Here is a 57,671-nt window from a genome sequence, read left to right as displayed (position 1 = left end):
GAAGAACCCTGACGTGGTCAAGAAGTTCCAGGAGGCCACCGCCGAGTCCCTGGCCTACGCCGACGCCCACCCGGACGAGGTCCGCCAGATCGTCGCCACCTACACCAAGGTCCCGGCCAGTGTGCTGGCCAAGGTGATCCTGCCCAAGTGGCCCGCCGATCCCAACCGTTCGTCGATCGAGGCACTGGAGAAGCTGAGCGAGACCGACGGCCTCTTCAAGAAGACCCCCGATCTGAACACGCTGCTCCCGTGAAAGGACTGAACACCGCACTCAGTGCGGCCGGACTCGCGGCCTTCCTCGCCCTCGGCGAGGTCGTGCCGCGCGTCGGCATCGTCAAGGAGGCCTACTTCCCGCCGACCAGCAGGATCGCCTCCGCGTTTTGGACCGAGCTAAACGACGGCGCGTTCTGGTCGGCGCTCGGCGACACCCTCACCGGCTGGGCCCTCGGCCTCGCGATCGCCGTCGGCGCGGGCATCGTCGCGGGCGTCCTGCTCTCCGTCGTCCCCTACCTCCGCGAGGCGACCGCCTCGACCATCGAGTTCCTGCGCCCGATCCCCTCGGTCGCCCTCATCCCCCTCGCAGTGCTGTTGTACGGCACCGAACTGAAGTCGGTGCTATTGCTCGTCGTCTACGCCTCCTTCTGGCAGATCCTCATCCAGGTCCTCTACGGCGTCCAGGACGTCGACCCGGTCGCCGAGGAGACGGCGCGGTCCTACGGTCTCGGCACCTGGGCGCGGGTCCGGCACGTGCTGTGGCCGAGCGCGCTGCCGTACGTCATGACCGGCGTACGGCTGGCGGCGGCCGTCGCGCTGATCCTCACCATCACCGCCGAACTGGTCATCGGGGCACCGGGGTTGGGCGCCACGATCATGGTCGCGCAGAGCTCGCAGGCGGTGCCCGAGATGTACGCGCTGATCGTGGTGACCGGTCTGCTCGGGTTGATCATCAACGTGGGCGCCCGGACGGTGGAGCGGCGGGCGCTGGCCTGGCACCAGTCCGTGCGCGGAGAGGTGGCGGTGTGAGGCGGGTCCTGCTCCGGCTGCTGTTCGTGGTCGCGCTCCCGGCGGTGCTGCTCACCGTCTGGTGGCTGGCGTCGGACGGCAGCACCAATGTGTTCTGGCCCCCGCTGCGGACCATCCTCAAGACGTTCCCGGACGTGTGGACCGCCGACCGCTTCAGGACCGACGTCCTCCCAAGTGTGCTGCGGCTGACGGCCGGTTACGCCGCGGCGGCCGTCGCCGGGGTCGCGCTCGGCACGGTCATCGGCTCCTACCGGCGGGTGCGCGCGGTGTGCGAACCGGTCCTGGAGTTCCTGCGCGCGGTGCCACCGCCGGTCCTGGTCCCGGTCATCATGCTGTTCGCTGGCATCGGCGACACGATGAAGATCGTGGTCATCGCGAGCGGCTGCGTCTGGCCGATCCTCCTCAACACGGTCGAGGGCGTCCGCGCGGTCGACCCGGTCATGAAGGAGACGGCCCTCTCCTACGGCATCACCGGCACCGCCCGCCTGCGGAGCCTGGTGCTGCGCTCGGCGAGCCCGCAGATCTTCACCGGGCTGCGTCAGGCGCTGTCCATCGGGATCATCCTCATGGTCATCAGCGAGATGTTCGCAGGCACCGACGGACTCGGTTACACCGTCGTCCAGTTCCAGCGCAGTTTCGCGGTGCCCGACATGTGGACGGGCATCCTCGTCCTCGGGATGCTGGGATTCCTGCTCTCCGTCGTCTTCCAGGTGGTCGAGCGGCGGGTGCTCGGCTGGTACCACGGCCTGCGCGCGGCCACCCGCCGGTCCCCGTGAACATCGTGAAAGGGCGGTCCATGCTCGACGTACGCGGCCTCAACAAGGTCTACGAGGGTTCCGGCCGCCGGGTGGAGGCGGTGCGGGACCTCACCTTCACCGTCGAAGCCGGCGAACTCGTCTGTCTCGTCGGCCCGTCGGGCTGCGGCAAGACCACTCTGCTCAAGTGCATGGGCGGACTGCTCACCCCGACCGCGGGCGAAGTCCTCCTGAACGGACGGAAGGTGAGCGGTCCACCGCCCGGGATGGCGTTCGTGTTCCAGGAGTACGGACGCAGCCTGTTCCCCTGGATGCGGGTCGGCGAGAACGTCGAACTCCCCCTGAAGCAAAAAGACTTGAGCACGTCCCGGCGCAGGGAACTGGTCGCGGACGCGCTGGAGTCGGTGGGCCTGACGGATGCGGCCGGAGCGTATCCGTGGCAGCTGTCCGGCGGCATGCAGCAGCGGGTCGCGATCGCCCGCGCACTCGCCTACGAGCCCGAAGTCCTGCTGATGGACGAGCCGTTCGCGGCGGTCGACGCGCAGACCCGGGCCGATCTGGAGGACCTGGTACGGGGGTTGTGGCGGGAGCGCGGCATCACGATCCTCTTCGTGACCCACGACATCGACGAGGCCGTCTACTTGGGCGAGCGGGTGGTCGTCCTGTCCGCGTCGCCGACCGTCGTACAGGAGCAGATGAAGGTCGATCTGCCCGTGGAGCGCGACCAGTTGCACACCCGGGTGGCCCCGCGCTTCGCCGAACTGCGGACCCATGTGTACGAGCAGATCCAGGCGGCGAAGCGCGGGACGCTCCCGGTTCAGGACCGGCTCACGAAGTCTGATACGCCTCCACTTCGCTGAACTGGGCTGCGGGCCAGCCGGAGTTGGCGCTGACGCTGAGCCGCAGATAGCGCAGGTTGGTGCTGCTGGGCAGGGCCACGGTGACCATGTTGCCGGACGCCGGGTCGAAGCGGTAGCCGGTGGCACCGACGACCGTCGAGTAGGAGGCGCCGTCGGTGCTGCCGAGCACGGTGACGGTCTGCGTGCGCGCGCTCCACGCGGACGCGGGCGGCAGCTTCAGCACCAGCCTGCGGACGGCCTGGGCCGAGCCGAGGTCGACCGTCCAGGCCTGCGGGAAGGCGTTGTTGGTGGATTCCCAGTAGGTGTTCGCGTCGCCGTCGACCGCCTTGCCGGGCGTGTAGACGTCCTGCGAGCCGGTCGCCGTGGCGGGGCGCCCCTTGGCGAGGTTGGTGTTCTGGTCCGGGGGCGGGTTGCCCTGGCCGGGCTGCGGCCAGGTCGAGCAGTCCGACCAGGTGCTGTTCCAGCCGGAGTTGCCGCCGCCGTCGGTGAGGGTGAAGGCGCCGGAGCCGGACGGATAGGGGCAGTTGTAGATGCCGGCCGCGCCGACGCCGGTGGCCTGTACGTTGCTGAACTTCGCCGCGCCCTGCGCCTCGGCCTGGACGACGACAGTGCCGGTGTTCTGCACGGTCGCACCGCTGACGTTGACGTTGCCGGTCGAGTAGCCGAGCCCGCCGCCGGACACGAACTCGAAGGCGCTGTAAGGACTGTTGGTGATGGTCGTGTTGGTGATGTTGACGGTCGCGTTAACCGCGCTGTCGTAGGAGTCGACGCGCAGCGCGCCCATCGGATGGCCCCAGTTGGGGTTGATCGCGCCGGTGCGGACGAGGGTGTTGCCGTCGACCGTGATGGTGCCGGCGAGGGGGTAGAAGGGGTCGAGGAACTTCTGGTTGGAGATCGCGATGCCGCTGCCGAGGGCGTTGGTGTCGGAGATCAGGTTGTTGCGGACCGTGATGTTGGTGCCGCCGTAGATCGCGATGCCGTTGGCGAGGTTCGGCTGGGAGATCGTGTTGTTCTCGAAACTGCTGTTGGTGTCCGGGGAGTTGAGCGACCACATGGCGAGGGAGTCGTCGCCCTGGTTGCGCAGGAAGTTGTTGCGGACGATCACGCCGTGGGCGGTGCCGTTGAGGTTGAGGCCGTCGGCGGTGGTGTCGAGGATCCGGTTGTTCTCGACGACGAGGTTGTCGTTGTTGCCCATCAGCCAGAAGCCGCACTTGAGGTGCTGGATCCACATTCCGGAGACCGAACTCCCTGGCCCCAGCGTCCCGTTGACGAAGTTGTCCGGGTTGGAGTCGACGCGCTCGGTGACGTCGCCGATGACGGCGAAGTCCTTGATGTGGACGCCGCCGGAGGAACCGGACTGGTCGATGAACCGCGAGGTGTGCACGACCGAGTACCACTGACCGGCACCCTGCAATGTCACATTCTGTACGCCGCTGAGGGAGGAGGTGAGCCGGTAGTCGCCCGGCGGGATCCACACCACTCCCCCTTGCGCGGCGGAGATGGCGTCCCGGAATGCCTGCGTGGAGTCACCCGCGCCGCTGGGGTCGGCGCCCTTGGAGACCACGGACACCGAACCGGCGGGCTGCCCGGCGGCCCCGGCGACCTGTTCGAAGTCGGCGACGTCGACGGTGACTTGAGTACCGGTCGCCACGAACGCGACCTTGTCGCCCTGCTGCACGTTCTGGCCGAGCATGAGCCGGGAGTTGTCGAAGAAGTGGTGCGTCTTGGCGCCCGCGATCCAACTGGTGTCGACGTACGAGTACTTGGACGTGACGGCGAGCGTCTTGGCGAGCTTGGTGCCGTTGACGTACACGTCGAGGCTGCCGCTCTGCCCGTCCGGGACGCTGTAGGACACGTTCACGGCATTGGCCGCGCGCGGCACGGTGAACTCGACGCGCTGTCCAGAGGTGAGCCGTACGGCCTGCCGCCCGGAGGCCTCGGAGGCGAGACTCCCCTGGGTGTAGTCGGGGCCGATCTTGGTCCCGGTCGTGGTGGCGGACTCGGCCTCGACGGAGGTGAAGGGGAGGGAGGCGCCGGAGGCCGCGTGGGCGGCGGTGGGGGTCAGGGCGACGAGCATGCCCGCGGCGAGCGCGACGGCCGCACCGATACTTGGCATGCGCCTGACAGTTCTGAGCATGGTGCTGTGCATGTGCTGATCCCTTCGAGGTGGGGGTGCGGGGATAGCGGGATGCGGGATGCGGGATGCGGGATGCGAGGTGACGGTCGGCTGTCGACTGGCCGCGACGACTGGCGACCGGCCGCTGTCGGCTGTCGGCTGTCGGCTGTCGACCGTTGATCGCCGACCGTTGATCGCCGACCGTCGGCAGTCGCTCGTCGGCAGTCGGCAGTCGCCCGTCGGCGTTACGCGGTGTGCAGCCAGGCCACCGTGTCCTGCGGCAGCCGGCCCTGGTCGTCCAGGGGGCCGCTGGTGAGCAGCAGTTCGGTGTGCGCGGGGAGGTCGACGGGCGTGTCCGACAGGTTGACCACGCAGGTCGCGCCGTCCGTGCGGATGAAGGCGAGGACACCTGCCGGGGCGGGCAGCCACGTGAGGGGGCCGTCGCCGAAGGCCGGCCGGAGGCGGATCGCCTCGCGGTAGAGGTTGAGCATGGAGTCGACCGTCCGCTGCTGACGGTCGACCGCATACGATGTCCAGCCGACCGGCTGCGGAAGCCAGGGCTCTCCGCGCGAGCCGAAGCCCGCGTACGGCGCGTCGGCCACCCACGGGAGCGGTACCCGGCAGCCGTCGCGGCCGGGGTCGGTGCCGCCCGACCGGAGGTACATCGGATCCTGAATACGGTCGACCGGCAGCTCGACCTCGGGCAGCCCCAGTTCCTCCCCCTGGTAGAGGTAGACCACCCCGGGCAGGGCAAGCGACAGCAGCGCCGCCGCCCGGGCGCGCCGGGTGCCCAGCGCCAGATCGGTCGGGGTGCCGAAGGCCTTGGTGGCGAAGTCGAAGCCGGTGTCGGAGCGGCCGTAGCGGGTGACCGTGCGGGTCACGTCGTGGTTGCACAGGACCCAGGTGGCGGGGGCGCCGATCGGGGCGTGCTCGGCGAGGGTCTCGTCGATCGAGGTGCGCAGCCGGTCGGGGTCCCAGGGGCAGGACAGGAAGGCGAAGTTGAAGGCGGTGTGGAGTTCGTCGGGGCGGAGGTAGCGGGCGAAGCGTTCGGTGTCGGGGAGCCAGACCTCTCCGACGAAGACGGCGCCGTACTCGTCGGCGACGGCCCGCCAGGCGCGGTAGATGTCGTGGAGTTCGTCGCGGTCGACGAAGGGGTTGGGGTCGCGGCCCTCGACGAAGTCGGGCAGGTCGGGGTCCTTGGCGAGCAGCGCCGCCGAGTCGATACGAACCCCTTCGACCCCGCGCTCGAACCAGAAGCGCAGGATGTCCTCGTGCTCCTGGCGGACGGCCGGGTGGGCCCAGTTGAGGTCGGGCTGTTCGGGGGTGAAGAGGTGGAGGTACCAGTCGCCGTCGGGGAGGCGGGTCCACACGGGTTCGGTGGAGGCGGCGAACTGGGACGGCCAGTCGTTGGGCGGGAGTTCACCGTGTTCGCCGCGTCCCGGGCGGAAGTGGAAGAGGTCGCGTTCGGGGCCGCCGGCGAGGGCGGCGCGGAACCAGGGGTGCTGGTCGGAGACGTGGTTGGGCACGATGTCGACGATCGTGCGGATGCCCAACTCCCGTGCCTCGGCGATGAGTTTCTCGGCCTCGGCGAGGGAGCCGAAGGCGGGGTCGATGGCGCGGTAGTCGGCGACGTCGTAGCCGCCGTCCTTCATCGGCGACAGGTACCAGGGGGTGAACCACAGGGCGTCCACGCCGAGTTCGGCGAGATACGGCAGTCTGGAGCGGACGCCCGCGAGGTCGCCGGTGCCGTCGCCGTCGCCGTCCGCGAAGCTGCGGACGTACACCTGGTAGATGACGGCCGAGCGCCACCAGTCGTCGTGGCTCTGGGCATGGGTGGGCTCTCCCACTGTGCTGGCCTTTCTGTCGGAGGGCGTCGAGGGGCGGTGTCAGCCCTTCGTGCTGCCCGCGCTGATCCCGGCGATGATGTGGCGCTGGAAGACCAGGAACATGGCGACCATGGGGATGCTCGCGATCACCATCGCGGCGATGAGCACGGTCAGTTGGATGTTCTGCGACAGCTGGACGAGTGCCACGCTGATCGGCTGTTTGTCGGTGTCGGAGAAGACCATCAGCGGCCACAGGAAGTCCTGCCACACGGCGACCAGGGCGAAGATCGAGACGACGCCGAGGACGGGCCGGGACATGGGCAGCACGATGGACCACAGGATGCGGAGTTTTCCGGCACCGTCGATCTCGGCGGCCTCCATGACGTCGCGCGGGAGTTGGTCGAAGAACCGTTTGAGGAGGTACAGGTTGAAGGCGTTGGCGACGGCCGGCAGCCAGATGCCGAGGGGGTCGTTGAGCAGGCTGGTGTGGATCAGCGGGAGGTCGGCGACGGTCAGGTACTTCGGTACGACCAGGGCCTGCGCGGGGACCATCAGCGTGGCGAGGATGCCGCCGAGGATCAACTTGCCGAAGGCGGGCTTGAGTTTGGACAGCGCGTAGGCGGCGGCCGTGCACAGGACCAGCTGGAACGCCCAGGCGCCGGCGGCCTGGACGACCGTGTTCCACAGGTGCTCCGGGAGCTGCATCAGGTCCCAGGCGTCGGTGTAGCCGCTGAGGTGCCAGTGCTTGGGGATGATCGTGGGCGGGGTCTGCGCGATCTCGTCCGGCGACTTCATGGCGCCGGTGACCATCCAGTAGACGGGGAAGAGGAAGGCGAGCGCGAAGAGCACGACGACGCCGGTGAAGACGGTCCAGTAGACGGCCCTGCCGCGGGGCCGGGCGAGCGCGGCCGGGGAGAGCAGCGTGCGGGTGCTCACAGGTCGTCCTCTCCGGAGCGGGTCAGCCGCAGATAGACGGCGGAGAAGGCGCCGAGCAGCACGAGGAGCATCACGCTGAGGGCGCAGGCGCCGCCGAAGTCGTTGTAGAGGAAGGCGTATTTGTAGATCAGGTAGAGGACGGTGACGGTCGCGCTCTCCGGACCGCCTCCGGTGATGACGAACGGCTCGGTGAACACCTGCATCGTGGCGATGATCTGAAGGAGCATCAGCATCAGGATGACGAACCGGGTCTGAGGGATCGTCACGTGCCGCACGCGTTGCAGCAGGCTCGCGCCGTCCAGCTCGGCGGCCTCGTACAGCTCGCCGGGGATGGACTGGAGTGCGGCCAGGTAGATGAGGACGGTGCCGCCCAGGTTGGCCCAAGTGGCCACGATCACCAGGGAGATGAGGGCGGTGTCGGTGCCGTTGGACCAGTTCGAGGTGGGCAGGTGCAGGAAGCGCAGCGTCTCGTTGGCGAGGCCGGCTCCGGGGTCGTAGAACCATTTCCAGAGCAGGGCGGTGACCACCGGCGGGATCATCACGGGGAGGTAGACGACGACCCTGAAGAAGGCCTTCCAGTGCCTCAACTCGTTGAGGACCAGGGCGAGTACGAAGGGGATCGCGAAGCCGATGAGCAGGGCGAGCAGGGTGAAGACGAGGGTGTTGCGCCAGGCGGCGGTGAACTCGGGGTCGTGCCAGACGCGGGTGAAGTTGGCGGTGCCGACCCACTCGGGCGAGGAGCCGGGCGTGTACTTCTGGAAGGCGATCACGACCGCGCGGATCGCCGGGTACCAGGAGAACAGGGCGAAGCAGATGAGGCCGCCGATGAGGAACGCGTAGGCGCGGGCCTGGTCGATGAGGCGGCGCCGCCCCCGGCCCCCTACCGGGGGCGGCGCCTCGACCTGTCGTACCGCCGTCGTCTCGACGGGGTTCCGGGTGGCCGTCCGGGTCATCGGGTCAGCCCCGGGCCAGGATGCCGTCGATCTTTCCGGAGGCGTCCTTGAGGAGTTGGTCGATGTTCGCGTCCTTCTTGGTGAGGACGGCGGAGACGGCCGAGTCGAGGACGGAGTAGATCTGCTGGGCGTCCGGCGGCTCGATCTTCATCTGGAGGGACTGGTTGCCGTCCAGGAAGGCCTGGTAATTCTGCACCGGGACATTGGAGTTGGCCTTCTTGACCTGCTGGTCCTTGGCGTCGGCGGCGCCGGTGAACAGGCGCGGTTCAGGCAGTCCGACGGGCGCGTTGGCCGCTTTGGCGCGGGCGTAGTCGCCGAGGAAGCCGCTGCCCGGGGTGAGGAACATGCTGTCGAGCCACTTGAGGCCGGCGCGGATCTGGGCGGGCGTGTCGTGCTTGTTGAACATGTAGCCGTCGCCGCCGATGAGCGTGCCCTGGCCGCCGGGCATCGGGCCGAGGGCGAGGTCGTCGTAGTTGCCGCCCTTCTCCTTGACCAGGATCGGGATGTTGTCCGGGGCGGAGAGGTACATGCCGAGCTTGCCCGAACCCATCAGCTGCTGCACGTCGTTGATGACGAGGAGCTGCTTGCTGCCCATCGAGTTGTCGGTCCAGCGCATGTCGTGCAGGTTCTGCAGCACGGCGTGGCCCTGCGGGGTGTCGATGGTGGCCTTCTTGCCGTCGGCGCTGACGACGTCGCCGCCCTGTGAGTACATCTCGGCGGTGAAGTGCCAACCCCCTTGGTTCTGGGCGCTGTAGTCGGCGTAGCCGATGGTGCCGTTGCCGAGCGCGGCGATCTTCTTGGCGTCGGCGCGGACCTCGGCCCAGGTCGTCGGTGCCTTGTCGGGGTCGAGGCCGGCCTGCTGGAAGAGCTTGCGGTTGTAGATCAGGCCCATCGAGTAGCCGGTGCGCGGAATGCCGTAGATCTTGCCGTCGACGGTGTAGATGTCGCGCAGCTGCTGCTGAAGAGTGTCGTAGCTCTTCAACTCCTTGATGTACGGCGTGAGATCGGCCGCCTGGTTGATGTCCACTACGTGCTTGGCGTCGGTGAAGTACGTGTAGAACACGTCCTCCATCTGGCCGCCGGCGAGTTTGGCGTCGAAGGTCTTCGGGTCCTGGCAGGGGAACGCGTCGTGGGTGACGACGTCGATGTCCGGGTTCTTCTTCTCGAAGGCCGCGACATCGGAGTCGAAGAACTTGCGGTCGACCTTGGCGCTCTTGGGCGGCTCGCAGTTGACCGTGATGCGTGTCTTGCCGCTCGCCGAGTCGTCGCCGGACCCGCAGGCGGCGGCGGTGAGCGCGAGAGAACAGACGCCGATCGCGGCGAAGGTACGGCGGAACCCGGTGCTTCTCATCGGTGGACCCCTCTGGGCAGGAGCGGTGGGCGCCCACACTCAAGCACCGCCGACATCTCTCCGCAAGATGTCGCGCAGAATCTGTAATTATTCGACAGCAGGGCGCCTGTCAGCTGCGCGGGGCTTGCGCGGTGGAACCGCGGACCACCAGTTCCGGTTCGAAGAGCAGCTCTTCGGCGGGTACGACGGCGCCGCCGACCTGTGAGTTCAGGAGCTCGACGGCGGCGCGGCCCATGGCCTCGATGGGCTGGCGGACGGTGGTCAGCGGGGGCTCGGTACAGTTCATGAACGCGGAGTCGTCGTAACCGACGACGGAAATCTGTGACGGGACGTCAAGTCCCTTGCGGCGGGCGGCCCTTACCGCGCCGAGCGCGAGCGGGTCGCTGGCGCAGATGATGCCGGTGACACCGCGGTCGATCAGCCGGGAGGCCGCCGCGTGGCCGCCCTCGATGGAGAAGATGGCGCGCGCCACGAACTCGTCGGGCAGGTCCGGGGACAGGGCCCGCGCTGCGGTCAACTTCCGTGCCGACGGCATGTGGTCGGCGGGACCGAGGACCAGCCCGATGCGCTCGTGACCGAGGGAGGCGAGGTGGCGCCAGGCCTGCTCGACGGCGACCGCGTCGTCGCAGGAGACGGCGGGGAAACCGAGGTGGTCGATGGCCGCGTTGAGCAGGACGACCGGGATGTTGCGCTCGGCGAGCAGCCGGTAGTGGTCGTGTGGCGCGTCCGCCTGGGCGTAGAGGCCACCGGCGAACACGACGCCGGAGACCTGCTGTTGCAGCAGCAGCGTCACATAGTCGGCCTCGGAGACCCCGCCCTTGGTCTGGGTGCAGAGCACGGGCGTGAGGCCGAGTTGGGCGAGCGCGCCGCCGATCACCTCGGCGAAGGCGGGGAAGATGGGGTTCTGCAGCTCGGGCAGCACCAGGCCCACCAGTCGCGCGCGTTCACCGCGCAGCTGGGTGGGCCGCTCGTAGCCGAGGACGTCCAGGGCCGACAGCACCGACTGCCGGGTCGAGTCGGAGACTCCGGGTTTGCCGTTGAGTACCCGGCTGACCGTGGCCTCGCTGACCCCGACCTTCTTCGCCACCTCAGCAAGTCGTCGCGTCATGTGCGCAAGAATAGCGCAAGTGACGCAAGTGGTTTGCGCCATGGGGCAAGTGACCGGAACTGGTTCACCGCGTCACGACCCCGATGTCAGTCGTGCGCGGCCCACAGACCGCGGACATGTCCCAGGTGGCGGGTCATGATCTCGCGCACGGCCCGCTTGTCACGGTCCAACAGCGCGTCCAGGAGGTCCAGGTGCTCCTGGGCGGAGGCCAGCAGGCGTCCCTCCTTGACGAGGGCGGTGAGTCCGTAGAGGCGGGACCGCTTGCGCAGATCGCCGACGACCTCGACGAGATGGGCGTTGCCGGCCAGGGCGAGCAGCCCGAGATGGAAGCGGGTGTCGGCCTCGACGTACGCGATGAGGTCACCGGCCACGGCCGCGTGGACGATCTCGCGGGCGGCGGGCCGCAGCGCCTCCAGCGAGACGGGGTCGGCGGTCCCGGCCAGCCCCACCACCGTGGGGATCTCGATCAGGGCGCGGACGTGGGTGTACTCGTCGAGCTGCTTCTCGGAGACCGCGGTGACCCGGAACCCCTTGTTCGGGACGGTGTCGACCAGCCCCTCCTTGGCGAGGTCGAGCATGGCCTCGCGCACCGGTGTGGCCGAGACGCCGAAGCGGGCGGCGAGCGTCGGCGCGGAGTACACCTCGCCGGGCCGCAGCTCCCCCGCGACCATCGCGGCCCTGAGCGCGTCGGCGACCCGCTCGCGGTAACTGCTCTTCCCGCCCAGCGCGGGCAGATCCGGTGCGTGGGTGGGCGGGGCGCCGGTGCGCTGGACGGCCATCGAATCTCCTGGTGTACAAGTGGTGCAATGTCACGCGTGACCCACCATTATCCCCGGGCTAGAGGATGAACCCGCCCGGGAACGGATCGGTGGGATCGAGCGAGTACTGTGCGGTGCCGGTGATCCAGGCGCGGCCGGTGAAGCTGGGAAGTACGGCGGGAACCCCGGCGACCTCGGTGGTGCCGAGGAGCCGTCCGGTGAACCGGGTGCCGATGAAGGACTCGTTCACGAACTCGGTGTGCAGCGGGAGTTCACCGCGCGCGTGGAGCTGCGCCATGCGGGCACTGGTGCCCGTGCCGCAGGGCGAGCGGTCGAACCAGCCGGGGTGGATCGCCATCGCGTGCCGCGAGAGCCGGGCGGTCGCGTCGGACGCGTACAGGTGGACGTGATGGCAACCGCGAATGGACCGGTCCTCCGGGTGGACGGGCTCGTCCCGGTCGTTGATCGCCTCCATGAGGGACAGGCCGGCCTTGATGATGTCGTCCTTGCGGGACCGGTCGAAGGGCAGCTCGAACTGGTCCAGCGGCAGAATGGCGTAGAAGTTGCCGCCGTACGCCATGTCGTATGTCACCGTCCGCCCGTCGGCGAGTGCGATCTTGCGGTCGAGGCCGACGGAGAACGACGGGACGTTCTTGAGAGTGACGTTCTTCGCGGCGCCGTTCTCGACCGCGACCTCGGCGACGACGAGTCCCGCCGGGGTGTCGAGGCGGATCGTGGTGACCGGCTCGACGACCTCGACCATGCCCGTCTCGACGAGCACGGTGGCCACACCGATCGTGCCGTGCCCGCACATCGGGAGATAGCCGGAGACCTCGATGTAGACGACGCCCCAGTCGCAGTCGGGGCGGGTGGGCGGCTGCAGGATCGCGCCGCTCATCGCGGAGTGGCCGCGCGGCTCGTTCATTAGGAACTGCCGGATGTGGTCGCGGTGTTCGCGGAAGTACAGCCGCCGCTCGTTCATCGTCGCGCCGGGGATGGCGCCGATGCCGCCGGTGATCACCCGAGTCGGCATGCCCTCGGTGTGCGAGTCGACGGCGTGCAGGACGAGTTTGCTGCGCATGACGCTCCTGGTGGATCGGTGCCGATGCGAGGGTACTTACGCGAGTCCGGCCGCGACCGCCTTCTCGGTGGCGGCGCGCACGACAACCTCCTGCTCGCGCAGCAGCGGGACGCGCGGCGGGCGCACCGGTCCGCCGTGTCGTCCGACGATGTCCATGGACAGCTTGATGGCCTGCACGAACTCGACCTTGGAGTCCCAGCGCAGCAGCGGGTGCAGCTGCTCGTAGAGCTTCTTCGCGGTGGCCAGGTCGCCGTCGACGGCCGCGTGGTAGAGCTCGACGCTCGCAGCGGGCAGCGCGTTCGGGTATCCGGCGACCCAGCCCTTCGCACCTGCGAGCGCCAGCTCCAGCAGGACGTCGTCGGCGCCGATCAACAGGTCGAGTTCCGGCGCGAGTTCGGCGAGCTGGTAGGCGCGGCGGACATCACCGGAGAACTCCTTCACGGCGTGGATGTACCCCTCGCCGTGCAGCTTGGCGAGGAGTTCGGGCACCAGGTCGACCTTGGTGTCGATGGGGTTGTTGTACGCCACGATCGGCACGCCCGCCTTCGCGACCTCCGCGTAGTGCGCGAGGACCGAACGCTCGTCGGCGCGGTAGGCGTTGGGCGGCAGCAGCATCACGGAGGCGCAGCCGGCGTCGCGGGCCTGCTCGGCCCAACGGCGGGACTCGGCGGAGCCGTAGGCGGCGACACCGGGCATCACCCGCGCGCCGCCGATCGCGGCGACGGCTGTCTCGACGACTTTGGACCGTTCCTCCGGGGTGAGCACCTGGTACTCGCCGAGCGAGCCGTTCGGTACGACACCGTCGCAGCCGTTGTCGACCAGCCAGGCGCAGTGCTCGGCGAACTTGTCGTAATCGACGGCGAGTTCGTCGGTCAGCGGAAGCGCGGTGGCGACGAGAACGCCGCGCCAGGGACGGTTCGGGGTGGTGGTCATGGAGCGCCTCATCTCAATGGGGGGCAATGGGGTGTGACATGTCATTGGTGCTCGTCGTCCTCGGTCTCACCGGCGTGCGCCAGCACGCCGAGCGGCACGGGCCGCGCGAACGGCCGCCGGGACGGGGTGAGTTCGCACCCGACGAGCCCCGCGACGGCGGGCCCGCACATCCGCCCCTGGCACCAGCCCATCCCGGCCCGCGTCAGCAGCTTCACGGTGCGTACGTCACCGGCGCCGAGCCCGGCCACGGCCTCGCGGATCGCGCCTCCGGTCACCTCTTCGCAGCGGCACACGATCGTGTCGTCGGTGACGAGATCGGTCCAACAGGTGGGCGGCGCGTACACGGTGTCGAGGGCGGCGAAGAACTCCCGCAGTCCCGTACGGGACTTGGCGGCCGTGGCCCACTCACGCGGGTCGGGTACGGCACCAGTCAGACGGGCGGCGGCCGAGCGTCCCGCGATATGCCCCTCGGCAAGGGCGAGTTCCGCGCCGCCGATGCCGGTGGTCTCGCCGGCCGCCCAGACGCGGGGGACGTCGGTGCGCTGTTCGTCGTCGACGCGGACGGCGAGCCCTTCAAGCCCGCAGCCGAGGGTCTCGGCGAGGTCGGTGTGCGGGAGCATGCCGTGGCCGACGGCGAGGGTGTCGCAGGCGAGACGCCGTTCGGTGCCCGGGCGGACCCGTCCGTCGGTGTCGAGCGCTGCGACGGTCACCGCTTCCAGCCGCTCGTCGCCGTGCGCCTCGACGACGGTGTGCCGGGTGAGCAACTTGACGTGGTGGCGCAGGAGTTGGGCCGAGTACTGGGCACCTTCGGCGACCTTGCCGGGCTGCGCCACGAGCGCTCGGGGCCGTCGTAGGAACGCCTTGGGGTCGGCGGACTCGACAAGCGCGGCCACCTCGACACCGGCCGCGGCGAGACCGGTCGCCACGGGGAGGAGGAGTGGACCGGTCCCTGCGACCACGGCGGTTCGTCCCAGGACGGCGAGGGAACCCTTGAGCATGGCCTGGGCGCCGCCCGCGGTGAGGACTCCGGGGAGGGTCCAGCCGGGGAAGGGGAGGACCTTCTCGTAGCCGCCGGTGGCGAGGAGGACGGCGTCGGCACGGACCTCGACCGGGTGCTCCTGTGCGGGACCTACCGGGGCGTGCACGGTGAAGCGGTCCAACCGGCGCTCCACGAACCAGACATGATGATCCGTCAAGTGGGTTGCGTGGCCTGCCTCCACGTGTCGTGCGAGGGAATCGCTGAGCCGCTCCCACGTCCGCCACTGGTGGTGCAGGGCCTGCGGGCGGCGGGCGTTCAGTTCGGCGGCGGGCTGTCGGTAGAACTGGCCGCCCGCCCGCGAGGCCGAGTCGATCAGCGTGACGCGGACGCCGTGTGCCGCGGCGGCCACGGTGGCGGCGAGTCCCGCCGGGCCCGCACCGATCACGGCGAGGTGCGGTCGGTCAGTCATCGTGGCCCGTTCCGTCCTGTGTGCGGATGGCGTCGCCCGGGTGCAACGGCACCAGGCAGGCCCGTTGGTTCGGGCGGTCGTTGACGGTGACGAGGCAGTCGTAGCAGACGCCGATGCCGCAGAAGACGCCGCGCGGCGCGCCTCCGGTCCGGGTGGTGCGCCAGGACGTCACGCCCGCCGACCAGAGTGCGGCGGCGACGGTCTGGCCGGGGGCTGACTCGATCTCGCGGCCGTCCAGGGTGACCGTGAAGGCCGGTCCCGGGTGTGCGTCGGCGAGGTCTCGTGGGGATCCGGATCTCATTCGACCTCCTCGTCGTCGTCCTGGAAGCGGTCGGGGCGGAAGGGGGTCATGTCGAGGTCGGGGGTCTTGCCGCCGAGGAGTTGGGCGATCAAGTGCCCGGTGCCGGTGGCGAGTCCGATGCCGGCGCCCTCGTGTCCGCAGGCGTGGACGAGGCCGGGGGCGCGGGGGTCGAGGCCGATGGCGGGGAGGTGGTCCGGCAGGTAGGGGCGGAAGCCGAGGTAGGAGCGCATGGCCCGTACGTCGGCCAGGAACGGGAACAGCCGGGTCGCGCCCGCCGCCAGCGCCCGGACGACCGGCAGCGAGAACTCCCGGTCGAAGCCCACGCGTTCACGGCTGGCGCCGATCAGGACCGGCCCGGCGGCAGTGCCCTCCACGACGGGTGAGGTCTGCAGGGCGGCCGAGTCGCTGGCCACGTCGGCCACGTAGTCGGCGGCGTACACCTTGTGGTGGATCAGGCGCGGGAGCGGTTCGGTGACGAGGACGAAGCCGCGGCGCGGGAGGACGGGGAGGGTGACGCCTGCGAGGGCGGCGAGTTCGCCGCCCCAGGTGCCGGCTGCGTTGATCACGGTCGGGGCGAGGATGTCGCCGGGGGCGGTGCGAACGCCTTGGACCGTTCCATCGGCCTTGCGGAGTACAGCCGTCACCGTGCGGCCGGTGAGCAGGCGGGCGCCGGACGCCCGGGCGAGGTGGGCGGCGGCCAGTGCGGGCATCACCTGGCGGTCCTGGGGGTAGTGCACGCCGCCCGGGAGGTCGGGGGCGAGGCGGGGTTCGAGCTCGTACAGGGCCTCGGCGTCGACCGGTTCCGCGACGACTCCGGCGGCGCGCTGCTGCTCGGCGAAGCGTTCCAGGGCGGTGAGCCCGCTGGGCGTGGAGGCCACGACGAGGCCGCCTTTCGCCTCGTACTCGATGAACTCCCCCAGTTCCTCGGCGAGTTGCGTCCACAGGCGGGCGGAGAGGAGGGCGAGGTCGAGTTCGGGGCCGGGTTCCTTGTCGGAGACGAGCAGGTTGCCCTCACCGGCGCCGGTCGTGCCGCCGGACACCGGGCCGCGATCCACGATGACGACATCGAGGCCTGCCCGGGCCGCGTAGAGGGCGCAGGCCGCGCCCACCACTCCGGCTCCGACGACCACGACATCGCAGGTCAGTCGCTTGCTCACATCAGTACTATGTCACATACCTCTCTGGCTGAGTATGTCCCCGCGCGCATGTCACCGCGAGGACGGTGGGCCGCGGCGGACCGGGACACCACTCCTTCAGGAGTGCTTACTGGCGCCGCTGCCCGAGGATGCAGAACTCGTTGCCCTCGGGGTCCGCCAGGACGACCCACGACTGTTCGCCCTGGCCGATGTCGACCCGCCGTGCGCCATGGGCCTCCAGACGGGCCACCTCGGCGGCCTGGTCGTCGGGCCTGAAGTCGAGGTGCAGTCGACTCTTTGACTTCTTGCTCTCGGCGAGCCGTACGAAGTCGATGCCCGGCAGGCGGTCCGGCGCCGGACGGATCTCGAACTCGTCGTCGTCGGAGTGGACCACCACCCAGCCGAGAGCCGTGGCCCACCACTGGCCCAGGGCCGCCGGGTCCTCCGAGTGCACGATTACCTGTTCCCATTCCAAGGTCATCCGCAGAGCTTAGACCGGCCGGCGCCCCGGAAAGCAGGTGTTCAGGGCGTCAGACCCGACTGGCGGTGGCCGTGTCGGCGGACAGCCGCTGTGCGACGTAGATCGGGAGGACCGAGAGCAGGACGAGCACCGCGGCCACCACGTTGACGACCGGCGCCTGTTGGGGTCGGGTCATATTGTTGAAGATCCAGATCGGCAGGGTCTCGATGCCGGGTCCCGCGGTGAAGGTGGTCACCACGATCTCGTCGAAGGACAGCGCGAACGCGAGCAGTCCGCCGGCCAGGAGCGCCGAGCGCACCAGCGGGAAGGTGACGTCGACGAAGGCGCGGAAGGTGTCGGCGCCCAGGTCCATCGCGGCTTCCTCGTACGACCCGGAGGTGCGCCTGAGGCGGGCGACGACGTTGTTGAAGACGACGACGATGCAGAAGGTGGCGTGTCCGACGATCACAGTGAACAGGCCGAGGCCCACGCCGAGCGGCTCGAGTACCGTGCTGAACGCCGAGTTGAGGGCGATGCCCGTGACGATGCCGGGCAGGGCGATCGGCAGCACGACCACGAAGGAGATGGCCCCGCGGCCGAAGAAGCGGTACCGGGCGACCGCGAAGGCGATCAGGGTGCCGAGCACCAGGGCGATGGCGGTGGCGCCGAGGCCGGCCTTCACCGAGACCCAGAGTGCCGCGCGGGCGCCGGAGTTCTGCCAGGCGACGGACCACCAGTGCAGGGTCAGGCTGGAGGGCGGCCAGCTCGCGCTGCGGTCCGGGTTCAGGGAGTTGACGAGGACGAGCAGGAGCGGGACGTAGATCACCGCGAAGCCGAACCCGGCGGCCACGCGCAGGGCGATGCGCGCGGAACGGGAGAGTTGCACGACGGGCTCCTCTACAGACTGCTCAACGCGCCCGTGCGGCGCATCGCGAGCAGGTACACGACGATGACGACGACCGGGACCGTTCCAAGAGCGGCGGCCATGGGCAGGTTGAGTTCGATGTTGGAGTAGACGAGGTTGCCGATGAGTTGGGTCTTGCCGCCGACGATCTGCACGGTGATGTAGTCGCCGAGGCTGAGCGAGAAGGTGAAGATCGACCCGGCGGCGACGGACGGCAACACCATCGGCAGCACGACAGAGCGGAAGGTCCGCCCGGCCCGCGCGCCCAAGTCCGCCGACGCGTCAAGGAGGTTGGCGGGCAGCTGCTCCAGTGCGGTGTGGATCGGGAGCACCATGTACGGCAGCCAGAGGTACGTGAGCGTGAGGACGGCCGCGGGGAGTCCGAAGCCGGGGCCGCTGAGCCCGAACGGCTTCAACATCCAGTCGGCCAGGCCGCCTTGGGACAGGATGAGCCGCCACGCGTACACCTTGACCAGGTAACTGGCCCACAGCGGGGTGAGGATGGCGACCACCAGCAGCGGACGCCGGCTCGGCTTGGCAACTCGGGCCGTGTAGAAGGCGAGTGGGAACGCGATCACCGCGCACAGGACGGTGACGGCGAGCGCGACGCCGATGCTGCGCAGGATGACCTGGCGGTACACGGGCACCGTGAACAGCTCGTGGAAGTTGTCGGTCGACCAGACCTTCACCACCTCGGAGGTGAAGGAGTCCGTCGTCCAGAACGCGGAGACGAACAGCACGCTCAGCGAGCCGAGATAGAGCACCGCGAGCCACAGCAGGGGGGCGGTGAGCAGCAGGGAGAGCCGCAGCCGGGGGCGCCGGTACAGCGCCCCCGCGGTCCGGTTCAGCAGGGACATGGGTCAGCCCTTGATCTCGGTCCAGGCCTGTACCCACTTGGCGTACGGCACGCACTTGACGTCCGTGCGGCCGTCGAGGCACTGCTCGATGGGCGTGTTCCAGAAGGCGATGTTCTTCCAGTACGCGGTGTCGGCGGCGTGGTAGGTGGTGCAGAAGTTCTTGTCGCTGGTCTCGGCGCAGGCCTCGGAGTTGGCGGGTGCCTCGCCGAAGTACTCGGCGACCTGGGCGTTGACCTTCGGGGAGACGATCCAATTCAGCCACTTGTAGGCGCAGTTGGGGTGCTTGGCCTTGGCCGAGATCATCCAGGTGTCGGACCAGCCGGTGGAACCCTCCTTGGGCACGAAGGCCTTGATCTTGGTGCCCTCGTCGGCGGTGAGGTTGGCGATGACCTGCCAGGTGGTGCCGACGACGGAGTCGCCGCTCTTGAAGGCGGAAATCTCCTTGAGGTAGTCGCTCCAGTACTCGCCGATGTCCGCGTTCTGCTTCTTCAGCAGGGCGACGGCGGCGTCGAACTGGGTCTGGTCGAGCGCGTAGGGGTCCTTGATCTTCAACTCCGGCTTGGTGGCCTTGAGATAGAGGGCCGCGTCGGCGATGTAGATCGGCGAGTCGTACGCGGTGACATGGCCCTTGTACTTCGAGGCGTCGTCGAAGACCGCGGCCCAGGAGGTCGGGGCGGGCGTGACCTTCTGGGTGTTGTACATCAGCAGGTTGGCGCCGCGGCCGTGCGGGATGCCGTAGGCCTTGCCCTTGACCGAGTTCCAGGCCTGGAGCTTCAAGTCCGGGAAAATGTCTTTGTAGTTGGGGACCAGGCTTGTGTTGACGGGGGCGGCGTCGCCGGAGGCTATGAGGCGCAGGGAGGCGTCGCCGGAGGCGGAGACGGCGTCGTACTCGCCGGTCTTCATCAGCTTGACCATCTCGTCGGAGCTGGCGGCGACCTTGGAGTTGACCTTGCAGCCGGTCTGCTTCTCGAAGTCGCTGACCCAGTTGACCTTGGGGTCGTTGGAGCCGTCCTCGACGTAGCCGGCCCAGGCTATGAGGTTGACCTCGCCCTCGCTCTTGCCGAGCTTGGACTGGGCTTTGAGGTCAGGGGGGTTGAGGCCGCCGCCCGATGAACTGCTGTCGGAGGAGCCGCAGGCGGTGGCGGCGAGCAGGACGGCGGCACAGGCCGTCACCTGGAGGGTTCGGGTGAGACGCACGGCGTTCTCCATGGGTGGAGGAGATGGGTGAGCGAGTGGATCGGCGAGGGACGCGGGGAGGAGCGGGCGGGTCAGCGGGGGTCGGGGACGTGCACCGTGTGGCGCCCGTGCCATTGCAATCGCACCCGGCTGCCGCGGTAGGCGGCCACGTCCTCGGCGGAGGTCTCCAGGTTCTGCTGGAGTGCGGTGAGCCGGCCGCCGGCGTCGAGGTCGACGAGGAAGCGGGTGGAGTCCCCGAGGTAGACGACCTCGGCGACGGTGCCTGCGGCGCTCTCGTGGTCCGGTTCGCCGGTCCCGTCGGAGTCCTTGAGGACGCGGATCTTCTCGGGCCGGATGCTGTACGTGCCGGTGGTGCCGACGATCCGTTCGGCCGCCTCGCCCGCCAGCAGGTTGGAGGTGCCGACGAAGGACGCGACGAACGGGGTCGCGGGACGCTCGTAGACCTCGGCGGGGGTGCCGACCTGCTGGATGCGGCCCTGGTCGAAGACGGCGATGCGGTCGCTCATCGTCAGAGCCTCCTCCTGGTCGTGGGTGACGAAGACGAAGGTGATGCCCACCTCCCGCTGGAGCGCCTTGAGTTCGACCTGCATCTGCTCGCGCAGTTTCAGGTCGAGGGCGCCGAGCGGTTCGTCGAGCAGCAGCAGGCGGGGGCGGCCGACGAGGGCGCGGGCGAGGGCGACGCGTTGCCGCTGGCCGCCGGAGAGCTGGGCGGGGCGGCGGGCGCCGTAGCCCTCGAGTCGTACCTCGGAGAGGGCTGTTCGGGCGCGGAGGAGTCGTTCGGCCTTGGGGACCTTGCGGACCTTGAGGCCGTAGGCGACGTTCTGCTCGACGGTCATGTGCGGGAAGAGGGCGTAGTCCTGGAAGACGGTGTGGACGTCCCGTTCGAAGGGGGCGAGGCCGGTGACGTCCTGGCCGGCGAGTTCGATGGTGCCGCCGGTGGGGCTCTCGAAGCCGGCGATCATGCGGAGCACGGTCGTCTTGCCCGAGCCGGACGGGCCGAGCATCGAGAAGAACTCGCCGTCCCTGATCTCCAGGTCGACGCCGGCCACTGCGGTCGTCTCGCCGAACGACTTCCGCAGATCCCGCAGCCGGATCGCAATCCCCTCCATGGGCGGGAACCTTTCTGGTGCTCTGTGACGTTGCACGGAAACATATGAAGTCATAGTTCAAAGCTCAAGGCCCCCTTAGGGTAAAGCTTGAGTCAACGTGCAAGGTGGTGGCCGTGAACCAGCAGCAGCACCTCAACGGCGGCGCCCGAAAAGCCGTCTTCGCCCCGGTCGACAACCGGGCGCGGGTCGACGCCGTCGTCAGCCGGCTCGGGGACGCCATCGAGCTCGGACTGCTCGCCGACGGCGAGCAACTGCCGGGCGAGAGCGAGCTCGCCGGGCAGCTCGGTGTGTCCACGGTGACCCTGCGGGAGGCGCTGATGGCACTGCGCCAGCAGGGTCTGGTCACCACCCGGCGCGGGCGCGGCGGCGGCAGCTTCGTGTCACTGCCCGAAGTGCCGGGCGGGGAGCGGCTGAAGGTCCGGCTGCGCGGCTGGAGCACCGAGGAACTGCGCGACCTCGGTGACCACTGGGCCGCCCTGTCCGGCACCGCGGCCCGGCTCGCCGCGGAGCGCACGGAGCCCGAGGATCTCGTCCAACTACGGCGTACGGCCGAGGAGTTGACGCACGCCGAGGATGCGGCGGCGCGCGGCCGGGTCTACGGCCGGTTCCATGTCGAGCTGGCCGCCGCCGCGCAGTCGGCCCGGCTCACCCGGGAACAGGTCGCGTTGCAGACCGAGGTCGGTGCGCTGCTGTGCCTGGTGCTCGGCAGCGACGAATATCGTGAAGAAGCCGCAGACCGTCACCGCTCCGTAATCTCGGCCGTGCAAGATGGGGCCCACGATTCGGCCAGGGAGCTGGCCGAGCGGTGCGTGCAGGAATCGACGGCGCGGCTGATCGCCGAGCGGCTGGCCCTGTAGCCGTCGCCGCGTCCGCTCCCCGTCTGCTGGAGGGCACGCATGAGCCTCGCGACGGCACCGCCGGCCACGGCACCCGAGCAGTCCGTCGCTGCAGGGGTCCGCTCGGCCCTGGAGTCCGTGTTCGACGCCGTGGCCGCCACCCGCGCCGACACGACGGCCCTGCTCGCCAAGGTGTCCGCACAGGGCCGCCGCCCCGCGACCGTCGACCTCGCCGCACTCCGTCCCGGCCTCCATCTCCGGCTGGCCCGGCACGAGTTGGTGTCCGGCGTCGGCTTCGTCGCCGCACCGGGGCTGCTGAGCGACGTACCGGCGTGGCTTGAGTGGTGGCAGACGACCGCCGACGGGGGCATCCGGCCGCTGCTGCTCGACCTCGATCCCGAGCACTCGGCGTACGCCGACTACACGCACTGGGACTGGTTCGCGCTGCCCCGTGACACCGGGGAGCGGGCGGTCGCCGGACCGTACGTCGACTACCTCTGCTCGGACGAGTACAGCCTCACCCTGTCGGCGCCGGTGCATGTGGAGGGGCGGTTCGAGGGGGTGGCCGCGGCTGACGTGTACCTACGGCACTTCGAGGCGGCCGTGATGCCGATGCTGCGCCAACTGCCCGGTCCGGCACGGCTGGTGAACGCGCGGGGCCGGGTCGCCGCGTCCACCGACCCGCGCCATCTGGTCGGTTCGCTCAGCAAGGGACCGGACTTCGCGGAGGCGCTGGCGGCGGGCCGGGCGGGGTATGCGCGAGGGCTGCGGCTGGTGCCGTGCGACGGGGTGCCGCTGGTCCTGGTCGTCGCCGAGCGCTGACCCCGACTCCCGTAGCCAGACAGTGAGTTGGGGCGGTCCTCACTCGGCCGCCGGGACCACCCTCAGGTGTCCCGCGCCGCGTACCGGCCTGCGCGTCCTGGGCGGCGGGGTGCGGCGGGCCTCGCGCAGGACCAGGGTCAGCCGCGTATAGCCCATGTTCTCAAGGGTCTTGGGGGTCTCGCCGACGACCCGGCAGTCCGTGACGCCCCAGCGCGGGTCGGGGTGCAGCACGGGACGGACCGCGCCGTCGTGTTCCACGGCCTCCTCGCCCACCGCGCGGATCCAGTGCGGCAGGCCCTGCCGGTAGGCGGCCTCCATGATCGGGTCCTGGGCGATGTCACGGCGGATCGCCTGCAGGCCGTGGTCGTGGCCGTGGGTCTCCACCACGGAGGCGAAGTGGGCCAGCATCGGCAGGCACCAACTCGACTCGTGCTCACCGAGAACCGTGCTCGCGTCGGGGTGGAAGAGCACGAACCGAAGGAAGTTGTCGCCCGGCATGGCCGTCGGATGCGAACCGACCGCCCGGAAAAGTGACTTGAACGCGCCGTTGGTCAACACCACGTCCCAGCGGTGGTCCATGACGACGGAGGGAAAGGGGACGGCCTCCAACAGCGTGGCGTAGTCCAGCAGATACGCCTGGGCCTCGGGACTCTCGGGGGCGGGCCGCGGTGCGGACCGCTGCCCACCTGCCTGGTACGCCATCGGGAGGTCACCCCTCTTGCCTATGCGGCCTTCTCGCGGCGCCCTGATCCTGCTGCGCCGACTCTTGCCGTGTCAACTATCGTGGCATTTCATGATGGTTGACGGCTGAAATTGGCCACAGTTGTGGCGAGACCTGGATGCGAGTTCGAACGAACCGCTACCCTCCGGGATGTTCACGGCCACCGTTTGTGAGAAGCCTGTGAGAGACGTAGGAGATCTGTCGGTGTCGGATGGCTTCGAGGTACCGGGCACGACGGCCAATGCCGTGCTGCCCGCCGTCGTCGACCGCGTCACCGCGCTGGCCGAGCGGCTCGACGTTCCGCAGGCCGAGGTCTTCCACGTGGGCCGGCTCTCCGTGGCCTCCGGTGTCCCGGACCCCGTGGTCAGGGCCCTGCTGAGCGGTCGTCCCGCGGGCGAGCCCGATGTGCAGGCCCGGTTCCTGCAACGCCTCGACCTGCTGCGCCGCACCAGGCTCAAGCCCAACGGGCGCAAGTACACCCAGCAGGAGATCGCCGACGGCGCCGGCATGTCCCGCCAGCAGGCGGGCGCGCTCATCAACGGCGACCGGCGTCCCACCATGGAGCACTGCGACGCGCTCCAGCGCTTCTTCCGCGTGCACGCCGGGTTCCTCACGGCCGAGGACCCCGAGGCTCTCGCGGGCGCCCTGCAGCGCACCGAGCAGGAGCTGCTGCAGAAGCTCGCCGACCGCGAGCGGGCAGCGGCCGTGGCCGCGGGGGACCCGCTGGAGCGGCTGCTGCAGGACCACGGGGTGCGTGGAATCGCCTGGCGCGCCGCGCAGTTGCCCACCGACCAGCACCGCGACAAGGTCGCCGAGTGGCTGGACATGCTCCTGGAGAGCGTCAAGCGCCCCGAGGCGTGATCCGGGGCCGCGGGAAAGGGAATTGACGTCTCGTCAGGTGGCGCTGCGTTCGCTCGCCTCCCGCAGGTCCCGTTCCGTAGCGTCGCCCTGGGCCGTGACACCGGGCCGGCCCTCGCACAGGAGGTCACGCCAGTGCTCGCGGCTCCAGTGGGCCGGGGTGGTGGTGCCGGTGAACTCCGCGACCAGGGCCAGGAATCGGGCCGGGTCGGTGTGGAACGGGAAGTGCCCCGCCCCCTCGAAGATCTCCAGCCGGCTGCCCGGCATGGCCTCGTGGGCGCCGTGGGCGTGCCGTACCGGCACCACGCTGTCGCGGTCGCCCCACAGCAGCATGGTCGGCATGCCCTCGGTCAGATAGCAGCGGTCGAGCATGGTCACCACCTGGCCGCGCCAGTCGACGACCGCGCGCAGGGTGCGGATGAAGGCGTTGCGGGCGGTCTCGTCGGGCAACGCGTCGACGAGGGTGAGGAGTTCGGGGGCGTCCTGGCCGAGGTCGGTGTCGAGGAGTCTCATCAGGCCCACGGCGAGGCCGACTTGGAGGCGCATGCCAGGCAACCGCAGTGCGGAGAGGGCGAGATGGGAACCCGGGAGAGTGACGAGCCGTAGCACGGGGTTGACCTCGCGGCCCACGCCGCCCGCGCTGACCAGGATGAGCCGTTCGGTGCGTTCGGGGAACTGGTAGGCGAACTGCATCGCCACTCCCCCGCCCAGCGAGTGCCCGAGCAGGGTCGCGGACTCGATGCCGAGGGTGGTGAGCAGGTCGCGCACGCCGTTCGCGTAGGCGGCGACCGAGTAGTCGGCCCGTGGTTTGTCGGAGGCGCCGTGGCCGAGGAGGTCGGGGGCGATCACCGTGTGGGTGCGGGCGAGGTGCGGGATCAGCTCGGCCCAGGTGGCCGAGGAGTCGCCGATGCCGTGGATGAGGACGAGCGCCGGGCCCGAGCCGGCCATGCGGAAGGCACGGCGGTATCCGTGCACGACGCGGTACTGGAGCGTGAGTTCCGCGTCGCCCACCGGGCGCAGCCGTGCGGCGCGCGCCGGGCGCCGTGCCGGGACGTCCTCCACCCACCCACCTCCCGTTCACCTGGCCGTCCGCGGACGGCCGAAAGCCCTTCCTCCCAGCGTAGGGCCGCTGTTCCACGGGGGATTTCGGGGACGTTTCGCCTCCGCTAAGCGGGCGAACCGGGGCCGGGGGAAACGGGATTGTCAGTGGCAGGCGGCAAGCTGGAGTCGTGCCACCGCCGTGCGGGGGCGCACGACGCCGATCAGGGGAGAGCCGTCCTATGCAGACCGCAGTGATGACCGACCGCGAGCGCGCCGCCGTCCAGGCCTATCTACGGCTGCTGCACACGGTCAGAGCCGCCTTCGACGGCCCCCCGGGCGACCCACGACCGGTCCTGGTCCCACCCTCGGTGCTGGCCGAGGCGGACCAGGCCCTGAGGGACGCCGGACTCGCGGGCAACGAGGAGGCGTTCTTCGGGTTGCTGGGGAGCTGGTGCCCGGAAGGCTGACGAGGGGTTACGGATGCGGGACCGTGATCGCGGTGGCGACCAGTCCCCGGCGTACGGTCCAGCGGCCCTCGAAGGTGTCGAGGCGCTCGCCGCCGACCACCGGGCCGGGGACGAGGAGACGGGCGCGCAGGCCGCCGCGCGCTTCGGCGCCGGGGTCCGCGAAGAGTTCGATGTCGGCCTCCGAGAAGTCCAGCCACTTCCCGGTGAGGGGGAACCAGGCCTTGTAGACGGACTCCTTGGCGCTGAACAGGAGCCGGTCCCAGTGCACGGCCGGCAGCCGGGCCGCGAGCCGGGCCAGGCGTTCCTGTTCGGCGGGCAGGGAAACGGAGGGGAGGACGCCGCCGGGGAGCGGGGCGTGGGGTTCGGCGTCGATGCCGAGCGAGGCGAGGTCGGTGGCGCGGGCCAGCGCGGCGGCGCAGTAGCCGTCGCAGTGGGTCATGCTGCCGATGAGTCCGGCGGGCCAGGTCGGCGCGCCGTGGGCACCGGGCAGGATCGGCTGCGGGGGCACGCCGAGCTTCTCCATGGCGCGCCGGGCGCAGGCCCGTACGGCGGTGAACTCGCGCCGCCGCTTGGGCACCGCGCGGGCCACCCGGGCCGCTTCCTCGGGGTACAGCGGGGCGTCCTGGAACCCCTCGTCACCGTGTGTCTCCACGGTCACCACGGACTCCGGGAGCAGCTCCTCGATCACCGGCTCCGACCTCCATCGGCAGGATGCGGCGCAGTCGTCCCGGAGGTTCCGGGCGCTTCTGCCACTCGCGGGGGTATCCCACGGACACCTCTTCGAAGCGGACCCCCTCGTGGTGGGTGGTCCGCGGGATGTGGAGATGGCCGTAGACCATGGTGTCCACGCGGAATCTGCGGTGCCAGTCGGCGGTCAGGGTGGTGCCGCACCACATGGCGAACTCGGGGTACCACAGGACCTCGGTGGGGTGCCGGTCCAGGGGGTAGTGGTTGATCAGGACCGTGGGCAGGGTGTCGGGGATCTCGGTGAGCCTGCGTTCGGTCTCGGCGACGCGGGCCCGGCACCAGGCCTCGCGGCTGGGGTAGGGGTCGGGGTGTAGCAGGAACTCGTCGTTGCAGACGATGCCGGTGCCGTGCGCGTACGTCAGTCCCTCGTCCTTGGTGGCGCAGCCGGGCGGGAGGAACGAGTAGTCGTAGAGGAGGAAGAGCGGGGCCACGACGGCCGGGCCGCCGGGGCCGTCCCAGACCGGGTAGGGGTCCTCGGGGGTGAGGACGCCGAGTTCCCGGCACAGGGCGACGAGGTGTTCGTAGCGGGCGACTCCGCGCAGGGTGACGGGGTCCTTGGGGTGGGTCCACAGTTCGTGGTTGCCGGGGGACCACAGGACCTTGCGGAAGCGGCCGGCGAGGAGTTCGAGGACCCAGCGGATGTCGGCCACGGTCTCGGCGATGTCGCCGGCCACGATCAGCCAGTCCTCGTCCGTGCCGGGCCGCATGTTCTGGACGAGGGCGCGGTTCTCGGCGTACCCGATGTGCAGGTCGCTGATGGCCAGCAGCTGTCCGGCACCGTCGGCCGTCGACTCCACCCTCGCCCCCTCCGCCTCCGCGCGCACGAATGAGGTCACGAGATCACATCCCGCCGTGCCGCGACAAGACGGCGGGCGGGGGCGCCGGGGGCCGAACGGGCCGGTCAGCGCGGGCCGACGGCGGGAGTTCACGCGCCGGGTGGGCAGGATCGGGAAATCCGTAACACGGGCGTTGCACGCGGCACCCCTTGAAAGCCGTATGATCGCCCCAACACCACCGCCACGAACGCCTCTTCGCCGAGGGCGGTTTGGTGTCCCTCCAACCACCCTGGCCGGGCACGGCCTCGCTCCGCCGTGCCCGCGAACCCGAAAGGACGGCCCTGCATGGTCTCTCGCGTACGCGTCTGGCTCAACCGCACGTACGCGGAGAACGTGTTCTTCATGGATCAGCTGCGGAGAAATCCCAGCGATCGGGCCGTCGAGATCCATGCCACGCACGGCGACGCGGACTCCCCCGTACTGGCCGCGGCCGACACCGCCGACCTGGAGCCCGAGGGTCTGTCCCCGGCCGGATACGTCGAGTACGCGCTCGACCAGTGCGCCCGCCGCGGCATCGACGTGTTCGTGCCCCGGCTGCACCAGTCGGAGATCGTCGCGCACCGCGCGGACTTCGAGGCGGTGGGCACGGCACTGCTGGCGCCGACCCCCGAGGCCGTCGCCGTCTTCCACGACAAGGTGATCGCGTACGAGGCGGTCCAGGCGATCGGCGTGCCCGTGCCGCCGTGGTGGCGGGTCCGTACGGCGCCCGAACTCGTCGCGGCCGTCGAGGAGTTGGAGGCCGCCGGGCACAAGGCGTGCTTCAAGCCGGCGTCCGGTGCGGGCGGGGTGGGCTTCCGCGTGGTCACGCGCGCCCCCTTCTCGCTCATGCACCTCAACGGATTCCCGAGCCCCTACGTCCCGCTCGACACGGTCGTCGAGGCGCTGGAGCAGGCCGACGAGCAGGTCGACTGGCTGGTCATGCCGCGTCTGGAGGAGCCGGAGGTGTCGGTGGACTGCCTGACCGGTCCCGACAACCTGGTCCGGCTCGCGGTGGGCCGCACGAAGAACGGCCGCCGGCGCGGTTTCACCCTGCACGAGCAGTGGCTGGAGCCGGCCCGCCGGATCGCGGAGGGCTTCGGGCTGCACTACCTGTCCAACATCCAGTTCCGGATGTTCGGCGACAAGCCGGTGCTGATGGACGTCAACACCCGTCCCGCGGGCGGCCTGCACCAGCTGTCGCTGTGCGGGGTCAACGCCCCTTGGGCGGCAGTGCAGTTGGCGCTCGGCGAAGACCCGGGCACGATGGAGCCGCCGTTCCTGGGCGCGGACTACGCGGTGGTCTCGGGCCCCCGTCAGCTGCGTCCCGTGTCGCTCCCGCACCAGCGCGCGGAGGAGTCGGAGCCGCTGCTCCCGACGGTGCCGGCACAGACCGAGGCGGAGCCGGAGAGCACCCGCACAACGGAGTTGGGCAGCCGCGCGGCGGCCCGCGCCTAGCCTCCCGGGTCCCCCCTTTCCCCCTCCGCACCACAACTTCATACCGGTATGGACCAATCATGGGGCAGCATCTTGACACCGCGATTGGTCCATACCAACTTGGTTGCGCACCTTCCAGCACTCCCGAACACCCCCATTCCTTCAGGGAGATCGCGTGCGCGACACACTCAGACGTTCCAGACGTCGCCTCCTCGCTCTGCTCGGCACCGCAGCCCTGGCCATGGCCGGGGCCATCGCGCTGCCCGGTACCGCGCAGGCGGCCAACGTCCTGACCAACCCCGGCTTCGAGTCGGGTTCCCTGTCCCCCTGGTCCTGCACCGGAAACCTCGGCTCGGTGGTCTCCTCTCCGGTGCACGGCGGCTCCAAGGCCCTTGCGGGCGCGGTGAGTTCGAGCGACACCGCACAGTGCTCCCAGACGGTCGCCGTGCAACCGAACACGGCGTACTCGCTCAGCGGCTGGGTGCGCGGCAGTTATGTCTACCTCGGTGTCAACGGCGGTTCCTCCACGTGGACTTCGTCCCCGTCGGCGTACACGCAGTTGACGACGTCGTTCACGACCGGCGCCTCGCAGACCAGCGCCACCATCTACGTCCACGGCTGGTACGCGCAGGGCACCTACTACGCGGACGACATCAGCCTCGACGGGCCCGGCGGCGGTGGCGGTGGCGACACCCAGGCGCCGACCGCGCCGACCGGACTGACCTCCACGGGCAAGACGTCCTCCAGCGTGTCCCTGTCGTGGGGCGCCTCGAGCGACAACGTGGGTGTCACGGCGTACGACATCTACAGCGGCGCGAACCAGGTTCTCAGCGTCTCCGGTACGAGCGCCACGGTCAGCGGGCTCTCGTCCAGCACCGCCTACACGTTCACCGTGAAGGCGCGGGACGCGGCCGGGAACTCCTCCGCGGCCTCCAACTCCGTGAGCGTCACCACGGACGCGGGCACCGGCGGCGGCACCGGCTTCAAGCAGGCCGCGCCCTATCTGTACGAAGGGTGGGGCGACCCGCCGAACCCGGCGACGGTGATGGCCGCGACGGGCGTCAAGTGGTTCACGATGGCGTTCGTGCTGGACTCCGGCGGCTGCAACCCCGCCTGGGACGGCAGCCGGGCGCTGACCGGTGGCGTCGACCAGACGGCGATCAACCAGATCCGCGCGGCCGGCGGTGACATCGTGCCGTCGTTCGGCGGCTGGCAGGGCAGCAAGCTCGGCGCCAACTGCTCCTCCGCGAGCGCGCTCGCCGGGGCGCTGCAGAAGGTGATCAGCGCCTACGGCCTCAAGGCCATCGACATGGACATCGAGAACACGGACGAGTTCGAGAACGAGGCCGTCCAGGCGAAGATCCTCACCGCGCTGAAGACCGTCAAGGCCAACAACCCCGGCCTGAAGACGATCGTCACCTTCGGCACCTCGACCACCGGCCCGACGTACTACGGCAACCGGCTGATCGAGCAGGCGCAGTCGCTCAACGCCGGCATCGACGTCTTCACCATCATGCCGTTCGACTTCGGCGGCGGCTCCGACATGTACGGCAACACGGTCGCCGCGGCCGAGGGCCTGAAGACCAAGCTGAAGTCCACCTTCGGGTGGGACGACGCGACGGCCTACTCGCACATCGGCATCTCCGGCATGAACGGTCTCAGCGACCAGCAGGAGAACACCACGCCCACCATCTGGACCCAGATCCGCGACTGGTCCAACTCGCACCACATCGCACGGCTCGCCTACTGGGCCGTGAACCGCGACCGGCCGTGCGCCGGTGGCGGAGTGGTCAGCAACTGCTCCGGCATCAACCAGAGCACCTGGCAGTTCACGTCCATCACGGCCGGCTTCACCGGCTGAGCGTCAGCGTGGGGGTGCCCCGTCCGGGTACCCCCACGCCCGCGCCAACTCCCTTAGCCTGTACGGCAGTTCGACCGCCGGATCGGCGGTGCGGGCGGGCTGGACCCGGCCCGACTTGAGGGTGCTGCTCCAGTCTCCGAGCTGCGGCCGGTGGACGCCGTGGTCCTTGCTGCCGTAGTCGAGCATCCCGCTCTCCCAGGGCACACCGAGGTACTCGCACAGGCCGCGGGTCGACTTCTCCGGTTCGGCGGTGAGGTTCTCGTACGTCATCACATGGGCGTCGAGATGCTGCCGGGCCTCCTCCAACTTCTCGGCGTAGCCCAGGACTTCGGCGCGGATCGCCTCATGGTCGGGGTCGTCCCGGCGGGCCGTGAGCGAGGCGACGATCGCGCCCGGGTGGCGCAGCAGCAGGATGTAGCGGGCGTTGGGCCAACATCGATGCAGGCGCGGCCAGATGAGGGTGTTGGGCGGGGTCTTGTCGACGATGACGTCCTTGCCGCTGCGCTCAAGTTCGAGGTGGAGCACCCGGTCCCACAGGACGTGCTCCAACTCCTCCTTGTCGAGCGCGAGTTCCCGCATGGCGTCGTCGCTGAACTCACGGGACAGATGGACGTGCAGGGTACGCAGATGCATCTCGTGCGGGGCGCGGATCCGGCTGTGACTGTTCATCAGCACCCGCAGCAGCGTGGACCCGGAGCGCACGGACGACAACACGAACACCGGCGAGTCCACCAGGCGCGGGGCGCGCGGCGCGGTGTAGCCGTCGGCGGCCGGCCGGGGCGCGGGCATCGCGTCGAGGGGGCGGCGCGGCGGGCTGACCGCCTGCGCCATCAGCCTCCCCCGCCGCCGCAGCCCCTTGCCGATCGCGGACATCCGCGGGTCTCGCATGCTGACACCTTTCTCTCGCCGTTCCCCCCGGATCCCAGAGGGGGCAGGCGAACTCGAGGTGTCACGGAGTCGAACGGCACGGGCCGGAATCGGCGGAAAAGAGCCGCTGACCTGCCCGCTTACCGTTTCCTTAATTCTTGATGGGAACTCGTCCACACCCCGAGACCCGCGAGGGTCTCAGAAGCGGCCCGAACCGCGGTACAGCTCCAGATCCCCGTCCAGTTCCACGGCCAGCACGGTCGCGTGCGGGTCGAGGTCGGCCTCGGCGGGCGGGTCGATCCACAGCACGCCGACCGCCTCGTGCAGCCCGCCGATCACGCGGTGGGCGAGTTCGGTGCCGGTGCCGAGGACGGTGACCCGGCGGACCGGGGTGACCAGTCCCCGGACGCCGATCTCGGCGCGTGGGACGTCGAAGAGAGTGAGGTAGAGGGTGCGGCCGTCGGCGGAGAGGGTGCTCGGCCCGTAGTGGTGCCCGGCCGGCAGGCCGCGGACCGTGCCGTACACGGCGTCGGAGTGCTTGCGGATCCACTCCCCCAGGCCTTCGAGGCGCTCGACCTGCGGCTGCGGGATGATGCCGTCCTCCGTCGGGCCGACGTCGAGGAGGAGGTTGCCGCCCCCGCCGATCGTCTCCGTGAAGTAACGCACCAGCTGGCTGAGCGACTTGTGGTTGTCGTCGTGGTGCTGATAGCCCCACGAGTCGTTGATGGTGAGGCACAACTCCCAGGGCCCGTCCGGGGGTTCGATGGGGGCGCCCTGTTCCGGTGTCGCGTAGTCGCCCTCGCTGAGCATGCGGGCGTTGAAGACGACATGGGGTGAGTACGAGCGGATCAGCGCGGCGAGTTCCTTGATGCGCCACTGCTCCTCGCTGCGGTCCCACTCGCCGTCGAACCACATCAGGTCGGGGCGGTAGCGGGAGGCCAACTCCCGTATCTGGCCGTCCCGGTAGGCGATGAACCGTTCCCAGGCCGCGAGGTCCTCGTCCTCGGCCGAGCACTCGGAGTACCGGTTGTCCTCCTGCTCCGGCGGGCGGCCCGGTTTGCGGGTGGTGGCGTAGTCGGGGTGGTTCCAGTCGGAGTGCGAGTAGTACAGGCCGACCTTGAGGCCCTGCTCGCGGAGCGCGTCGGCGTAGCCGGTGATGTAGTCCTTGCCGAGGTTGAGGTCGCCGAACTCGGTGTCCCACAGGGCCACTCCGTCGTGGTGGCGGCTGGTGAGAACGGCGTACTTGGCGCCGGCGCGGGCGAACAGGTCGGCCCAGGCGCGCGGGTCGTACTGCGCGCCGGTGAAGCGGCTGAGCTGGGACATGTACTGGTCATGCGGCACGATGTCGTCGTAGAACGACCAGGACTCCTGGACGCCGTCGACGGCGTAGATCCCCCAGTGGACGAAGATCCCCAACTTGGCGTCGGTGAACCACGGTTGCATGGGCACGGCTGAACTCCCGTTACGTACAAGGTCAGTTGGGGGATGTGCCAGGGGGCGGGCCCGGCGTGCGACGACCGGGCCCGCCCCCTGGGGCTCTACTGGGCCGCGTCCGCCCGCTTCAGACGGAGCGTCAGGATCTGGAAGGGCCGCAGGGCGACGGCGACCGAGCCGCCGTCGAAGGAGACCTCCTCCTCCAGCGGGCGCTCCAGCAGGTCCGTGATGCAGGCGCCCGCAAGGGGGAAGCCTGTGCGCAGGGTGCCCTCGGCGCGGCCGCCGTTGGACTCGTAGAGCCGGACCACGACGTCGCCGGACTCGTCGTCGGCGAGCTTGACGGCCTCGACGGTGATGCCGTCGCCGTCGACGGAGACGACCGGCTGCGGAGCGCCGCCCGAATCGGCCACCCGCAGCGGGAGGTTGAGGGCGTAGCCCTCGGCGACCGCGTCCTCGATGCTCGCGCCGGGCAGCAGCGAGTAGACGAAGCGGTGCCTGCCCTGGTCGGCGCCCGGGTCCGGGATGCGCGGGGCGCGCACCAGGCTGAGGCGGACCGTGGTCGTCGTACCGCCGTCCTCGCGGACGGTGCGGGAGACGTCGTGGCCGTACGTCGAGTCGTTGATGACGGCGACGCCGTAGCCGGGCTCGGCGAGGTGCACCCAGCGGTGGCCGGAGACCTCGAAACGGGCCGCCTCCCAGCTGGTGTTGGTGTGTGTGGGCCGCTGGATGTGGCCGAACTGGATCTCCGCGGAGGAGTGCGCGGCCCGGATGTCGACCGGGAAGCCGGCCTTGAGGAACTTCTCGGCCTCGTGCCAGTCGATGTCGGTCTCGAAGTCGATCCGGGCGCTGCCGGCGCGGACGGTGATCGTCTGCACGATCTTCGAGCCCTTGCCGAAGGACCGTTCCACACGGATCGCGCCGAGCAGCGGGTCCTGCTCGACGACCGTGATGGAGTCGGCGGTCAGGAGGTCGGTGAAGCGGTTCTTGTAGTGCTTGTCGACGTCCCAGGCGTCCCAGTAGTTCGGCAGGTCGGCGTGCAGGCGCAGCAGGTTGCCCTGGTCGGCGAGGACTTCACGGCCGCCGTGGCGCAGGTCGCGCACGGAGGCGAGGGTGCCGTCGTCGGCGAGTTCGACACGGACGATGCCGTTGTCGAGGACGCGGTCGGTGACGGTGACCGCCTGCGGGACGTACTCGGCGGCCAGCGGGGCGCTGCCGTTCGCGGGGACCGTCGCGTACATCGGAACACCGGTCGCGGTGCGGATGACCTCGGCGCGGTCGTAGGGGCTGGTGTTGAAGACGGTGGTGCCACCGCCGCCCAGCGCGGCCACGGCCGCCGTCGTCAGCTCCTCCAACTCCGTTGCCACACGCGCGTATTCGGCCTCGGCCTCGCGGTGCACCCAGGCGATCGAGGAGCCCGGCAGGATGTCGTGGAACTGGTGCAGCAGCACCGTCTTCCACAGCCGGTCCAGCTTCTCGTACGGGTAGGTGTAGCCCGGTGCGTGCAGCGCGGCGGTGGTCGCCCACAACTCGGCCTCGCGCAGGCGGTGTTCGCTGCGCCGGTTGCCCTGCTTGGTGCGGGCCTGGGAGGTGTAGGTGGCACGGTGGAGTTCGAGGTAGAGCTCGCCGACCCACACCGGGGCGTCGGGGTACTCGGCGCGGGCCTTGGCGAAGAACTCGTCGGGGTGCTCGACGACAACCTTCGGGGAGCCCTCCAAGTCGGCGAGCCTGCGCGCCCGTTCCATGATCTCGCGGGTGGGGCCGCCACCGCCGTCGCCCCAGCCGAAGGGGGCCAGGGAGCGGGTGGCGCTGCCCTTCTCCTGGTAGTTGCGGACCGCGCGGGACATCTCCTCGCCGCTGAAACGGGCGTTGTAGGTGTCGACCGGCGGGAAGTGGGTGAAGATGCGGGTGCCGTCGATGCCCTCCCACCAGAAGGTGTGGTGGGGGAACTTGTTGGTCTGGTTCCAGGAGATCTTCTGGGTGAGGAACCACTCGTTGCCGGCGAGCTTGGCGAGCTGCGGGTAGGCCGCGTTGTAGCCGAAGGAGTCGGGCAGCCAGACGCCCTTGGTCTCGACGCCGAAGTGCTCGATGAAGAACCGCTTGCCGTGGACGAGTTGGCGGGCGATGGCCTCGCCGCCGGGCAGGTTGCCGTCGGACTCGACCCACATGCCGCCGACCGGCGCCCACTGGCCGCGCTTGACGGACTCCTGGATGCGGGCCCACACCTGCGGGTAGTTGTCGCGCACCCACTCGTACTGCTGGGCCTGCGAGCAGGCGAAGATGAAGTCCTCGTACTCGTCGGCGAGCGAGGTCACGTTGGAGAAGGTGCGGGACGTCTTGCGCTTGGTCTCGCGGATCGGCCACAGCCACGCGGAGTCGATGTGCGCGTGCCCGACACCGGAGACGATGTGCGCACTGGCGTTGGCCGGCTTGGACAGCACGGGCTTGAGCGCGGCGCGTACGTCGGCTGCCGTACCGGAGACGTCGTCGAGGTCGAGCAGGTCCATGGACCGGTCCAGGGCGTGCATGATCTCGTGCCGGCGGGGGTCGTGCTCGCCCAGTTCCAGCATCAGCTCGCGCAGCACCTGGATGTCGAGATCCAGGTGGAAGACCTCCTCGTCGAGGACGGCGAGGTCGGCGCGGCGGAATGTATACAGTGGACGGTCGCCCGCCGTCAGTACATCGCCGAGCGGGGTCGGCTCGGCGAAGTTGTTGGCGAGGATGTCGGGATTGGAGGCCGCCTCGACGAGGTAGTCGATGACCTCGCCGCCGGTCGCCGGGTTGGCGATCGCCACGTACTGGTTGAGCGGGTTGACCGCCTTCAGCGGGGTCCCGTCCACGAGGTGGACCAGTGCCTCGGCCTGGTTGCCCGGCCAGTCGCCGGTGAAGCCGAGGTCGATGACGGCCTCGACGCGCTTCCCGGCCCACTCCGCCGGCACCTGTCCGCGCATCCGGAACCACGTGGTGCCCCAGGGCGGACCCCACGGGGTGTCCATCGCGAACGGTGCGTACGGCGCCGCCGCGGCCTCCTCGAAGGAGACCGGCTCGCCGGGGGCCTGCCAGGCCTCGACCGTGAAGGGCGCGGTGGCGGCGTAGATCGCGGGCTTGATCCGCTGGTCATGGGCGCGCTGGACGCGCTCCTCGATCCGGCTGCGTTCGTCGTGCATGGGAGGTCTCCAGGGAACCAGGGAGCTGAGCTGCTGAGAGCTTGGGGAGCTGGTGAGAACTCGCTGCCGAGATCTCGGGGGAAAGCGCTTACCGAGCGATGCCTACTTAAGGTACGCCAGACCCGGGTGGACCTCGGTGTAGCCCTCGACCAGGCGGCGTGCGACGTTCACGGAGTCGACCAGCGGGTGCAGCGCGAACGCCTTCACCGCCGTCGTACGGGAGCCGTTCTCGGCCGCCGCGAGGACCTCGCGCTCGACGCCCTTGACCGCGCAGACCAGGCCGGTGGCGTGGTCGGGCAGCGGATCGACCGCGACGGGGTGGGCGCCGTTGGCGTCGACCAGGCACGGCACCTCGATGACCGCGTCCGCGTCGAGGACCGACAGCGCGCCCTGGTTGCGGACGTTGAGGATCAGGGTGGTGCGCTCGTCGCGGGCGATGGCCCGCATCAGGGCGAGGGCGACCTTCTCGTACCCGCCGGAGAGGTCGTCGGCGTCGCGTTCGCCCGCGCCGGCGGTCTCCCGGTTCTCGGACATGTAGGTGGCCTCGCGCTCGGCGCGGGTGCGGTCCCAGGCGGTGAGCGCGGAGGCGTCGGGGCGCTTCATCTCGTCGTAGAACTGGGCCTGTTGGTCGCGCAGGAAGGCGCCGCGGGTCCGCTCGACCTGGCTGTAGGCGCGGACGGTCTCGCGGTTGAAGTAGTAGTAGTGCAGGTACTCGTTCGGGATGGCGCCGAGCGACTGGAGCCAGTCGGTGCCGAAGAGCTTGCCCTCCTCGAAGGAGCCGAGGAGGTCGGGGTCGGCGAGCAGGCGCGGGAGTTCGTCGCGGCCGGCGACGCGCAGGCCGCGTACCCAGCCGAGGTGGTTGAGGCCGACGTAGTCGATGAAGGCCTCGCGCGGGTTGGCGCCGAGCACCTTGGCGATACGGCGGCCGAGGCCGACCGGGGAGTCGCAGATGCCGATGACGCGGTCGCCGAGGTGGCGGGACATGGCCTCGGTGACCAGGCCGGCGGGGTTGGTGAAGTTGATGACCCAGGCGTCGGGGGCGAGGCGGGCCACGCGCTGCGCGATGTCGACGGCCACGGGGACGGTTCGTAGACCATAGGCAATACCGCCGGCGCCGACTGTCTCCTGGCCGAGGACGCCCTCCGCGAGGGCCACCCGTTCGTCGTCGGCTCGGCCTTCCAGGCCGCCCACGCGGATCGCGGAGAAGACGAAGTCGGCGCCGCGCAGGGCCTCGTCGAGGTCGGTGGTGGCGGTGACCGTGGGGGCGTCGGGCACGGTGGCGGCCTGTTCGGCCAGTACACGGGCGACCGCATACAGTCGACTGTCGTCGAGGTCGTGCAGCACCACTTCGGTGACCCGGCCCTCGCCGCGGTCGGTCAGCAGTGCCCCGTACACGAGCGGCACGCGGAATCCGCCGCCGCCCAGAATCGTCAGCTTCACGCTTTCACCTTTCCTGCCACGACGACCTCGACGCCCGCTTCCTCCAGGGAGGAGCGGGTCACCGGGTCGACCGGGGCGTTCGTCACGACCGCGTCGAGGTCCTCGGGACCGCACACCTTCGCCATGCCCGTACCCGGGAACTTCTGCGCGTCGGCGAGCAGGACGACCTTCTCGCCGGCCTTGATCATGGCCCGTTTGACCGGCACCTCGACGACGGTCGTGTCCATCACCTGTCCGCCGGTCCGCACACCACTGGTGCCGAGGAAGAGCCAGTCGGCGTGCAGTTGGCGCAGGTTGTCCTCGGTGAGGAAGCCCACCAGGGAGCGGTACTCGCGCCGGACCATGCCGCCGAGCAGCACCAGTTCGATGCCCTCGTCGTCGGCCAGCTCCTCGTAGACGACCAGGTTGCTGGTGATCACGGTGAGGCGGCGGCCGTGCAGCTGCCGGGCGAGCCGGTAGGCGGTGGTGCCGATGTCGAGGAGGACGGACTGGCCGTCGGCCACCATGGCGGCGGCGCGCGCGGCTATCGCGTCCTTCTCGGCCACCCGCACCTCGGCGACCTCGGCGAAGGGCTGGTCGCCCTCGTCGGCCACGGCACCGCCGTGGACGCGGGTGAGCAGCCCGTCCTCCTCCAGCTTGAGGAGGTCGCGCCTGATGGTGGCGGGGCTCACGCTCAGTTGCTCGGAGAGGTCGGTCACAGAGGCGGGGCCACCGGAGCGCAGGGCCCGCAGGATGAGTTGGTGTCGTCGTTCTGCCAGCACGCGGTGCACACTACTCGTCATCTTCAATCATTTCTATGCTCAGTTCTGCTTGGGTATTGACCAATCTCCCCGAGCAGCGCACGATTCCGGCATCGAAAATGACGAGTTTTGACGAGAGGCGGCGCTTGTGGACGACGACAGGCCCGATGTGCTGCTGACCGGACTGCTCTTCTACGACCTCGTCCTCACGGGGCTGGGAAAGCCGCCGACGCCGGGCGAGGAGATCTGGACGGCCGGCATGGGCTGCGGCCCCGGCGGCATCGCGAACCTCGCGGTGGCCACGGCCCGCTTCGGCCTGCGCACCTCGCTGGCCACGGTCTTCGGGGACGACTTCTACGGCGAGTACTGCCGGGACGTCCTGTGCGACCAGGAGAACATCGACCTCTCGCTCTCCCGCACCGCGGACGACTGGCCCACCCCCGTCACCGTCTCGCTCGCGACCGGCCACGACCGGGCCCTCGTCACCCACGGCCAGGAGCCCCCGTTCACGCAGGACGCGCTGATGGGCGACCCGCCCGAGGCGCGCACGGCGCTGGTGCACATCGAGGCCGAGCCGCGCGAGTGGATCGCCAAGGCCGCCGCGAACGGCACCCACGTCTACGCGGACGTCGGCTGGGACCCCACCCAGGAGTGGTCCCGCGACCTCCTCGACCAGCTCGCCCTGTGCCACGCCTTCCTCCCGAACGAGACCGAGGCGATGGCCTACACCCGCACCGACAGCGCGGTGGCGGCCCTCGGCACGCTCGCGGAGCTGGTGCCGGTGGCGGTCGTCACCCGGGGAGGGGACGGCGCGATCGCCGTCGACCAGATCACCGGGGAGTACGCGGAGGTCCCGGCCCTGGCCGTGGACGTCCTGGACGCGACCGGCGCCGGGGACGTCTTCGGGGCGAGCTTCGTCACGGCCTCCCTCGGCGGCTGGCCACTGGCCGAACGGCTGCGGTTCGCGGTCCTGGCGGCCGGGCTGTCCGTACAGCACCACGGCGGCGCCCTCGCGGCCCCCGGCTGGTACGGCGTCGACCGCTGGTGGCGCTCCCTGACCGATCCCGACCTGAAGCAGGCCTACGGATTCCTCGCCGACCGCCTGCCGCCGGACGCGGGCCCCCCGGTGCGCCACGCGCCCGTCACCCCGCCCGCCCGGCAGCACTGACCCGCACCCGATCCACCGCTCGACCCCAGAGCCCCACAGCACCCCCGCCCCACACCCACAGCACCACGCCCCTCAGTACCACGCACAGGAACAACAGGAGTGACCCGTGGACCTTTCACGCAGAGGCTTCCTCCAGGCCGCCGCGCTCACCGCGGCGGCGTCCGGCCTGACCGTCGCATGCGGCGGCTCCGGATCGGGCGGCACCAAGAACGGCAAGAACCTCACCCTGTGGTACTGGGGCGGCGCGCTCAGCGACAAGGTGGTGGCGGACGCGAAGACCCACTTCAGCGGTGCGGTCAAGCTGACGGCCTCCTCCATCGGCGGTGACTTCAAGCAGAAGCTCACCACCACCCTCGCCGCGGGCGGCTCCTCCGTGCCCGACATCACCGGCATCAAGGGCGAGGACATCGCGTCCTTCCTGCCCAACGCCTCCCGATTCCTCGACCTGAACGACCTGGGCTTCAAGAAGATCTCCTCGCAGTACCTGGGCTGGAAGACGAAGCTCGCCCAGACCTCCGACGGCAAGCAGATCGGCTTCCCGATCGACATCGGCCCCACCGCGCTCTTCTACCGCGAGGACATGTTCGCCAAGGCCGGCGTGGCCACCGACCCCGACAAGGTCGCCGCCCTGGTCAAGACCTGGGACGACTACTTCGCGCTCGGCACCGAGCTGCAGAAGAAGAACCCGGGCACCTTCCTGGTCAACAACCTCGGCTCCATGTTCGACATGACCGTCGGCCAGGGCACGCAGCGGTTCATCGACAAGAACAACCACTTCATCGGCGACCAGGACCACATCCGCGCCGCATGGACCACGTCGGTGCGCCCCTACACCCTGGGCCTCGACGCCAAGATCAACGACAACTCCTGGAACGCCGCCGTCGGCAAGACCCTCCTCACCGAACTCGGCGCGGCCTGGCACGCGCTGGACATCGAGCAGGCGGCCCCGCAGACGAAGGGCAAGTGGCGGGTGTGCGCGATGCCCGTCGGACCGGCCAACCAGGGCGGCTCCTACCTGGCCCTGCCCAAGCAGTGCCGGAACCCCGAGGAAGCCTTCAAGATCATCAGCTGGATCCTCAGCCCGGCCAACGACGCCCGCGGGTTCACCGACGCCGCCATCTTCCCCGCCGCCCCGGCCGCGTACACGATGCCGGCCATGACGGGCCCCGACGCCTTCTTCGGCGGACAGAAGATCATCGAGATCTTCGGGCCGGCCGCCAAGGCCGTCCCGAACACCTACGAGGCCCCGGCCGACGCCGCCGTCATGGCCCCCTACAAGACGGAACTGACCAACATCGAGGCCAAGGGCAAGAAGCCCGACGACGCCTGGAACGACGCGGTCAGCCAGGCCAAGCAGATCGCCCGCCGCCAGGGGGTGAACTGAGGTGACATCCCCTCCGGTCGCCGGTCCCGCCGCGGTGTCCGAACACCGCGGCGGGCCGGGCCCGGCCCGGTTCCGTCCCCGGCGCGCCACGCCCGTCGGCACCGTCCGGCCCAAGCGCCGCGGCCTGCTGAAGTACTGGCGGCAGTACCTGGCGATCTCGCCCTTCTACCTGATCTTCGCCGCGTTCTCCTTCTTCCCGGTCTTCTACTCGCTGTACCTCGCCTTCCAGCGCTGGGACGGCCTCGGCGACAAGCAGTTCGTGGGACTGCAGCAGTTCAAGTTCCTGTGGTCGGACCCGGTCTTCTGGCTGTCGATCCGCAACACCCTGGTGATCTGGGTGCTGTCCACGGTGCCCACCCTGCTGGGCGCCCTGGTGCTGGCCACGCTGCTGCACTCGGTGCGCCGCTTCAAGGGCTTCTACCGGATCGCCCTCTACGTGCCGAACGTCACCTCGATCGTCGCCGTGGCGATCTTCTTCGGCGCGGTGTTCAGCAACAACTTCGGCCTGGTCAACGCGATCCTCGGCACGGTGGGCATCTCGCCGGTGCCGTGGCTGAGCAACCCGTGGCTGATCAAGGTCGTCATCGCGCTGCTGATGACCTGGATGTGGACCGGCTACAACATGATCATCTACCTGGCCGGTCTCCAGGCGATCCCGACCTCCATCTACGAGGCGGCGAAGGTGGACGGCGCCGGCCCGGTCCGCACGTTCTTCCAGATCACCGTCCCGATCCTGCGGCCGATCATCCTGTTCACCGTCATCATCTCGACCATCAACGGCCTGCAGAGCTTCAGCGAACCCCAGGTGCTGTTCGCCAGCAACGCCGCCAACGCCAACCTCGGCGGCCCCGGACAGGCCGGTCTGACCACGCTGCTGTACTTCTACCAGTCGGCCTTCCTCAACAACGACTACGGCTACGGCGCCGCCATCGTGTGGGCCTTCTTCCTGCTGATCATCGTCCTCGTCGCCGTCAACTGGCGCATCACCCAACGAGGGAGGAAGCCGTGACCACAGCCGACACGACAGCCGACACCGCGTCCGAGCCGACGCGGCCCGCCCCGCGCGCGAGGCGGCTGCGCCGCCCCAAGGGCCTGACCGCGCACATCCTCCTCATGGCCGCCGTCCTGCTCTCGGTCTTCCCCTTCGTGTGGACGATCGTCATGGCGACCAACACCACCCAGGACATCTACAAGAGCCCGCCGAAGTTCACCTTCGGCTCCCACCTGCTGGAGAACATCCGGCACGTGCTGAACACCATCGACTTCTTCGGGTCGATGCTCAACACGATCGTCGTCGCGACCGTCACCACCGTCCTGGTGCTGTTCGTCGACTCACTGGCGGCCTTCACCTTCGCCAAGTTCGACTTCCCCGGCCGCAAGGTGCTCTTCGGCACGCTGCTGCTGTTCATGATGCTGCCGCTGCAACTGGCGATCCTGCCGCAGTTCATCCTCATGTCGAACATCGGCTGGGTGGGCATGCTCAAGGCACTGATCCCGCCCGCCCTGGCCAACGCCTTCGGCATCTTCTGGCTGCGGCAGTACATCGAGAACGGCGTGCCCGACGAACTCCTCGACGCCGCGCGCATCGACGGCGCCGGGTTCTTCCGCCAGTACTGGAACATCGCGCTGCCGATGATCAGGCCCGCGCTGTCCTTCCTCGCCATCTACGCCTTCGTCGGTGCCTGGAACGACTACGTCTGGCCGCTCATCGTGCTCACCAACCCGGACCACGTGACCCTCCAGGTGGAGCTGGCCCAGCTGAACGTCGGCCACACCACGGACTACAGCATGGTCATGGCCGGGGTGCTGATGGCGTCGCTCCCGCTGGTACTGGTCTTCGCCGTCTTCGCCCGCGGCTTCATCGCGGGCGCCACCGAGGGCGCGGTGCAGGGCACCTGATCCGTGCGGGCCGCCCCGGCCCGCGCGGTACGCGCAGGACAGAGGAGGGATCCGGTGACGGACACCGACGCCGAGCCGAGGCGGCCGGCGGAGAGCCAGGGGTCCGCCGGCCGGGACGGCACCCCCCGCAGCAAGGTGCTCGTGGTGGGCATGGACGGACTGCGCCACGACCGGCTGGTGCGCTCCGCGGCCCACGCCCCCGTCCTGCACGGCCTGCTGACCGGGGGCGCCCACGGCACCAGCCTGCTGCCGTACGGCGAGACCGACGGCCAGGCCGAGGGCGGACCGTGGACGAGCATGGCCTACACCGACTCCGGGCCCGGCTGGTCCAGCGTGCTGACCGGGGTGTGGCCCGACCGGCACGGGGTCACCGGCAACGACTTCGCGGGCGCCGACTACGCCCGCCACCCCGACTTCCTCAGCCGCGCGGCCCTCGCCCGCCCCGGTCTGCGCACCGCGGCCGCGGTGTCCTGGCCGGAGCTGGTCCACCGCGGTGTCCTGGGCCCCGCCATCGGGCGGCGGGTGCACCACGACGGCGAGAGCGACGGCTACGCGACCGCGGACGACCTCGTCGCCCGCACCGCCCTGCGCTGGCTCACCGAGGACGACCCCGACCTGGTGTTCGTGTACTTCGGCGCCACCGACGAGGCCGGCCACGCCACGGGTCCCCTCTCCGCCGCCTACGACCACGCCCTTCTCACTCAGGACACCCACCTCGGGCGGCTGCTCGCGGCGCTCGACGCCCGGCCCTCCGCCGAGCGGTGGACGGTACTGGTCACCACCGACCACGGGCACCTCGACACCGGCGGCCACGGCGGCGACAGCCGCGCCGAGCGCGAGGTCTTCGTCGTCCTCGCCGAGCCCGGCACTCCCGCCGGCACCCGGCTGGACTCGCCCCGGCTCGTCGACATCGCCCCCACCGTCCTGGACCGGCTCGGTGTCCCCGTCGACCCGGACTGGGGCCTGGCCGGACGGGTCCTGCCCAAACCCGCCACGCCACCCACGCCACGCGTGCCCGGCACGCCGCGCACACCGACCGAAAAGGGAGCCACCCGCCGATGAACGATCCGTCGATCCACGGGCCCCGGCCCGCCGATCCCCTGATCGCCCTCCGCCCCTGGGAGGCACCCGAGCTGACCTCCTGGGCACGGCTCCCCATGAACGCCGTCGACCGGCGCACCGGAGCGCTCTCCCTGGACGCCGACTGGCGCTTCCAGCTGCTGCCGTCGCCCGACGCACCGGCGGCCGACGTATGGTCCATGGCATACGTGCCAGGTGTATGGACGATGCAGTCCGCCGGCGCCGACGACCTTCCGCAGTACACGAACGTCCGTATGCCGTATGCAGAATTCCCTCCACTGTCGCCCGCCGACAATCCGACGGGTGTCTACGAGCGGGAGATCGACGTCCCCGCCGAGTGGGCCGGCCGGCGGATCGTGCTCCAGGTCGGGGCCGCCGAGAGCGTGCTGCTCGTGCACGTGGACGGGCGGCCCGTCGGCATCTCCAAGGACTCCCACCTCGCCGCCGACTTCGACCTGTCGGGCGTCGTACGCCCCGGCGAGCGGGCCACCGTACGGCTGACCGTGGTCAAGTGGTCGGACGCCTCGCACATCGAGGACCAGGACCAGTGGTGGCACGGGGGCATCACCCGGTCGGTGCTGCTGTACGCGACCGACCCGCTGTATCTCGCGGACCTGACCGTCCGGGCGCGCTACGACGGTGAGCTTCAGGTCGACTGCCAGGTGCGGGACGCGGGCGGCGCGCTGCCCGCCGGGTGGTGGATCAGCGGTGACCTGGAGGGGCAACTCCTGGCCCAGGACGCGGAGTTCGACCGGTTCAACACCGAGGACGACCGGGTCTCCGACTTCCTCGGCGAGGCCCGGATCAGGGCCACCGTCCCCGAGGTGCGTACCTGGAACGCCGAGACGCCCGAGCTGTACGGCCTCACCGTCCGGCTGCACCGGGCCGACGGAACGGTGGCCGACACGTCGTACCGGCGCATCGGTTTCCGTGACGTGGAGATCGTCGGGCGGGATCTGCTGGTCAACGGTGAGCGGGTGTTCATCCGGGGCGTCAACCGGCACGACTTCCATCCGCTGACCGGCCGGACGGTGTCGTACGAGGACATGCGCGCGGATCTGGTGCTGCTGAAGCGGTTCGGGTTCAACGCGGTGCGCACCTCGCACTATCCGAACGATCCGGCGCTGTACGACCTCGCCGACGAGCTCGGACTGTATGTAGTGGACGAGGCGGACATCGAGTCGCACGACCACGCGCACGAGATCGCGGACGACCCGCGCTATCTGAACGCCTTCGTGGACCGGGTCTCGCGGATGGTGCTGCGGGACAAGAACCACCCGTCGATCATCGTGTGGTCGCTGGGCAACGAGTCCGACTACGGCGCCAATCACGACGCGGCGGCCGGCTGGGTCCGCCGGCACGACCCGACCAGGCCGATCCAGTACGAGGGTGCGGCCAAGCGGGACTGGGCCGATCCGGGTCTCGCCTCCGACATCGCGTGTCCGATGTACGCGTCGCTGGAGGACTGTGTCGCGCACGCGCTGTCCGGTGAGCAGACCAAGCCGTTGATCCAGTGCGAGTACTCGCACGCGATGGGCAACAGCAACGGCACCCTCGCGGACCACTGGGCTGCCATCGAGTCAACCCCGGGTCTTCAGGGCGGCTTCATCTGGGAGTTCTGGGACCACGGAATCCTGCAGCGTGTGAGCGACGGAAGACCCACCGGCCGCGCGGGCGCCGGACTGTATGACAACGGTGTCGCCGCGCCCGGTCAACGCTGGGCGTACGGCGGTGACTTCGGCGAGGCGATCCACGACGGCGCGTTCATCGCGGACGGCGTGGTGTTTCCCGACCGCACGCCCAAGCCGGTGATGTTCGAGCACCGGGAGATCGCGGCGCCGGTGCGCATCGAGTGCTTCCGGCACGAGGGCATCGTCCTCGGCAACCACCAGCACTTCCGGGGCCTCGAATGGCTCGCCGGTACCTGGGAGTTGGCGCTAGCGGACGGTCGTACGCTGACCGCTCCGGCCGAACTGCCCGCCCTGTGCCCGGGCGAGACGGCGGCCGTACCGCTGCCGTTCGCGCTGCCGGAGGACGGCGGCGAGGCCTGGCTGACGCTGCGGGTGACCACGGCCGAGGACCAGACGTGGGCACCGCGCGGCACGGAGGTGTGTGCGCCCCAGGTACTGCTGCGGGCGGCGGAGCCGGTGTCCGGTTATGCGGCGGGCGGTGGTCGGATCGAAGTGGACGGCGAAGGTCTGCTGGTCCACCCGCTGCTGACGGTCTCGCCGACGCTGTCCCTGTGGCGGGCGCCCACCGACAACGACGAGTTGGGCGGGATGGCTGCGCGCTGGCGGGCCTGGGGGCTGGACTCGCTGGTCCGCAAGGTCGTCTCGGTGCGGCGGGACGGCGAGCGGGTGACTACGGTCGCCGAGTACGCGGGGGCCACGGGGGTGGTCCGGCACTGTCAGGTGTTCACGCCGGTCGCGGGCGGGGTCCGGGTCGAGGAATCGGCCGAGCTGCCCGAGGAGTTCGACGACGTGGCCCGGGTGGGCACCGTGTTCGAGACGGTGCCGGGTCTCGATCTGCTGGAGTGGTTCGGCCGGGGTCCGTGGGAGTCGTACCCCGACCGCAGCACGGGCGCGCCCGTGGGCCACCACTCCGTCCCCGTCGACGAGTTGTTCACCCCGTATCTGCGTCCACAGGAGAGCGGTGGCCGCAGCGGGGTACGGCGGTTCACGCTGTCGGCACCGGACGCCACCGGTCTCACGGTCGACCTCGACGAGCCCCGCCAGGTCTCGGTGACCCGCCACCGCGCCGAGGATCTGACCGCCGTACGGCATCACGACGAGCTGGTGCCGCGCGCGTCCTGCGTGGTGCAACTCGACGCGGTGCACCGGGGGTTGGGCACGGCCTCGTGCGGGCCCGACACCACACCGCAGTACCTCGTCGCACCGGGTGTCCATCGCTGGAGCTGGACCCTGCGCGTTCTCTGAGCCCACCGGTTCGGAACTTCCCGGCTTCCAACTCCCCAGCTTTCACGAGCACTTACCCACGGAGCACACGTGTGCACTTCGCATGACCACGAGGACGAACAGTGCGAGAGCGCCCAGGCCGGTGCCGGGCGACGCAACTTCCTGCGGGCCACCGCGCTGCTCGGTGCCGCCGCCACGGCCGGTGTCGCGCTGCCGGGTGCCGCCGAGGCGGCGCCGAACTCGGCGTCCACCAAGGCGGGTTGGCGGCCCGACACCGACAGCCGGCGTTTCACGCTGGCCGTGATGCCGGACACCCAGTACCTCTTCGACGGGCCGAGCATCGACAAGGCGCCGATCGAGGCCTCGCTGCGTTATCTCCTGGAGCACGGCAAGGACGACAACATCGTCTTCCTGTCGCATCTGGGCGACCTGACGCAGGACGGGGCCGTGCCCGAATTCGCCGCCATCGGGGAGGCGTTCAAGCTGCTGGACCGGCGGGGCGTCGGCTACAGCGTGCTGGCGGGCAACCACGACATCAAGTCGTCGACGGACGACCAGCGCGGGACGTCGCCCTACCTGGACGCGTTCGGCCCGCAGCGGTTCAAGAACAAGTCCACGTTCGGCGGGGCCTCTTCGGACGGCTACAACACGTACCACGTGTTCAAGGCTGCCGGGCGGGAGTGGCTCGTGCTGGCCCTGGACTGGCGGCTCTCGGCGAAGGGCTACGCCTGGGCGAAGGACGTCATCGCGCAGCACCCGAAGACGCCGGTCATCCTCACCACGCACGAACTGGTCGTGGACGACGACACGTTGTCGGACTACGGGCAGCAGCTGTGGGACCAGCTCATAGCGGACCACGACCAGATCTTCCTGACCCTGAACGGCCACTACTGGCCGGCCCGCCGGGCGACCCGCAAGAACGCGGCGGGCAACGACGTCCACCTGCACCTGACGAACTATCAGAACCGTTACTTCGGCGGCGCGGCGATGATCCGCCTCTACCACTTCGACCTGGACCGCGACGTCATCGACGTGGAGACGGTGTCGCCGTGGATCCTGGGCCGGGCGGCGAAGGGCCTCAACGAGCTGGAGCGGCAGGAGATCCAACTCAGCGGCGACGCCGACCGGTTCTCCGTCGACATCGACTTCGCGGACCGCTTCGCGGGCTTCGACCCGGTGCCGGTCCGCGCGGCACGCCCCGCGTCCAAGATGCTGATCCCGGGCACGGCCGCCTACTGGCGCTTCGAGTCCCCGGTCTCCGGCTCCGGCACCGTCCGTGACCTGTCCGGCCACGGCAACGACCTCACCGTGGTCTCCGTGAACGGCGGCACCCTCGGCTGGTCGGCCGACCACCACCCCGACCAACCGGGCCACGGCAGCCTGGAGTTCACGGGCTACAAGTCGCCGCTGAAGGGCGCGTACCTGCGGACCGTGGACGGTGCGCCGCTCAACTCGGCGACGTTCAAGAGTGGTTACACCATCGAGGCGTTCTACTGGCTGCCCGCCGACTGGAACGCCTCGCACAACGCCTGGGCCGGACTGGTCAGCCGCACCGGCCGCAACGGCTCCGTGGGCACGGTGACGGACGACCCCGACGAGCCGCTCGCGACCCTGTCGCTGTCCGACGGGCCGGGCCCGCAGTGGGCCGTACACCCCCTGAACCAGCAGCAGTTGGCCACCAACTGGGGTGACGAGACCGACCCCGAGATCTGGTGGCACCTCGCCGTCGTCAACGACGGACGGCACACCACGATGTACGTCCAGGGCTGCCCGGTGGCCCGCAACCCGCACGCCCCCGCGATCGGCATCGCCTCCTCCGGACAGCCGTGGCTGCTCGGCGGATACGAGTACGCGGACAAGATCGACCAGATCCTGCACGGCCGCCTCGGCGACGTCCGGATCGTCTCCCGGGCGCTGCCCGTGACCTCCTTCATGACCCACTGACAGCCCTCCAGAGGACTCCCGAAGATCATGACCGAGCAGCAGCTGCCCACCTGGGCCGACCCGTCCGTCTCCCCCGCCGCCCTCGACGCGCAGGGTGTCTCCCGACGCCAACTCCTGCGCCGCGCGGGCCTGTTCGGCGCCGCGTTCACCCTCGGCGCGGGCCCGCTCGCCACCCCCGCGGTGGCGGCCGGGCGGGGCTACGGCGGCAACGACCCGCGCCTCGCCTACCTCGTGGGCGACCACCATGTGCACTCCGTCTACAGCCACGACGCGAAGTACACGTTCTCCCAGCAGGCGAAGGCCGCCGCGCAGTACGGCCTCGACTGGATGGTGTTCAACGAGCACTCCAACTTCGGACACGCCAACTACGGCGCCAAGTTGGAGCACGCGGAGATCCTCAAGGCCCGTGCAGAGAACCCGCGCCAGCTGATCTTCCAGGGTCTGGAGTGGTACATCCCGGCCGCCGAGCACTGCACGATCTTCGCCGCGCCCGGCCGCCACGAGGTCGATCTCCTCACGCAGTTCGAACTCGCCTACGACGGCAAGCTGCTGGGCTACACCGAGGGCTCGGCCGGTGCCACGGACACCGCCCGCAACGAGGCCCACGCCGTGAAGGCCATCAAGTGGCTGGCGGAGCAACGCCGTTCGGGCTACGTCGACGACGTCCTCGTCCTCGCCAACCACCCGCTGCGCCTGGGCATCGACTCCCCGCACGAGATGCGGGCCTGGCGGGACGCGGCCCCCGAGATCATGATCGGCATGGAGGGTGCACCGGGCGCGCAGGGAGCCGCCCTTCCCGGCTGGCGCGGCGCGACCTCGATCCGCGGCGAGTACGAGAACAAGCCGTCGGCGCAGTCCTGGGCGGGTTATCCGGCGGACGCGTATGTGACGTACGGCGGTTTCGACTGGGCGACGGCTACCGTCGGCGGGCTGTGGGACTCGATGCTGGCCGAGGGCCGGTTGTTCTCGATCACCACGAACTCCGACAACCACCGCACGGTCTACGACACTTGGGCCAACGGCGCCTGGCCCGCCGGGCAGAACTTCGACAACACCGGGAAGCTGCCCGACCCGGTACAGACCGGCACCCCGCAACCCGGCAGCGACTTCTGGCCCGGCGAGTTCAGCCGCACCCATGTGGGCGTGACCCGTTACGGCTACGGCGCGGTGATGGCGGGGATGCGCGCGGGCCGGGTATGGGTCGACCACGGGCATCTGCTGGACGGGCTCGACGTCCGGCTGAAGCGGGACTGCGACGGCGGCCGGGGCGTCACGCTGGGCGGCCGGCTGCGGGTCCGCAAGGGCGAGCGGCTCACGCTGAGCGTCACCGTGACGACGGCCTCGCGGCCCAACGCCCAGGGAATCCTGCCGGAGTTGGCGCACGTGGACGTGATCCGCGGTGCGGTGCGCGGTGCGGTGTCCGACCGGGACGCGTGGCGGGCACCGGACACGAAGGTGGTCCGTACGGCCGACGTGGACGGCCGCAAGGGGACGTACACGTTGCGCATCCCGGTGATCGCCGGGGACGAGTCCTTCTACCTGCGGCTGCGCGGCAGCGACGGCAAGCGGCACGGCGCGGGCTATCTGGGTGCCTCGGTCGATCCGCACGGCCCGATCCCCCACGAGCCCGGGAACGGTGACCCGTGGGCCGACACATGGTTCTATTCCAACCCCATCTTCGTCGACCTGGCAGGTAACTGATGAAGCGTCAACTCACTGTCCTCGCCGCCTTATTGGGTGCTTTCACGCTCGGCGTGAGCATCTCCTCGGCCGCCGCCGCGACCACCTGGGCGGAGACCGGCACGGCCTACACCGACAGCCTCGGCGGCGGTGAGGGCGTCGCGTCGCGTGCGGACGGCTCGCTGCTGTACCGCGGGCTGGCGTCCATCCCGCTGGATCTGCGGGTCCAGGGCTGGAACCACATCGGTGACCCGGACATCGCGAACGGCTACGTGTTCGACGCCTACCAGGCGGCCGACACGGGCACGTCCAAGATGTTCGCGGTCACCACGCCGTCCGGGACGCGCTACACATACGTCCATCCGCTCGACTCGGGCGAGAAGATCAACAACTCGTTCGACGCGATCTCGCCGGACACGCAGTGGATGGTGTCGGGCGAGTGGGGCGACCAGTCCAGACTCCAGGTCTTCCCCACTCCCCTGCTCAACCCGTCCACTCCGGCGACGGGCGGAACGCTGCCGCAAGCCGGGCAGATCACCCTGGACAGGACGGTCAACGACATCCAGGGCTGCGACTTCGTGACGGACACCCGCCTGGTGTGCGTCTCGGACGACGCCTCGGGAACCAAGTTCCCCGAGATCCGCCCGCTCCTCCAGGTCGACCTGCCGCACAAGCTGGACGGCCAGCCGATCACCGGCACGGTCACGAGTCTGTTCGCGCTGCCCCAACGCAGCATCTGCACGGGCACGTTCGAGGCCGAGGGCGTCGACTACGACGTGAACAGCGGGACGTTGCGCGCCGAGGTGGTCCAGCCGGGCGTGTGCGTGGTGTCGACCAGCGTGTACTCGTACAAGCAGCAGTAGACAAGCGGAAGTTGCGGCTGAGGATCAGGCGTAGAACCGCGAGAGACTCTGCAGGACGGCGGCGGGCTTCGGCCCGCCGTCGATCTCTATCGTCCCGTCGACGGCGATCTGCACTCCGCCCGGTACGTCCTCGACCGAGGCGAGCTTGGCGACCAGCCGGATGCGCGAGCCGACCTTCACCGGCGCGGGGAAACGCACCTTGTTCAGGCCGTAGTTGACCTTCGTGGACACACCCTCGACGTCCAGCAGCTCGGTGAAGAGCGGGATGAAGAGGGAGAGGGTGAGATAGCCGTGCGCGATGGGCGCGCCGAAGGGGCCCGCCGCGGCCTTCTCCGGGTCGACGTGGATCCACTGGTGGTCGCCCGTCGCGTCGGCGAAGGTGTCGATGCGTTCCTGGGTGACCTCGATCCACTCGCTGGTGCCCAGGTCGCTGCCCGCGAGCTTCTTGAGTTCGTCGAGGCCGTTGACGGTGATGCCCATATCGCTTTCCCTACTTAAGAGTTGGTGCCGAAGCGCTTGCGCACCCGGGACTTGAGGAGCTTCCCCGAGGCGGTGCGCGGGAGTTCGTCCGCGACCACCACCGACTTGGGGATCTTGTACTTGGCCAGGCGGCCGGCCAACGAGGCCAGTACCTCGTCGGGGTCGAGCGAGGCGCCTTCGCGCGGTACGACGACCGCGCGCGGCACCTCGCCCCACTTGTCGTCCGCGACGCCGATGACCGCGCACTCGACGACGTCGGGGTGGGCCAGGAGCAGGTCCTCGATCTCGGCGGGGTAGATGTTCTCCCCACCGGAGATGATCATGTCTTTCATACGGTCGACGATGTACACGTATCCGTCGTCGTCGGTCCGGGCCGCGTCCCCGCTGCGGAACCAGCCGTCGGCGAAGACCGCGGCCGTCTCCTCCGGAAGCCCCCAGTACCCGGGCATGACATGCGGTCCGCGCACCACGACCTCGCCGGTCTCGCCGACATCGGTGGGGGTGAGGTCCGGCCGTACGACCCGGACGTCGCTGAAGAAGTGCGGCACGCCCGCCGAACCCGCCTTGCTCACCGCGTGTTCGGCGTCCAGGAACAGGGTCCCGGGCGCGGCCTCCGTCATGCCGTAGCCCTGGAGGAAGGTCAGCCCGCGCTCCTGGTAGGCGGCGATCAGCGGGGACGGGACCGGGGAGCCGCCGCAGGTGAGGATGCGCAGCGAGGACAGGTCGGCGTCGGCCCAGCGGGGATGCCGGGCGATCCGGTCGAACATCGTCGGCACCCCGAACATGAAGGTGATCCGGTGCTGTTCAACCAGGTCGAAGGTGGTGTCCGGGTCGAAGGACTCGACCAGGACACAGGTGCCGCCCTTGAGCAGCACCGGCAGAGTGAGCATGTTGAGGCCGGCCGTGTGGAACAACGGGGCGGAGACCAGGGCGCGTTCGTCGGCGATCAGGTCGGTGTCGACGAGGACGTTGAGCGCGTTCCAGGTCAGGTTGCCGTGCGTGAGCATGGCGCCCTTGGGGCGGCCGGTCGTGCCCGAGGTGTACATGATGATGCAGGTGTCGTCGGCGGTGACGGGCTCGTCGATGGGCTCGGTGGCCGCCGCTGCGAGCAACTCCTCGTACTCGGGGCCGACTTCGACGTAGATGCGTACGTCGGTGCTGCCCGGCAGTCCGGCGACGAGGGCGGTGTGCGTCGGGCCGTAGACGAGGATCTTGGCGCCGGAGTCGGCGAGCTGGTAGGCGATCTCGGGGGCGGTGAGGCGGGTGTTGAGGGGGACGAAGACCGCGCCGAGCATGCCGGCGGCGAACAGGATCTCCAGGTAGGAGGGGTGGTTGGGGCCGAGGTAGGCGATGCGGTCCCCGCGGCGGACACCCCGGGCGCGCAGGGCGTGGGCGAGGCGGGTGGTTCGTGTATGCAGTGTGCCGTAGTCCGTCGGCGAACCACCGTGTACAAGTGCCGTGCGATGCGGGGTCTTGCGGGCCCGGCGTGCGGGCCACGACCCCAGTCCCTCGTTGCGCATCCGGTGCCCCTTACGTCAGCCCGAGGAGGCGGGCGGCGTTGTCCTTGAGGATCTTCGGTCTGACCTCATCCTTGATGGGCAGCTTCTCGAAGTCGGCGAGCCAGCGGTCCGGGGTGAGGACGGGGTAGTCGGAGCCGAAGAGGACCTTGTCCTTGAGCAGGGTGTTCGCGTACTGCACGAGCTGCGGCGGGAAGTACTTCGGCGACCAGCCGGAGAGGTCGATGTGGACGCCGGGCTTGTGGGTGGCGACGGCGAGGGCCTCGTCCTGCCAGGGGAAGGACGGGTGCGCCAGGATGATCTTGAGGTGCGGGAAGTCGGCCGCCACGTCGTCCACGTGCAGCGGGTTGGAGTACTTGAGGCGGATGCCGCCGCCTCCCGGTACCCCCGCGCCGATGCCGGTCTGGCCGGTGTGGAAGAGAGCGATGGCGCCCGTCTCCTCGATGACCTCGTACAGGTCGTAGGCCACGGTCCGGTCGTTGGGGAAGAAGCCCTGGATGTTGGGGTGGAACTTGAAGCCCTTCACCCCGTACTCCTCGACCAGCCGCCGGGCCCGCTTCACGCCCGCTCGACCCCGGAACGGGTCGATGGACGCGAAGGGGATGAGGACGTCGGCGTTGGCGGCGGCGGCCTCGGCGACCTCCTCGTTCGGGACGGGCTCGGTGCCGGTCGCGGACTCGGCGTCGACCGTGAAGATCACGGCGGCCATCTTCCGCTCGCGGTAGTAGGCGGCGGTCTCCTCCAGGGTCGGCTTCCGTTTGCCCTCGACCTTGAAGTAGGCGGAGGAGGCGTCGTGGAGGTCGTCGTCCAGGGAGGAGTGTCCTTTGGAGGACACCTCCGCATGGGTGTGGACGTCGATCGCGACGAGGTCACTCAGGTCCATCACGCCTCCGGCAGCTTCGGTGCGGGGATGCCGACCGACTGGAGTTCGGCGCCGACCGAGGTGGGGAAGGCGACGGCGAGGGTGTCGGGGGTCCAGCCGCCGTCGGCGTAGGCCGTGCTGATCTCCTGCGGGTGGGACCAGAGTGCCACCTTGTCGCCGCCGATGCCGATGGCCTGGCCGGTGATGGAGCGCGCGGCCTCGGAGGCGAGGAAGGGGACGAGGGCGGCGCAGTCCTCGGGGGTGCCGAAGCCCTCGCCCTTGCGGAGGAAATCGGGCAGCGGGTCGCCGTTCCTCATGGCCTCGATGTACGGGGCGAACGCGGGGATCGTCTCGGTCATCGCGGTCGCGGCGACCGGCACGATCGCGTTGACGGTGATGCCGGCGCGGCCCAGTTCCATCGACCAGGTGCGGGCGAAGGCGGCGATGCCGGCCTTGGCGGCCGAGTAGTTGGTCTGGCCGAAGTTGCCGCGCTGACCGGCCGGCGAGCCGACCAGGATCAGGCTGCCGCCCTCGCCCTGTTCGCGCATCCGTACGGCGGCGGCGCGGGCGCAGGTGAAGGTGCCCTTGAGGTGGGTGGTGATCACCGCGTCGAAGTCCTCGTCGGTCATCTTCCACAGCACCTTGTCGCGCAGGATGCCCGCGTTGGTGACCAGGACGTCGAGCCGTCCGAACTCCTCGACGGCACGGTTCACCAGGCGTTCGGCGGCCTCGGTGGTGCCGACCGGGACCACTTCGGCGACGGCGGTGCCGCCCGCCTCGGTGATCGACTTCACGGCCTGGTCGGCCACCGCCTCGTCGATGTCGTTGACGACCACGGACGCGCCGTGGGCGGCCAGGGCCTGCGCGTAGGCGAGGCCGAGGCCCCGGCCACTGCCGGTGACGACGGCGACCTTGCCGGTCAGATCGATGCTGGGCACGAGCGAGTCCCTTCACAAGGCGATGCGGCTGCCGGCCCCACCGGAGTGCGGCTGCCGGCCCACCGGAGTACGGCTGCGAGATCGAAGCTAAGAGCAATAATTGTTGACGTCAATAGTTGTTGCCGACGGACCAGGTGCGTCACACTGGCCACGAACCACCGCACGCCCCACCCCGGGGCCTCGACCCAGGGAGCCCGCCATCGCCCGCCAGCAGCACGCCGCGAACCCCCCGATCGACGCGCACGAGCCGTGGATGCGCGGGCTGCACGCGGACACCGGTTACCTCCTGTACCGGCTGGGCCTGCGCTCCGGCCAGCTCTTCAACACGTTCCTCCAGGAGTCGGGCCTGCGTCTGCGCCACTACGCGCTGCTCCGGTTCCTGGCCACGTCCGAGGGCGCCCTCCAGCGTGAGCTGAGCACACGGCTGGGCTACGACCCGAGCGCGATCGTCGGCCTGGTCGACGACCTGGAGAAGCTGGGATTCGCCGAGCGCCGCCCTTCCCCCGACGACCGGCGAAGCCGCATCGTGGTCCTGACACAGGACGGCCGCGGCTTCCTGCGCGACACGGACGAGGCCGGCCTGCGGGTGACGAACGAACTGCTCGGCCCGCTGGACGCGACCCAGCGGGAGACCCTGCACACGCTGTTGCAGCAGGTCGCCGAGGACGGACTCGCCTGACGCCGGACAAAGGAGGTACGGCGATGACCACCACCCGGCCGGAGACGCCCGCCCGCTCCGAGACCACTGTCCGGTCCGAGCCGACCGCCCGGTCCGCCCCCGACCGGCTGCTCGCCGTGCTCGCCGCCTTCGACCACGAGCACACGGCCCTGTCGCTGTCCGACATCGCCCGCCGGGCCGGCCTCACCCTGACCACCGCGCACCGGCTCGCGGGCGCCCTCACCGAGTGGGGCGCGCTCGAGCGGGACGCGTCCGGCGTCTACCACGTGGGGCTACGGCTGTGGGAGATCGCGGCGCTCGCGCCCCGCGGCCTCGCGCTGCGCCAGGCGGCGCTGCCCTACCTGGAGGATCTCTACGAATCGACGCACGAGAACGTGCAGTTGGCGGTGCGGGACGGTACGGAGGTCGTCTACACCGAGTGGATCTCGGGCCGTTCGGCGGTCGGCGTGCACATCCGCGTGGGCGCCCGCTGGCCGCTCCACGCCACCGGCGTCGGCCTCGCCCTGCTGGCCCACGACGACCCGAACACCCAAGAGGCCTACTGCGCGGGCGAGTTGGCGTCCTTCACGCCGTACACGATCACCGATCCGCTACGGCTGCGCCGCGTGCTGGCCGAAGTGCGGCGCGCCGGAGTGGCGGTGAGCGACCGTCAGGTCACGGACGACGCGCTGTCGGTGGCCGCTCCGGTGCGCGGGCCGGGCGGTGCGGTGGTGGCGGCCGTGTCGGTCGTCGTGCCCCAAGTCGACGCCCAGGTACCGGCGTTGATCCCGGCGGTACGGCTCGCTGCACGGGGGATCTCGCGGGCGCTGGGGTGGCGGCCGGAGCCGTGACGATGTCCTCCGTGCCCGGCGCGGATATCCCTCTCACCGGCGAGGCCCTGCGGGTGTGACGTCGTGATACTGGAACGGCCCTTGCCCCGAGGAGCCGCTCATGCGTGTGCAGCACTGGTTCGCGCCGGTCGTCGCCCGGCTCAGGACCGCCAATCCGTACGCCGTCGACTCGGCGCTCGCCGCGCTGGTCCTGTTCGCGGTGTCGTTGCAGTGGCTCTTCCCCGACGAGGGCGGGGATCCGCTCAGTTGGCAGGGCTGGCTGCTCGGGGCCGGTACGGCGGTGCCGCTGGTGTGGCGGCGGGCGGCGCCGTTCGCGACGGCGTGGACGGTGTCGGCGGCGACACCCGCGATGGCGGTGTACCACGCCCCGCCGCCGGACGTGATGTACGGCGGTCTCGTCGTCCTGTACACCGTCGCCGCCCGGTGCCTTCCCTGGCAGCGGCGGCTGATGCTCGCGGGCTGGCTGGCCGGTGTGTCCGTGGTCATGCAGCACAAGGAGCACGCCCAGCCCTTCGAGTACGCCTTCCATCTGCTGAGCCTGCTGTGCGCTTACGGCTTCGGCAGCCTCGCCCGGGTCCAACGCGCCTACACAGCCGCCCTGGAGGACCGGGCCCGGCGACTGGAACGCGAGCGGGCCGCCGACACCGCGCGGGCCCTGGCGCAGGAACGGGCCCGGATCGCCCGGGACATGCACGACATCCTGGCCCACGCGGTGAGCCTGATGGTGGTGCAGGCGGAGGCCGGTCCGGTGGTCGTCCGCAGTGACCCCGAGCGGGCGGAGGCGGCGTTCGACGCGATCGCGGGGGCGGGCCGGGACGCGATGGCCCAGCTGCGGCGCATCCTCGGGGTGCTCAAGGAGGAGCAGCGGAACGGGAGTTCGGGCCACCGGCCGCAGCCGGGGATCACCGCGCTGCCCGGTCTGGTGCGCCGCGTCGGTGAATCGGCCGGTCTGCGCGTCGAGTTGAGAACGGGCGGGGATCCGCGCCCGCTGCCCCCGGACACCGAGGTCGCCGTCTACCGCGTCGTGCAGGAGGCGCTCACCAACACCGTGAAGCACGCGCACGCCTCCGCCG

52 protein-coding genes (1 of these 52 running past the window's edge) are annotated in these 57,671 nt (G+C 70.0%); 22 read left to right on the top strand and 30 right to left on the bottom strand.

Annotated features, from left to right (window positions below):
• The 4 genes in view from JHN45_RS18220 to JHN45_RS18205 are tightly spaced (at most 20 nt apart) and all read left to right on the top strand, a layout consistent with a single transcriptional unit that may run on beyond the window.
• Positions 1–253: the 3' end of an ABC transporter substrate-binding protein gene (locus JHN45_RS18220; protein ID WP_201049744.1), read on the top strand. The gene continues 716 nt to the left of window position 1, outside the view; only the last 253 of its 969 coding nucleotides appear in the window; the start codon falls outside the window, past its left edge; the stop codon is at positions 251–253.
• Positions 250–1,023, top strand: coding sequence for an ABC transporter permease (locus JHN45_RS18215; protein ID WP_201049743.1), 774 nt, complete (start codon positions 250–252; stop codon positions 1,021–1,023). Before JHN45_RS18220 ends, JHN45_RS18215 begins: the two co-directional genes overlap by 4 nt.
• Positions 1,020–1,799: an ABC transporter permease gene (locus tag JHN45_RS18210; protein ID WP_200715898.1), complete on the top strand. Its 780-nt coding sequence runs from the start codon at positions 1,020–1,022 to the stop codon at positions 1,797–1,799. The genes JHN45_RS18215 and JHN45_RS18210 overlap by 4 nt, the downstream gene beginning before the upstream one ends.
• A gap of 20 nt (positions 1,800–1,819) precedes the next feature.
• Positions 1,820–2,638 (top strand): ABC transporter ATP-binding protein, encoded by an 819-nt coding sequence (locus tag JHN45_RS18205; protein ID WP_201049742.1) that lies wholly within the window; start codon positions 1,820–1,822, stop codon positions 2,636–2,638.
• Here the strand turns inward: JHN45_RS18205 and JHN45_RS18200 are convergent.
• The 17 genes from JHN45_RS18200 to JHN45_RS18120 all read right to left on the bottom strand — a co-directional run bounded on the left by JHN45_RS18200 (position 2,607) and on the right by JHN45_RS18120 (position 21,112).
• Positions 2,607–4,787, bottom strand: a complete 2,181-nt coding sequence (locus JHN45_RS18200) for a discoidin domain-containing protein (protein WP_201049741.1) — start codon at positions 4,785–4,787, stop codon at positions 2,607–2,609. The two genes, JHN45_RS18205 and JHN45_RS18200, sit on opposite strands and share 32 nt — an antisense overlap.
• Before the next feature lie 212 nt (positions 4,788–4,999).
• Positions 5,000–6,601 carry a glycoside hydrolase family 13 protein gene (locus JHN45_RS18195; RefSeq protein ID WP_201049740.1) on the bottom strand — a complete coding sequence of 534 codons (1,602 nt, stop codon included), beginning with the start codon at positions 6,599–6,601 and terminating at the stop codon, positions 5,000–5,002.
• Between the two features lie 39 nt (positions 6,602–6,640).
• Complete coding sequence (locus tag JHN45_RS18190) at positions 6,641–7,516, bottom strand: carbohydrate ABC transporter permease (RefSeq protein WP_019069833.1); 876 nt, start codon at positions 7,514–7,516, stop codon at positions 6,641–6,643.
• The gene (locus tag JHN45_RS18185; protein WP_201049739.1) at positions 7,513–8,469 is read right to left on the bottom strand and encodes a carbohydrate ABC transporter permease; all 957 of its coding nucleotides are present in this window, start codon (positions 8,467–8,469) and stop codon (positions 7,513–7,515) included. Before JHN45_RS18185 ends, JHN45_RS18190 begins: the two co-directional genes overlap by 4 nt.
• A gap of 4 nt (positions 8,470–8,473) precedes the next feature.
• Positions 8,474–9,820, bottom strand: coding sequence for an ABC transporter substrate-binding protein (locus JHN45_RS18180; RefSeq protein WP_201049738.1), 1,347 nt, complete (start codon positions 9,818–9,820; stop codon positions 8,474–8,476).
• Between the two features lie 109 nt (positions 9,821–9,929).
• Positions 9,930–10,928, bottom strand: a complete 999-nt coding sequence (locus JHN45_RS18175) for a LacI family DNA-binding transcriptional regulator (RefSeq protein ID WP_200715892.1) — start codon at positions 10,926–10,928, stop codon at positions 9,930–9,932.
• An 86-nt stretch (positions 10,929–11,014) separates the two neighbouring features.
• Positions 11,015–11,707, bottom strand: a complete 693-nt coding sequence (locus JHN45_RS18170; protein ID WP_201049737.1) for a GntR family transcriptional regulator — start codon at positions 11,705–11,707, stop codon at positions 11,015–11,017.
• 58 nt (positions 11,708–11,765) lie between these two features.
• On the bottom strand, positions 11,766–12,767 hold the full coding sequence (locus JHN45_RS18165; RefSeq protein WP_201049736.1) for a proline racemase family protein: 1,002 nt from the start codon (positions 12,765–12,767) through the stop codon (positions 11,766–11,768).
• Between the two features lie 36 nt (positions 12,768–12,803).
• Positions 12,804–13,700, bottom strand: a complete 897-nt coding sequence (locus tag JHN45_RS18160) for a dihydrodipicolinate synthase family protein (protein ID WP_201049735.1) — start codon at positions 13,698–13,700, stop codon at positions 12,804–12,806.
• A gap of 41 nt (positions 13,701–13,741) precedes the next feature.
• Positions 13,742–15,148 (bottom strand): NAD(P)/FAD-dependent oxidoreductase, encoded by a 1,407-nt coding sequence (locus JHN45_RS18155; protein WP_201049734.1) that lies wholly within the window; start codon positions 15,146–15,148, stop codon positions 13,742–13,744.
• Entirely contained in the window at positions 15,141–15,449 is a 309-nt protein-coding gene (locus JHN45_RS18150; RefSeq protein WP_201049733.1) for a (2Fe-2S)-binding protein, read from the bottom strand. The genes JHN45_RS18155 and JHN45_RS18150 overlap by 8 nt, the downstream gene beginning before the upstream one ends.
• Positions 15,446–16,606, bottom strand: coding sequence for an FAD-binding oxidoreductase (locus tag JHN45_RS18145; protein ID WP_201049732.1), 1,161 nt, complete (start codon positions 16,604–16,606; stop codon positions 15,446–15,448). Before JHN45_RS18145 ends, JHN45_RS18150 begins: the two co-directional genes overlap by 4 nt.
• A gap of 106 nt (positions 16,607–16,712) precedes the next feature.
• Complete coding sequence (locus JHN45_RS18140; protein ID WP_200713851.1) at positions 16,713–17,066, bottom strand: VOC family protein; 354 nt, start codon at positions 17,064–17,066, stop codon at positions 16,713–16,715.
• Between the two features lie 49 nt (positions 17,067–17,115).
• Positions 17,116–17,931, bottom strand: a complete 816-nt coding sequence (locus tag JHN45_RS18135) for an ABC transporter permease (protein ID WP_200713850.1) — start codon at positions 17,929–17,931, stop codon at positions 17,116–17,118.
• An 11-nt stretch (positions 17,932–17,942) separates the two neighbouring features.
• Positions 17,943–18,806 carry an ABC transporter permease gene (locus JHN45_RS18130; RefSeq protein ID WP_200713849.1) on the bottom strand — a complete coding sequence of 288 codons (864 nt, stop codon included), beginning with the start codon at positions 18,804–18,806 and terminating at the stop codon, positions 17,943–17,945.
• Between the two features lie 3 nt (positions 18,807–18,809).
• Positions 18,810–20,003: an ABC transporter substrate-binding protein gene (locus tag JHN45_RS18125; protein WP_307783128.1), complete on the bottom strand. Its 1,194-nt coding sequence runs from the start codon at positions 20,001–20,003 to the stop codon at positions 18,810–18,812.
• A gap of 71 nt (positions 20,004–20,074) precedes the next feature.
• Complete coding sequence (locus JHN45_RS18120) at positions 20,075–21,112, bottom strand: ABC transporter ATP-binding protein (RefSeq protein WP_201049730.1); 1,038 nt, start codon at positions 21,110–21,112, stop codon at positions 20,075–20,077.
• Positions 21,113–21,225: 113 nt separating this feature from the next.
• Between JHN45_RS18120 and JHN45_RS18115 the strand changes: the two genes are divergently transcribed.
• Entirely contained in the window at positions 21,226–21,969 is a 744-nt protein-coding gene (locus JHN45_RS18115) for a FadR/GntR family transcriptional regulator (protein WP_200713846.1), read from the top strand.
• Between the two features lie 39 nt (positions 21,970–22,008).
• Positions 22,009–22,770 carry a cache domain-containing protein gene (locus JHN45_RS18110; RefSeq protein WP_201049729.1) on the top strand — a complete coding sequence of 254 codons (762 nt, stop codon included), beginning with the start codon at positions 22,009–22,011 and terminating at the stop codon, positions 22,768–22,770.
• Between the two features lie 39 nt (positions 22,771–22,809).
• On the opposite strand, the gene JHN45_RS18105 is transcribed toward JHN45_RS18110, so the two are convergent.
• Positions 22,810–23,472: a hypothetical protein gene (locus JHN45_RS18105; protein WP_201049728.1), complete on the bottom strand. Its 663-nt coding sequence runs from the start codon at positions 23,470–23,472 to the stop codon at positions 22,810–22,812.
• Positions 23,473–23,695: 223 nt separating this feature from the next.
• Here JHN45_RS18105 and JHN45_RS18100 point away from each other — a divergent pair, with 223 nt between their 5' ends.
• Positions 23,696–24,352: a helix-turn-helix transcriptional regulator gene (locus JHN45_RS18100; protein WP_200713843.1), complete on the top strand. Its 657-nt coding sequence runs from the start codon at positions 23,696–23,698 to the stop codon at positions 24,350–24,352.
• A 33-nt stretch (positions 24,353–24,385) separates the two neighbouring features.
• Here JHN45_RS18100 and JHN45_RS18095 read toward each other — a convergent pair whose 3' ends face one another.
• Positions 24,386–25,411 (bottom strand): alpha/beta fold hydrolase, encoded by a 1,026-nt coding sequence (locus JHN45_RS18095; protein WP_200713842.1) that lies wholly within the window; start codon positions 25,409–25,411, stop codon positions 24,386–24,388.
• Between the two features lie 218 nt (positions 25,412–25,629).
• Between JHN45_RS18095 and JHN45_RS18090 the strand changes: the two genes are divergently transcribed.
• On the top strand, positions 25,630–25,857 hold the full coding sequence (locus JHN45_RS18090) for a hypothetical protein (protein WP_201049727.1): 228 nt from the start codon (positions 25,630–25,632) through the stop codon (positions 25,855–25,857).
• A gap of 7 nt (positions 25,858–25,864) precedes the next feature.
• Here the strand turns inward: JHN45_RS18090 and JHN45_RS18085 are convergent, their stop codons facing one another.
• Both JHN45_RS18085 and JHN45_RS18080 read right to left on the bottom strand, forming a co-directional pair.
• Entirely contained in the window at positions 25,865–26,545 is a 681-nt protein-coding gene (locus JHN45_RS18085; RefSeq protein ID WP_201049726.1) for a 4'-phosphopantetheinyl transferase superfamily protein, read from the bottom strand.
• Positions 26,493–27,401 (bottom strand): metallophosphoesterase, encoded by a 909-nt coding sequence (locus tag JHN45_RS18080; protein WP_201049758.1) that lies wholly within the window; start codon positions 27,399–27,401, stop codon positions 26,493–26,495. The genes JHN45_RS18085 and JHN45_RS18080 overlap by 53 nt, the downstream gene beginning before the upstream one ends.
• 324 nt (positions 27,402–27,725) lie before the next feature.
• Here JHN45_RS18080 and JHN45_RS18075 point away from each other — a divergent pair, with 324 nt between their 5' ends.
• Positions 27,726–28,874 (top strand): ATP-grasp domain-containing protein, encoded by a 1,149-nt coding sequence (locus JHN45_RS18075; RefSeq protein WP_200713840.1) that lies wholly within the window; start codon positions 27,726–27,728, stop codon positions 28,872–28,874.
• A 154-nt stretch (positions 28,875–29,028) separates the two neighbouring features.
• On the top strand, positions 29,029–30,714 hold the full coding sequence (locus JHN45_RS18070) for a carbohydrate binding domain-containing protein (RefSeq protein ID WP_201049725.1): 1,686 nt from the start codon (positions 29,029–29,031) through the stop codon (positions 30,712–30,714).
• Positions 30,715–30,717: 3 nt separating this feature from the next.
• On the opposite strand, the gene JHN45_RS18065 is transcribed toward JHN45_RS18070, so the two are convergent.
• The 5 genes from JHN45_RS18065 to JHN45_RS18045 all read right to left on the bottom strand — a co-directional run bounded on the left by JHN45_RS18065 (position 30,718) and on the right by JHN45_RS18045 (position 38,380).
• Entirely contained in the window at positions 30,718–31,602 is an 885-nt protein-coding gene (locus tag JHN45_RS18065) for a sulfotransferase (protein WP_201049724.1), read from the bottom strand.
• Between the two features lie 177 nt (positions 31,603–31,779).
• Positions 31,780–33,030, bottom strand: coding sequence for an alpha-L-fucosidase (locus JHN45_RS18060; protein WP_201049723.1), 1,251 nt, complete (start codon positions 33,028–33,030; stop codon positions 31,780–31,782).
• An 89-nt stretch (positions 33,031–33,119) separates the two neighbouring features.
• Positions 33,120–36,179: a glycoside hydrolase family 38 C-terminal domain-containing protein gene (locus tag JHN45_RS18055; RefSeq protein ID WP_201049722.1), complete on the bottom strand. Its 3,060-nt coding sequence runs from the start codon at positions 36,177–36,179 to the stop codon at positions 33,120–33,122.
• A 102-nt stretch (positions 36,180–36,281) separates the two neighbouring features.
• Positions 36,282–37,619, bottom strand: coding sequence for a 6-phospho-beta-glucosidase (locus tag JHN45_RS18050; protein WP_200713835.1), 1,338 nt, complete (start codon positions 37,617–37,619; stop codon positions 36,282–36,284).
• On the bottom strand, positions 37,616–38,380 hold the full coding sequence (locus JHN45_RS18045) for a DeoR/GlpR family DNA-binding transcription regulator (RefSeq protein ID WP_200713834.1): 765 nt from the start codon (positions 38,378–38,380) through the stop codon (positions 37,616–37,618). The genes JHN45_RS18050 and JHN45_RS18045 overlap by 4 nt, the downstream gene beginning before the upstream one ends.
• A 127-nt stretch (positions 38,381–38,507) precedes the next feature.
• Between JHN45_RS18045 and JHN45_RS18040 the strand changes: the two genes are divergently transcribed.
• From JHN45_RS18040 to JHN45_RS18000, 9 genes are all read left to right on the top strand, one after another.
• On the top strand, positions 38,508–39,527 hold the full coding sequence (locus tag JHN45_RS18040) for a carbohydrate kinase family protein (RefSeq protein ID WP_200713833.1): 1,020 nt from the start codon (positions 38,508–38,510) through the stop codon (positions 39,525–39,527).
• A 106-nt stretch (positions 39,528–39,633) separates the two neighbouring features.
• Entirely contained in the window at positions 39,634–40,911 is a 1,278-nt protein-coding gene (locus tag JHN45_RS18035; protein ID WP_201049721.1) for an ABC transporter substrate-binding protein, read from the top strand.
• A gap of 124 nt (positions 40,912–41,035) precedes the next feature.
• Complete coding sequence (locus tag JHN45_RS18030; RefSeq protein ID WP_200714636.1) at positions 41,036–41,920, top strand: carbohydrate ABC transporter permease; 885 nt, start codon at positions 41,036–41,038, stop codon at positions 41,918–41,920.
• 104 nt (positions 41,921–42,024) lie between these two features.
• Complete coding sequence (locus tag JHN45_RS18025; RefSeq protein ID WP_234469063.1) at positions 42,025–42,810, top strand: carbohydrate ABC transporter permease; 786 nt, start codon at positions 42,025–42,027, stop codon at positions 42,808–42,810.
• 150 nt (positions 42,811–42,960) lie between these two features.
• Positions 42,961–43,872: an alkaline phosphatase family protein gene (locus JHN45_RS18020; RefSeq protein WP_201049757.1), complete on the top strand. Its 912-nt coding sequence runs from the start codon at positions 42,961–42,963 to the stop codon at positions 43,870–43,872.
• Complete coding sequence (locus JHN45_RS18015; RefSeq protein WP_201049720.1) at positions 43,869–46,826, top strand: glycoside hydrolase family 2 TIM barrel-domain containing protein; 2,958 nt, start codon at positions 43,869–43,871, stop codon at positions 46,824–46,826. The genes JHN45_RS18020 and JHN45_RS18015 overlap by 4 nt, the downstream gene beginning before the upstream one ends.
• A gap of 69 nt (positions 46,827–46,895) precedes the next feature.
• Positions 46,896–48,749 (top strand): LamG-like jellyroll fold domain-containing protein, encoded by a 1,854-nt coding sequence (locus JHN45_RS18010; RefSeq protein ID WP_201049719.1) that lies wholly within the window; start codon positions 46,896–46,898, stop codon positions 48,747–48,749.
• 27 nt (positions 48,750–48,776) lie between these two features.
• On the top strand, positions 48,777–50,450 hold the full coding sequence (locus JHN45_RS18005; protein ID WP_201049718.1) for a PHP domain-containing protein: 1,674 nt from the start codon (positions 48,777–48,779) through the stop codon (positions 50,448–50,450).
• Positions 50,450–51,292 (top strand): hypothetical protein, encoded by an 843-nt coding sequence (locus JHN45_RS18000; RefSeq protein ID WP_201049717.1) that lies wholly within the window; start codon positions 50,450–50,452, stop codon positions 51,290–51,292. Before JHN45_RS18005 ends, JHN45_RS18000 begins: the two co-directional genes overlap by 1 nt.
• 24 nt (positions 51,293–51,316) lie before the next feature.
• On the opposite strand, the gene JHN45_RS17995 is transcribed toward JHN45_RS18000, so the two are convergent.
• Genes JHN45_RS17995 through JHN45_RS17980 form a run of 4 tightly spaced genes read right to left on the bottom strand, consistent with a single transcriptional unit; the run spans position 51,317 to position 55,089 of the window.
• Positions 51,317–51,772 (bottom strand): MaoC family dehydratase, encoded by a 456-nt coding sequence (locus JHN45_RS17995; protein ID WP_200714626.1) that lies wholly within the window; start codon positions 51,770–51,772, stop codon positions 51,317–51,319.
• 14 nt (positions 51,773–51,786) lie between these two features.
• Complete coding sequence (locus JHN45_RS17990) at positions 51,787–53,292, bottom strand: long-chain fatty acid--CoA ligase (protein ID WP_200714625.1); 1,506 nt, start codon at positions 53,290–53,292, stop codon at positions 51,787–51,789.
• 10 nt (positions 53,293–53,302) lie between these two features.
• Positions 53,303–54,172 (bottom strand): amidohydrolase family protein, encoded by an 870-nt coding sequence (locus tag JHN45_RS17985; protein WP_200714624.1) that lies wholly within the window; start codon positions 54,170–54,172, stop codon positions 53,303–53,305.
• On the bottom strand, positions 54,172–55,089 hold the full coding sequence (locus JHN45_RS17980; RefSeq protein WP_307783127.1) for an SDR family oxidoreductase: 918 nt from the start codon (positions 55,087–55,089) through the stop codon (positions 54,172–54,174). Before JHN45_RS17980 ends, JHN45_RS17985 begins: the two co-directional genes overlap by 1 nt.
• Positions 55,090–55,342: 253 nt before the next feature.
• On the opposite strand from JHN45_RS17980, the gene JHN45_RS17975 reads away from it, so the two are divergent.
• The 3 genes from JHN45_RS17975 to JHN45_RS17965 all read left to right on the top strand — a co-directional run.
• Entirely contained in the window at positions 55,343–55,768 is a 426-nt protein-coding gene (locus tag JHN45_RS17975; RefSeq protein ID WP_200714623.1) for a MarR family winged helix-turn-helix transcriptional regulator, read from the top strand.
• A gap of 23 nt (positions 55,769–55,791) precedes the next feature.
• On the top strand, positions 55,792–56,598 hold the full coding sequence (locus tag JHN45_RS17970; protein ID WP_201049716.1) for an IclR family transcriptional regulator: 807 nt from the start codon (positions 55,792–55,794) through the stop codon (positions 56,596–56,598).
• 100 nt (positions 56,599–56,698) lie between these two features.
• Positions 56,699–57,671 (top strand): sensor histidine kinase (locus tag JHN45_RS17965; RefSeq protein ID WP_201049715.1); only part of this gene is annotated, 973 nt, incomplete at its 3' end.

The organism is Streptomyces sp. MBT53, assembly GCF_016654115.1.
Lineage (GTDB): Bacteria > Actinomycetota > Actinomycetes > Streptomycetales > Streptomycetaceae > Streptomyces.
This window is presented reverse-complemented; position numbering and strand designations above follow the sequence as displayed.

What these genes read in the sequence shown, in the direction of transcription:
- JHN45_RS18025 (WP_234469063.1), top strand. Translation starts at nt 42,025, where the DNA reads ATGGCCGCCGTCCTGCTCTCGGTCTTCCCCTTCGTGTGGACGATCGTC.
- JHN45_RS18090 (WP_201049727.1), top strand. Translation starts at nt 25,630, where the DNA reads ATGCAGACCGCAGTGATGACCGACCGCGAGCGCGCCGCCGTCCAGGCC.
- JHN45_RS18075 (WP_200713840.1), top strand. Translation starts at nt 27,726, where the DNA reads ATGGTCTCTCGCGTACGCGTCTGGCTCAACCGCACGTACGCGGAGAAC.
- JHN45_RS17975 (WP_200714623.1), top strand. Translation starts at nt 55,343, where the DNA reads ATGCGCGGGCTGCACGCGGACACCGGTTACCTCCTGTACCGGCTGGGC.
- JHN45_RS18020 (WP_201049757.1), top strand. Translation starts at nt 42,961, where the DNA reads ATGGACGGACTGCGCCACGACCGGCTGGTGCGCTCCGCGGCCCACGCC.
- JHN45_RS18150 (WP_201049733.1), bottom strand. Translation starts at nt 15,449, where the DNA reads ATGAGATCCGGATCCCCACGAGACCTCGCCGACGCACACCCGGGACCG.
- JHN45_RS18170 (WP_201049737.1), bottom strand. Translation starts at nt 11,707, where the DNA reads ATGGCCGTCCAGCGCACCGGCGCCCCGCCCACCCACGCACCGGATCTG.
- JHN45_RS17995 (WP_200714626.1), bottom strand. Translation starts at nt 51,772, where the DNA reads ATGGGCATCACCGTCAACGGCCTCGACGAACTCAAGAAGCTCGCGGGC.
- JHN45_RS18185 (WP_201049739.1), bottom strand. Translation starts at nt 8,469, where the DNA reads ATGACCCGGACGGCCACCCGGAACCCCGTCGAGACGACGGCGGTACGA.
- JHN45_RS18105 (WP_201049728.1), bottom strand. Translation starts at nt 23,472, where the DNA reads ATGGCGTACCAGGCAGGTGGGCAGCGGTCCGCACCGCGGCCCGCCCCC.
- JHN45_RS18165 (WP_201049736.1), bottom strand. Translation starts at nt 12,767, where the DNA reads ATGCGCAGCAAACTCGTCCTGCACGCCGTCGACTCGCACACCGAGGGC.
- JHN45_RS17985 (WP_200714624.1), bottom strand. Translation starts at nt 54,172, where the DNA reads ATGGACCTGAGTGACCTCGTCGCGATCGACGTCCACACCCATGCGGAG.
- JHN45_RS18005 (WP_201049718.1), top strand. Translation starts at nt 48,777, where the DNA reads ATGACCGAGCAGCAGCTGCCCACCTGGGCCGACCCGTCCGTCTCCCCC.
- JHN45_RS18000 (WP_201049717.1), top strand. Translation starts at nt 50,450, where the DNA reads ATGAAGCGTCAACTCACTGTCCTCGCCGCCTTATTGGGTGCTTTCACG.
- JHN45_RS18110 (WP_201049729.1), top strand. Translation starts at nt 22,009, where the DNA reads ATGAGCCTCGCGACGGCACCGCCGGCCACGGCACCCGAGCAGTCCGTC.
- JHN45_RS18180 (WP_201049738.1), bottom strand. Translation starts at nt 9,820, where the DNA reads ATGAGAAGCACCGGGTTCCGCCGTACCTTCGCCGCGATCGGCGTCTGT.
- JHN45_RS18205 (WP_201049742.1), top strand. Translation starts at nt 1,820, where the DNA reads ATGCTCGACGTACGCGGCCTCAACAAGGTCTACGAGGGTTCCGGCCGC.
- JHN45_RS18055 (WP_201049722.1), bottom strand. Translation starts at nt 36,179, where the DNA reads ATGCACGACGAACGCAGCCGGATCGAGGAGCGCGTCCAGCGCGCCCAT.
- JHN45_RS18120 (WP_201049730.1), bottom strand. Translation starts at nt 21,112, where the DNA reads ATGGAGGGGATTGCGATCCGGCTGCGGGATCTGCGGAAGTCGTTCGGC.
- JHN45_RS18175 (WP_200715892.1), bottom strand. Translation starts at nt 10,928, where the DNA reads ATGACGCGACGACTTGCTGAGGTGGCGAAGAAGGTCGGGGTCAGCGAG.
- JHN45_RS17970 (WP_201049716.1), top strand. Translation starts at nt 55,792, where the DNA reads ATGACCACCACCCGGCCGGAGACGCCCGCCCGCTCCGAGACCACTGTC.
- JHN45_RS18200 (WP_201049741.1), bottom strand. Translation starts at nt 4,787, where the DNA reads ATGCACAGCACCATGCTCAGAACTGTCAGGCGCATGCCAAGTATCGGT.
- JHN45_RS18160 (WP_201049735.1), bottom strand. Translation starts at nt 13,700, where the DNA reads ATGACCACCACCCCGAACCGTCCCTGGCGCGGCGTTCTCGTCGCCACC.
- JHN45_RS18065 (WP_201049724.1), bottom strand. Translation starts at nt 31,602, where the DNA reads ATGCGAGACCCGCGGATGTCCGCGATCGGCAAGGGGCTGCGGCGGCGG.
- JHN45_RS18155 (WP_201049734.1), bottom strand. Translation starts at nt 15,148, where the DNA reads ATGACTGACCGACCGCACCTCGCCGTGATCGGTGCGGGCCCGGCGGGA.
- JHN45_RS17990 (WP_200714625.1), bottom strand. Translation starts at nt 53,292, where the DNA reads ATGCGCAACGAGGGACTGGGGTCGTGGCCCGCACGCCGGGCCCGCAAG.
- JHN45_RS18140 (WP_200713851.1), bottom strand. Translation starts at nt 17,066, where the DNA reads ATGACCTTGGAATGGGAACAGGTAATCGTGCACTCGGAGGACCCGGCG.
- JHN45_RS18015 (WP_201049720.1), top strand. Translation starts at nt 43,869, where the DNA reads ATGAACGATCCGTCGATCCACGGGCCCCGGCCCGCCGATCCCCTGATC.
- JHN45_RS18130 (WP_200713849.1), bottom strand. Translation starts at nt 18,806, where the DNA reads ATGTCCCTGCTGAACCGGACCGCGGGGGCGCTGTACCGGCGCCCCCGG.